This window comes from Allomuricauda sp. XS_ASV26 (genome assembly GCF_041224615.1).
Taxonomy (GTDB): Bacteria; Bacteroidota; Bacteroidia; order Flavobacteriales; family Flavobacteriaceae; genus Flagellimonas; species Flagellimonas alginolytica.
Genome location: NZ_JBGFGK010000033.1, coordinates 1 through 57,671 on the forward strand (window position 1 = coordinate 1; position 57,671 = coordinate 57,671).

General features: G+C 41.1%; 50 protein-coding genes, 1 tRNA gene and 1 riboswitch (1 of these 52 running past the window's edge). Of the genes, 37 read left to right on the forward strand and 14 right to left on the reverse strand.

Going from position 1 to position 57,671, the window contains the following annotated elements; translation table 11 throughout:
• From AB9K32_RS12080 to AB9K32_RS12110, 7 genes are all read left to right on the forward strand, one after another.
• Positions 1–1,299: T9SS type B sorting domain-containing protein (locus AB9K32_RS12080; RefSeq protein ID WP_369885333.1), on the forward strand; the 1,299-nt coding region annotated here is incomplete at its 5' end.
• Between the two features lie 14 nt (positions 1,300–1,313).
• Positions 1,314–2,264, forward strand: coding sequence for a type IX secretion system membrane protein PorP/SprF (locus AB9K32_RS12085; RefSeq protein WP_369885334.1), 951 nt, complete (start codon positions 1,314–1,316; stop codon positions 2,262–2,264).
• A 10-nt stretch (positions 2,265–2,274) separates the two neighbouring features.
• Positions 2,275–3,279 (forward strand): hypothetical protein, encoded by a 1,005-nt coding sequence (locus tag AB9K32_RS12090; RefSeq protein ID WP_224835663.1) that lies wholly within the window; start codon positions 2,275–2,277, stop codon positions 3,277–3,279.
• Positions 3,280–3,431: 152 nt separating this feature from the next.
• Positions 3,432–3,803: a hypothetical protein gene (locus AB9K32_RS12095; RefSeq protein ID WP_224835664.1), complete on the forward strand. Its 372-nt coding sequence runs from the start codon at positions 3,432–3,434 to the stop codon at positions 3,801–3,803.
• A gap of 342 nt (positions 3,804–4,145) precedes the next feature.
• Complete coding sequence (locus AB9K32_RS12100; protein WP_369885335.1) at positions 4,146–4,718, forward strand: hypothetical protein; 573 nt, start codon at positions 4,146–4,148, stop codon at positions 4,716–4,718.
• 715 nt (positions 4,719–5,433) lie between these two features.
• Positions 5,434–7,380 carry a histidine kinase gene (locus tag AB9K32_RS12105; protein ID WP_369885336.1) on the forward strand — a complete coding sequence of 649 codons (1,947 nt, stop codon included), beginning with the start codon at positions 5,434–5,436 and terminating at the stop codon, positions 7,378–7,380.
• A 10-nt stretch (positions 7,381–7,390) separates the two neighbouring features.
• Positions 7,391–8,143 carry a LytTR family DNA-binding domain-containing protein gene (locus AB9K32_RS12110; protein ID WP_224835667.1) on the forward strand — a complete coding sequence of 251 codons (753 nt, stop codon included), beginning with the start codon at positions 7,391–7,393 and terminating at the stop codon, positions 8,141–8,143.
• 6 nt (positions 8,144–8,149) lie between these two features.
• On the opposite strand, the gene AB9K32_RS12115 is transcribed toward AB9K32_RS12110, so the two are convergent.
• The 3 genes from AB9K32_RS12115 to AB9K32_RS12125 all read right to left on the reverse strand — a co-directional run bounded on the left by AB9K32_RS12115 (position 8,150) and on the right by AB9K32_RS12125 (position 13,888).
• Positions 8,150–8,731: a bifunctional precorrin-2 dehydrogenase/sirohydrochlorin ferrochelatase gene (locus AB9K32_RS12115; protein WP_369885337.1), complete on the reverse strand. Its 582-nt coding sequence runs from the start codon at positions 8,729–8,731 to the stop codon at positions 8,150–8,152.
• A 67-nt stretch (positions 8,732–8,798) separates the two neighbouring features.
• Positions 8,799–9,740, reverse strand: a complete 942-nt coding sequence (locus AB9K32_RS12120) for a type IX secretion system membrane protein PorP/SprF (protein WP_369885338.1) — start codon at positions 9,738–9,740, stop codon at positions 8,799–8,801.
• 2 nt (positions 9,741–9,742) lie between these two features.
• Positions 9,743–13,888 (reverse strand): gliding motility-associated C-terminal domain-containing protein, encoded by a 4,146-nt coding sequence (locus AB9K32_RS12125; RefSeq protein ID WP_369885339.1) that lies wholly within the window; start codon positions 13,886–13,888, stop codon positions 9,743–9,745.
• A gap of 268 nt (positions 13,889–14,156) precedes the next feature.
• Here AB9K32_RS12125 and AB9K32_RS12130 point away from each other — a divergent pair, with 268 nt between their 5' ends.
• From AB9K32_RS12130 to AB9K32_RS12145, 4 genes are all read left to right on the forward strand, one after another.
• The gene (locus tag AB9K32_RS12130; RefSeq protein ID WP_224835671.1) at positions 14,157–14,462 is read left to right on the forward strand and encodes a hypothetical protein; all 306 of its coding nucleotides are present in this window, start codon (positions 14,157–14,159) and stop codon (positions 14,460–14,462) included.
• A 221-nt stretch (positions 14,463–14,683) separates the two neighbouring features.
• Entirely contained in the window at positions 14,684–17,053 is a 2,370-nt protein-coding gene (locus AB9K32_RS12135) for a TonB-dependent receptor (protein WP_224835672.1), read from the forward strand.
• Positions 17,054–17,092: 39 nt separating this feature from the next.
• Positions 17,093–17,878, forward strand: a complete 786-nt coding sequence (locus tag AB9K32_RS12140) for a DUF4625 domain-containing protein (RefSeq protein WP_224835673.1) — start codon at positions 17,093–17,095, stop codon at positions 17,876–17,878.
• A 49-nt stretch (positions 17,879–17,927) separates the two neighbouring features.
• Positions 17,928–18,407 carry a DUF4625 domain-containing protein gene (locus AB9K32_RS12145; protein ID WP_369885340.1) on the forward strand — a complete coding sequence of 160 codons (480 nt, stop codon included), beginning with the start codon at positions 17,928–17,930 and terminating at the stop codon, positions 18,405–18,407.
• Positions 18,408–18,575: 168 nt separating this feature from the next.
• Here the strand turns inward: AB9K32_RS12145 and AB9K32_RS12150 are convergent, their stop codons facing one another.
• Both AB9K32_RS12150 and AB9K32_RS12155 read right to left on the reverse strand, forming a co-directional pair.
• Complete coding sequence (locus AB9K32_RS12150) at positions 18,576–20,366, reverse strand: ribonucleoside-diphosphate reductase subunit alpha (protein ID WP_369885341.1); 1,791 nt, start codon at positions 20,364–20,366, stop codon at positions 18,576–18,578.
• Positions 20,367–20,369: 3 nt separating this feature from the next.
• Positions 20,370–21,644 (reverse strand): ribonucleotide-diphosphate reductase subunit beta, encoded by a 1,275-nt coding sequence (locus AB9K32_RS12155; RefSeq protein ID WP_224835676.1) that lies wholly within the window; start codon positions 21,642–21,644, stop codon positions 20,370–20,372.
• A gap of 425 nt (positions 21,645–22,069) precedes the next feature.
• A riboswitch (cobalamin riboswitch) is annotated at positions 22,070–22,275 on the forward strand.
• Positions 22,276–22,435: 160 nt separating this feature from the next.
• Between AB9K32_RS12155 and AB9K32_RS12160 the strand changes: the two genes are divergently transcribed.
• The 6 genes from AB9K32_RS12160 to AB9K32_RS12185 all read left to right on the forward strand — a co-directional run bounded on the left by AB9K32_RS12160 (position 22,436) and on the right by AB9K32_RS12185 (position 26,809).
• The gene (locus tag AB9K32_RS12160) at positions 22,436–22,819 is read left to right on the forward strand and encodes an acyl-CoA thioesterase (RefSeq protein ID WP_369885342.1); all 384 of its coding nucleotides are present in this window, start codon (positions 22,436–22,438) and stop codon (positions 22,817–22,819) included.
• Positions 22,820–22,838: 19 nt separating this feature from the next.
• Complete coding sequence (locus AB9K32_RS12165; protein ID WP_369885343.1) at positions 22,839–23,330, forward strand: PAS domain-containing protein; 492 nt, start codon at positions 22,839–22,841, stop codon at positions 23,328–23,330.
• 68 nt (positions 23,331–23,398) lie between these two features.
• A complete protein-coding gene (locus tag AB9K32_RS12170; RefSeq protein WP_369885344.1) occupies positions 23,399–23,770 on the forward strand; it encodes a hypothetical protein in 372 nt (123 codons plus the stop codon).
• A gap of 157 nt (positions 23,771–23,927) precedes the next feature.
• A complete protein-coding gene (locus AB9K32_RS12175; protein WP_369885345.1) occupies positions 23,928–24,725 on the forward strand; it encodes an MbnP family protein in 798 nt (265 codons plus the stop codon).
• Between the two features lie 52 nt (positions 24,726–24,777).
• A complete protein-coding gene (locus AB9K32_RS12180; protein WP_369885346.1) occupies positions 24,778–25,824 on the forward strand; it encodes a cytochrome-c peroxidase in 1,047 nt (348 codons plus the stop codon).
• 4 nt (positions 25,825–25,828) lie between these two features.
• Positions 25,829–26,809 (forward strand): transporter, encoded by a 981-nt coding sequence (locus AB9K32_RS12185; RefSeq protein ID WP_369885347.1) that lies wholly within the window; start codon positions 25,829–25,831, stop codon positions 26,807–26,809.
• A gap of 163 nt (positions 26,810–26,972) precedes the next feature.
• Here AB9K32_RS12185 and AB9K32_RS12190 read toward each other — a convergent pair whose 3' ends face one another.
• Positions 26,973–29,150 carry a TonB-dependent receptor domain-containing protein gene (locus AB9K32_RS12190; protein ID WP_369885348.1) on the reverse strand — a complete coding sequence of 726 codons (2,178 nt, stop codon included), beginning with the start codon at positions 29,148–29,150 and terminating at the stop codon, positions 26,973–26,975.
• Positions 29,151–29,689: 539 nt separating this feature from the next.
• Positions 29,690–29,771 (reverse strand) — tRNA-Leu (locus AB9K32_RS12195).
• A gap of 162 nt (positions 29,772–29,933) precedes the next feature.
• On the opposite strand from AB9K32_RS12195, the gene AB9K32_RS12200 reads away from it, so the two are divergent.
• The 3 genes from AB9K32_RS12200 (at position 29,934) to pth (ending at position 32,250) form a co-directional block, all read left to right on the forward strand.
• A complete protein-coding gene (locus AB9K32_RS12200) occupies positions 29,934–30,875 on the forward strand; it encodes a ribose-phosphate pyrophosphokinase (RefSeq protein ID WP_224835683.1) in 942 nt (313 codons plus the stop codon).
• A gap of 24 nt (positions 30,876–30,899) precedes the next feature.
• A complete protein-coding gene (locus AB9K32_RS12205; RefSeq protein ID WP_224835684.1) occupies positions 30,900–31,535 on the forward strand; it encodes a 50S ribosomal protein L25/general stress protein Ctc in 636 nt (211 codons plus the stop codon).
• Between the two features lie 85 nt (positions 31,536–31,620).
• Positions 31,621–32,250, forward strand: coding sequence for an aminoacyl-tRNA hydrolase (gene pth, locus AB9K32_RS12210; RefSeq protein ID WP_224835685.1), 630 nt, complete (start codon positions 31,621–31,623; stop codon positions 32,248–32,250).
• Positions 32,251–32,256: 6 nt separating this feature from the next.
• Here pth and AB9K32_RS12215 read toward each other — a convergent pair whose 3' ends face one another.
• The gene (locus AB9K32_RS12215) at positions 32,257–32,943 is read right to left on the reverse strand and encodes a hypothetical protein (protein ID WP_293297334.1); all 687 of its coding nucleotides are present in this window, start codon (positions 32,941–32,943) and stop codon (positions 32,257–32,259) included.
• A complete protein-coding gene (locus AB9K32_RS12220) occupies positions 32,940–36,737 on the reverse strand; it encodes a reprolysin-like metallopeptidase (protein WP_369885349.1) in 3,798 nt (1,265 codons plus the stop codon). Before AB9K32_RS12220 ends, AB9K32_RS12215 begins: the two co-directional genes overlap by 4 nt.
• Before the next feature lie 57 nt (positions 36,738–36,794).
• Here AB9K32_RS12220 and AB9K32_RS12225 point away from each other — a divergent pair, with 57 nt between their 5' ends.
• The 14 genes from AB9K32_RS12225 to AB9K32_RS12290 all read left to right on the forward strand — a co-directional run bounded on the left by AB9K32_RS12225 (position 36,795) and on the right by AB9K32_RS12290 (position 48,488).
• Positions 36,795–37,724, forward strand: coding sequence for a bifunctional riboflavin kinase/FAD synthetase (locus tag AB9K32_RS12225; protein WP_369885350.1), 930 nt, complete (start codon positions 36,795–36,797; stop codon positions 37,722–37,724).
• Positions 37,725–39,041, forward strand: coding sequence for an HTTM domain-containing protein (locus tag AB9K32_RS12230; protein WP_369885351.1), 1,317 nt, complete (start codon positions 37,725–37,727; stop codon positions 39,039–39,041). It begins immediately after the preceding gene.
• Between the two features lie 50 nt (positions 39,042–39,091).
• Positions 39,092–40,363, forward strand: a complete 1,272-nt coding sequence (gene serS / locus AB9K32_RS12235; protein WP_369885352.1) for a serine--tRNA ligase — start codon at positions 39,092–39,094, stop codon at positions 40,361–40,363.
• Positions 40,364–40,617: 254 nt separating this feature from the next.
• Entirely contained in the window at positions 40,618–42,375 is a 1,758-nt protein-coding gene (locus AB9K32_RS12240; RefSeq protein ID WP_369885353.1) for a tetratricopeptide repeat protein, read from the forward strand.
• An 18-nt stretch (positions 42,376–42,393) separates the two neighbouring features.
• A complete protein-coding gene (locus AB9K32_RS12245) occupies positions 42,394–42,711 on the forward strand; it encodes a DUF4286 family protein (protein ID WP_224835691.1) in 318 nt (105 codons plus the stop codon).
• A gap of 4 nt (positions 42,712–42,715) precedes the next feature.
• A complete protein-coding gene (locus AB9K32_RS12250) occupies positions 42,716–43,024 on the forward strand; it encodes a gamma-glutamylcyclotransferase family protein (RefSeq protein ID WP_369885354.1) in 309 nt (102 codons plus the stop codon).
• A gap of 18 nt (positions 43,025–43,042) precedes the next feature.
• Positions 43,043–43,915: a 16S rRNA (adenine(1518)-N(6)/adenine(1519)-N(6))-dimethyltransferase RsmA gene (gene rsmA / locus AB9K32_RS12255; RefSeq protein ID WP_252078799.1), complete on the forward strand. Its 873-nt coding sequence runs from the start codon at positions 43,043–43,045 to the stop codon at positions 43,913–43,915.
• Positions 43,902–45,254, forward strand: coding sequence for a magnesium transporter (gene mgtE / locus AB9K32_RS12260; RefSeq protein WP_224835694.1), 1,353 nt, complete (start codon positions 43,902–43,904; stop codon positions 45,252–45,254). The genes rsmA and mgtE overlap by 14 nt, the downstream gene beginning before the upstream one ends.
• 9 nt (positions 45,255–45,263) lie before the next feature.
• On the forward strand, positions 45,264–45,629 hold the full coding sequence (locus AB9K32_RS12265) for a cupin domain-containing protein (protein ID WP_369885355.1): 366 nt from the start codon (positions 45,264–45,266) through the stop codon (positions 45,627–45,629).
• A gap of 18 nt (positions 45,630–45,647) precedes the next feature.
• Positions 45,648–46,580 (forward strand): 2-hydroxyacid dehydrogenase, encoded by a 933-nt coding sequence (locus AB9K32_RS12270; RefSeq protein ID WP_369885356.1) that lies wholly within the window; start codon positions 45,648–45,650, stop codon positions 46,578–46,580.
• A gap of 58 nt (positions 46,581–46,638) precedes the next feature.
• Positions 46,639–47,097, forward strand: coding sequence for a DUF1801 domain-containing protein (locus AB9K32_RS12275; RefSeq protein WP_224835697.1), 459 nt, complete (start codon positions 46,639–46,641; stop codon positions 47,095–47,097).
• Positions 47,094–47,480 (forward strand): VOC family protein, encoded by a 387-nt coding sequence (locus tag AB9K32_RS12280; RefSeq protein WP_252078797.1) that lies wholly within the window; start codon positions 47,094–47,096, stop codon positions 47,478–47,480. The genes AB9K32_RS12275 and AB9K32_RS12280 overlap by 4 nt, the downstream gene beginning before the upstream one ends.
• Before the next feature lie 53 nt (positions 47,481–47,533).
• Positions 47,534–47,920 (forward strand): TM2 domain-containing protein, encoded by a 387-nt coding sequence (locus AB9K32_RS12285; protein ID WP_224835699.1) that lies wholly within the window; start codon positions 47,534–47,536, stop codon positions 47,918–47,920.
• A gap of 76 nt (positions 47,921–47,996) precedes the next feature.
• Positions 47,997–48,488 carry an N-acetyltransferase family protein gene (locus AB9K32_RS12290; RefSeq protein ID WP_369885357.1) on the forward strand — a complete coding sequence of 164 codons (492 nt, stop codon included), beginning with the start codon at positions 47,997–47,999 and terminating at the stop codon, positions 48,486–48,488.
• Here the strand turns inward: AB9K32_RS12290 and AB9K32_RS12295 are convergent.
• The 3 genes from AB9K32_RS12295 to AB9K32_RS12305 form a co-directional block, all read right to left on the reverse strand.
• A complete protein-coding gene (locus tag AB9K32_RS12295; RefSeq protein WP_369885358.1) occupies positions 48,485–50,305 on the reverse strand; it encodes a GNAT family N-acyltransferase in 1,821 nt (606 codons plus the stop codon). The genes AB9K32_RS12290 and AB9K32_RS12295 overlap by 4 nt on opposite strands.
• 77 nt (positions 50,306–50,382) lie before the next feature.
• On the reverse strand, positions 50,383–51,633 hold the full coding sequence (locus AB9K32_RS12300) for an aspartate kinase (RefSeq protein WP_224835702.1): 1,251 nt from the start codon (positions 51,631–51,633) through the stop codon (positions 50,383–50,385).
• Positions 51,634–51,658: 25 nt separating this feature from the next.
• The gene (locus AB9K32_RS12305) at positions 51,659–52,141 is read right to left on the reverse strand and encodes a GNAT family N-acetyltransferase (protein ID WP_338197950.1); all 483 of its coding nucleotides are present in this window, start codon (positions 52,139–52,141) and stop codon (positions 51,659–51,661) included.
• 112 nt (positions 52,142–52,253) lie between these two features.
• On the opposite strand from AB9K32_RS12305, the gene fbp reads away from it, so the two are divergent.
• Positions 52,254–53,261 (forward strand): class 1 fructose-bisphosphatase, encoded by a 1,008-nt coding sequence (gene fbp, locus AB9K32_RS12310; RefSeq protein WP_224835704.1) that lies wholly within the window; start codon positions 52,254–52,256, stop codon positions 53,259–53,261.
• Here the strand turns inward: fbp and AB9K32_RS12315 are convergent.
• Positions 53,258–53,686, reverse strand: coding sequence for a TerB family tellurite resistance protein (locus AB9K32_RS12315; RefSeq protein ID WP_224835705.1), 429 nt, complete (start codon positions 53,684–53,686; stop codon positions 53,258–53,260). The genes fbp and AB9K32_RS12315 overlap by 4 nt on opposite strands.
• 98 nt (positions 53,687–53,784) lie before the next feature.
• Between AB9K32_RS12315 and AB9K32_RS12320 the strand changes: the two genes are divergently transcribed.
• Together AB9K32_RS12320 and pdeM are read left to right on the forward strand one after the other, a co-directional pair.
• Positions 53,785–56,247, forward strand: coding sequence for a ligase-associated DNA damage response DEXH box helicase (locus AB9K32_RS12320; protein WP_369885894.1), 2,463 nt, complete (start codon positions 53,785–53,787; stop codon positions 56,245–56,247).
• A gap of 145 nt (positions 56,248–56,392) precedes the next feature.
• Positions 56,393–57,025 carry a ligase-associated DNA damage response endonuclease PdeM gene (gene pdeM, locus AB9K32_RS12325; protein WP_224835706.1) on the forward strand — a complete coding sequence of 211 codons (633 nt, stop codon included), beginning with the start codon at positions 56,393–56,395 and terminating at the stop codon, positions 57,023–57,025.
• Between the two features lie 47 nt (positions 57,026–57,072).
• On the opposite strand, the gene AB9K32_RS12330 is transcribed toward pdeM, so the two are convergent.
• A protein-coding gene (locus AB9K32_RS12330) for a DUF3352 domain-containing protein (protein ID WP_369885359.1) crosses the window boundary here: on the reverse strand, positions 57,073–57,671 show its final stretch. It continues 1,384 nt past the right edge of the window; 599 of the gene's 1,983 nt are visible here — the last part of the coding sequence; its start codon lies off the right edge, out of view — the gene reads right to left on this strand; the stop codon is at positions 57,073–57,075.

Here is a 57,671-nt window from a genome sequence, read left to right on the forward strand (position 1 = left end):
CCAGATGCAGGGGGAACATGGTCCCCCGCCCCCGCAGGTGCAGGGACATATACCTATACCGTGGCCGCAACGGCACCCTGCGCAACAGATGCAACTGCGACCATAACCGTCACAGAACAACAACAGCCCGATGCAGATAATCTGAGCAACGTAGAGGCATGTGATTCTTATGTCCTACCTGAATTAACCAATGGAAACTATTTTACTGGAAGTGGGGGAACAGGAACACCTTTGTCCGCTGGGGATGTTATTTCAACTTCCCAAACTATATATATATTCAGTCCAGGCAATGGGATATGCCCTTACGTAGAAAATTCATTTTCCGTGAACATTACTGGATTTAGTGTCTCTACCCATGTTCAGCATGAAACCTGCTGGGAAAATGACAATGGTTCGGTCTCAATAGAAATCGGAGATGCGGATTTCCCTGTTACCGTTCAGCTTAACAGTATGGAACCTATGGTTTTCAATACAGATTCATTCTCCATAACCGATTTGTCTCCTGGAAATTATGAAATGAGTGTGATTGATGACACAGGTTGTGAAACCAATACAAATTTTACCATTCTGCAAGGCGGACCCAACCTTAGTGGTTCGGTAGATGTAATGTATTTGTGCGATGCCAACCTTCCATCAAACACAATTGATGTAACTCTCTCTGATTCATCTATCAGCAGTGATGTGCTATATGCTCTGGACTCTACTGACCCGAATGATTTTATCCTAAGTCCTGATTTTGGAAATATAAATCCTGGAAACCATAGTCTATTCATACTCCACAGCAATGGTTGTGTAGGTGAGATTACATTTGAGGTTGAAAACTTTGAACCATTAGAGTTATCGCTTACCAGCGAATATGTGAATCAAATCACTGCAAATGTTACTGGTGGCACTGCGCCTTACACCTATTATTTTGATGATAATGATGCAACTGATTCCAACACATATACCATTACCAGAAGTGGAGCCTTTACAGTAAGAGTGATTGACAGTAATGGTTGCGAGGTTGTACAAAGTATTTCCATGAACTTAATGGAAATCACTATTCCGGATTTCTTTACTCCAAACTTTGATGGACAAAACGATTATTGGGCTCCAAGAAACACTGAACTGTTCCCTGATATAGAAACATACATTTTTGATAGATATGGAAGAAAGATATGGACTCTAGGGCCTTCGGAGGCCTGGGATGGCGAATATGATTCAAAACCTATGCCATCTGGCGATTATTGGTATATAGTAAAATTAAATGATGGGTCTGGACGTGAGTTTGTAGGACACTTTACATTGTATAGATAAAATTGAATTGATAGATGAAGAAAATTATAATGACATTAATGTGTATGAGTTTTTTACTGATGAAGGGACAGGAATTGACCATACCTCAATTGTCTCAATACTTATCGGACAACCCGTTTTTAATGTCGCCTACCTATGCTGGAATTGGAAACTATGTTAAGGTAAGAATGAATGGGGTAACCCAATGGGTAGGTATTAAGGATGCTCCAGATACACAGACATTGTCCGCCGATGTGCGTTTGGGAAACCGATCAGGAATTGGGATGGTGATTTACAATGATTCCAATGGTGAAACCAAACAACGGGGAGGCAAAGTTTCTTTTGCACACCATTTAACCATGGATAAATATGACGACCAATACTTCTCCTTCGCATTGTCCTTCAACCTTAATCAGATCAGATTCGATATTGAAAATTTTGACCCTGAAGCCGGTGATGATCCTGCCATAACAAACGACAGGTCATCCAGCAATCCAAATTTTGATATTGGAGTCTTGTACCGTCGTAACGGATTTTACATGAGTGTCAATGCCGCCAATATTTTGAACAAACAGTTGGAAAAATTCGACCCTATTTTTGAACCGAACACTTTACGTAATTACTCTGTGTATTCTGGATATAAATTCAGAAAAAGTAGAAGGGCTGACTTTGAAATAGAACCTTCTGTCTTTTTCCAATATTTTGAAAATGATGGAAGATCTATAACGGATGTAAACACCAAGTTCAAATGGTACGATTTTCTGGACTATTACTATGCTGGACTTACTTATAGGTTTTTGAACGATCAGTTAGGATCCCCACTTTATATAGCCCCAATTATTGGGCTGAAGAAGGGGGATTTTTACTTCGGTTACTCATATCAAGTCATTGTAAACGAATTACTCGGATATTCCTCGGGGACCCATGTGGTTACCCTTGGAATCGATTTATTTCAAGGAATATCAAATTGCTCATGTACTTATTAATATTAACATTATGAAAATGCTTACCCAATCTTTATCAAAAATTTACCTACTATCTTTAATTATCGGTATGTCTTGTTTGTCCTGTAGTCAGGATGATGCGGTATTATCTGCCTTGGATAGTCCCGAAGTTGTTGTTCAACAATCTACCAAGGACACATTGGTTTATGCCATTGTGGACAACTACAAAATTCCCATTGTTCTTTCGATTCCCGAAGGTTGTGATTCCGGAGGGCATTCTGCAGTAGTTGTAATGCACGGTTCAGATGGAATGTGGATTGATCATGATCCAAAAACAGGTAAAATGTCAGGTCAAAATAGCGAATGGCGAGAATTGTTCAATGCAAATTGTATAATCGGTGCATTTGTAGATAGTTATTCGGGCAGAGGAGTATCCACCCGATCGGGAAAATGGACAACTGCTCCGGATAATTTTAAAATAAGCTCACAGTTTATTCGACCAAGAGATGCCTATGCCGCCCTAGATGTATTACGAAAGCTTAAATTGGAAGATGGCACCAATTTGGTCAACCCTAAAGATGTAGGATTACTTGGGTTTTCAGATGGGGCAAGCGCTGTTGCCTCTACCTTGTACAATACGAACAAGACACCTGCCGATTGGCAATGGACCCAAACTTTTGATGGAAAGGAATACAATTCCTCCTCTGGGGTTTTAGCTCCGGCACCCAACCCAGAAACAGGGTTTGCAGGAGGTGTATTTTATTATGGTGGTTCTGGCGGCTACAATTATTGGGGAGCAAGTCCGTGTGGCGGAAATGCCCTAAACGGAAATGTTTTTGAGCCCTATGCACCAATGTTATATCAAATCCCATCGGACGGCTATTTAACGGAAAACACGCTTTGTATGATCGATGTTCTTAAGGAAAAGGGAGCTCCAGTTGAATTTAGAATATACGAAGGTGTTGGCCATGGGTTTGATTTCGGGGACAACAACAAAAGAGCCATTGCGCGAACCAATGCCATAAATTGGTTTAAAAAAATATTCGAAAATAATTAGTAAATCATCAGTAGTTCATAATCTACTCCCGGAAGGACCGAACACCAAGTACATATGTTCAACTTAATTTATTGAACCATATTATACCCCAATAATATTGAACCAAACTCCTGAAATAGGACCAAATCAGAACACCTAAAACTTAAATGACAATGAAAGGGAATTTTTTAGAAAAATGGATTTTAGACCTGGTAAAATCAGAATACGAATTTGGTAAAATACCAAAACATGCCTCTTATAAATTAAAGGAGCGAATGGATGATTTTATTGAGGTGACCATTGAATGGATGGATAACGAGAACAATAATCACAAAATTGTTTATCATGCTAGGGCTTATGGAAAAATGAAAGTAAACAGCAGTCTTGAAATTGCCAAGGACCCTGTATTTGAGCTTGAAAATTATTACACATTAGAAATTCATACCTATATCAACCATATAAAAAGGAATTACAGCACGCGAAAAATCGCCAATTATGATGTTATGGGGGTTATTGGCCAGATTCAAAACGCAGAAAAGAAATAAACGGTCTACTCTATAACTTTTCTATGCTTGAGTTGTTAAACTTTCACAGGATTTATGCCAATGCCCGTTTTGGGAATTGGCATAAATCGAGAAGCCCATGCATTTCATCCATAAAAAGGAACATGTAATCGATTGATTTTCATCCGTCAATTGGAAACACCCATTCGTGAATTGGCACCCAAAATACTCAATATTAATTTGTTATTTGTGGTGTGATTTAAAGTTCCCAGGTTTTAAACAAATATTTATTTCATGCATTTACTAACCATAATTTGGACGTTGCTTTGCGCTGCTATTATTATAGGATATCCCGTTTATCTTATAAAAAAGTCTCCATCTATAATGAGGAGTCACAAGGATACTCCCCAATCATCAACTCAAAATACCGTGGAGCTGTTATCTTTTGATATTAGGGAACAATTACCGGGATGGTCCTTTACTTTAGATGTTCCTCAAATCACAGAAAACATACTCAGGAACAATCCAATACTTTTTTATTTAGAGTCGGAGAATTCGTGCCTTAAATTACCCTTGAACAACCCCGCAATGGGCTATAAGGTAAATGTATATAAAAATGTAGGGAAGGTTTATGTAACATTTAAATCTATTAAAGATGGAGTTTCGAATTTTTATGTTCCCACATGGCATTTAAAAAAACTCAAAGTTTTGATCATTAAATCCGAGGATTCAAGGGTCAACGGTAATTGGGAAACAGGTTCAAATACATCCATGATACACAAAAACCTAAAAAAATCGGGAATAAACATCAACGATTATGAAGATGTTCTAGGTTATGTAAGCAACATCGCATCCATTGATTTTAAAGGGCATTTTATCGCTAAAATGCCCACTAAAAAATCTTTGGGAAGTTTAAGTTCAAAAAGCAAGGAACATACTTTGTGCCATTCGGCATAACAATTATCCAACAAGAAAATTTAGTGTTCTCCTGTTACCAAGTGGGGTTTCATAAAGTCTGTAAACCCCACTTTTATAAAAAGAGAATACTATTATATAAACCCAAAAAGGGCATTCGTGAATTGAAACACCCCTTACATCAAATCAGCATGATTTTTTAACTCTAGGCAATGTAGATTTAACCATTGAAAAAAATAAACTATGGGCTGCACACATGAAATAATTGTTCTTGTCTTCGGTTCTGGCGATGAAGACAGTGCAGTCCAAAATATTTAGATAGATTATTTGATAAAACTCACCATTAGTAATTTCTTCAGCTGAAAGCAAGTATGGGGTTATGCTGCGCAACAGTTAAAACAAGAAAAGAAAGTGGTGAGTTATTTTCACACTTACGCTCCATTGTCCTATAAAAAAATGATGAGCCAGTATTAATTGAGTAAGTGTATACTTCCCCCAAAGAGCTTTTTAAACCAAAGAGAAGTAGTAATTGGTTTTATTTCACTCAGAAAATTAAACACTTAAGTTCAGAAAAAAAGAGTAACTTGATATTAACTAAAAAAAACGAAAACAGAGTTGTTTCAATGCTTTATTTTACAAAGTGTAGAACTTCAGCAATTACCCAAATATAAAAATAATAATCAAATTCCCCAACAAATGAAAGAAAAATCTTTTTAAAGTCACAAATCCTATCTCTTTTTTAAACTTAACCCGATTAATGCCCTACTCGATCAACAATGTGCTAAACACAAAAAAATACAACAAAGCAGCCTTTTTATTGCTTGTCACTAAAAGGTTCGACCTATTTAAAATCAAATTTAATTCTACCATTAATCCCGTGCTCTTAACATGGGTATTCTTTGTTCTGTGGTTTATAAGTCCTTTACAACTTATTACTGCCCAACAAATTTCAGACGATCGTGAAGTAACAATGATTCAATCTTCATACTTGAAAGATCAAAGTAATCTTCTGGAAATTGAAGACATTCTCCAACACGACTATAGTTTCACTCCTTTTACAACAAACCCAATAGATAACCTAGATGCTACCTATTGGATTAGACTGGATCTTAAAAAAGACCGTGAAACCTTGTGTACGCAAAAGCAATGGTCACTCAGATCTCCCAGTTTAAGTGAAGCTACTTTATTTAGTGAATACGGGGACGAGATCGAGGAATATAAATTCGGAAAATTTAACAGTACGGAAAAACAAAGTTCTTTATTATACAATAATGGCGCTCCATTCGATAAAGAAGGTTTATTTTTCGATAGATATCTATACGTTAAGATCAAAACATACTTCCCTGTAGCACAACCCTTAAAGTTTCACTACCTACCCAATGTGTCCAACCGATTTTATACCGATTATTATACAGATATGGACTTAAGAACAATCGCACCTTCTCTCTACTATCTAGGGGCTTGTTCTATGATCTGCATAATGTTTTTGGTCATATATTTTACTATCTTGAAAACCGAATTCTTGTTCTATTCATTATACGTTCTGTTTTCTATAATTTATCTTGCAGGTAACAACGTGCCAGAGCTGTACATTTTTTTTAATAGTAAGTATACTTTTTGGATAAACGTCATATCTCAAATATTTATAAACCTCTTCTATCTGATTTTTGCCAAACTATACCTGAACACCAAAAAAAACTACACGTTTTTAAACAGCATAATAAACATTGTTATTGCCGTCCTTATAGTATTGATTATTCTTCATTTCATTGCTTATTTCTTGTCCTTTTATCAGTTTCAGGACCAAATATTGGATGTACAGAGAGGATTTATGACCATTTGGGGGCTTTTCTCAATGACCTATTTAGCTTTTAAATACAAGGATTCATTGGTAATTTTTATTGTTTTAGGTTCTTTCATATATATGATCGGGGCCCTGGCCTACTTATTCTCTGGCGATAAAAACTATATGATGACAGGATTGATCATAGAAATCTTGATTTTCTCCCTAGGTCTGGGTTACAAGATAAAACTTGATTATATGGATAGACTTAATCTACAGAAAGAAGTTTTCAGCAAAGAAATAGTTGCCAAACAAGCGCAAATGAACCCACATTTTATTTTTAACTCATTAAGCTCTATTCAACATCTGATCATTCAAAACGATAAAATGTCCGCTCTCAACTATCTGTCAAAATTCTCCAAACTCACCAGAAATGTGCTTGAAAGCTCACATTTGACCACGGTAACACTAGATGAAGAAATCAGTGTAATAAAATCGTATCTTGAGTTGGAATCCTTGCGCTTTGACAGCTCTTTTCAATATAGAATAAACGTGGCAGAGAATCTTGACACTGAAAATGTCAACATACCTTTAATGCTTGTGCAGCCATTTGTGGAAAATGCATTGATCCACGGGTTAATAGGCAAAAAAGAGGGGAAAAAAGAAGTTGAAATTAGAATCTACAATAAAGATGGATTCTGCGTGATAGAAGTTGAAGATAATGGTGTTGGACGACATAATAAGAATAGAGTATTAAACAAAACTGGTCAAAAATCCCGCGGGATGCAGATTACCCAAAAAAGGCTACAACTACTCAATAACGGCCAGCCCAACAAAAATACGGTAGAGATTGTGGACAAGTATGATGCTAACAGTCAATCAAAAGGAACCAAAGTGATACTAAAAATACATAACCCCTAATACCAACCCAATGATTTTAAAAGCAGTAATTATCGAAGATGAAAAACATAGCAGGGAAACCCTAAAGTCTATGTTGGAAGAATTTTGCAAAGACGTTCAAGTAATTGCAACGGCCGGCTCTGTTCAAGAAGCCGTAAAAGTATTATCCATTTACAGCCCCGACATTGTTTTTCTGGACATAGAACTACAATCGGGAGTAGGTTTCGATGTTCTTGAACAGATCAAAGATCCAAATTTTGAGGTGATTTTTACCACCGCATTCGAAAAGTATGCGATAAAGGCCATAAAGTTCAGCTCCTTGGACTATCTACTTAAACCCATAGATCTGGACGAGCTACAACAAGCCGTAGAGAAAGCCAGAACCCGTATGGACACCAATGTGTACCGGGAGCAATTGGATACTTTAATGCAAAGCATCTCCCGCGGTAAGGTTAGACCGGAAAAAATCTGTTTGGCCACCACGGCAGGAATGGAATTTATCGGGATAGACGAAATTATCGCTTGTAAAGCAGATGGCTCCTATACCATCTTTATGCTCGAGGACGAGAACACCCTACTGGTGAGCAAACATTTAAAAGAATATGAAAACCTGTTATCCGAACACCAGTTCATGAGGGTTCATAACAGTTTTCTCATCAATCTAAAAAAGGTAAAAAAGTATGTGAAGTCAGATGGGGGATATGTAATTATGAACAACGATTTGCAGGTAAATATTTCCCCAAGAAAAAAAGACGACCTAATAGAGGCCATGAAACGTTTGTAGAAGGACTTAATCCTTATTGCTTACCAATCCTTTGGTGAATTCGTTCAGTGCTTCGACCTTTTGTTCAAAGTCCCCCTTTAAGGTCTTCCTATATTTGTTCAGATTGTTTACGAGATCATCAATGTTGTCCGGCAGTACATCTTCAAAAAATTGACGAAGGCGCTTGGCCGTTGTTGGCGATTTCCCATTGGTGGATATGGCAACTTTCACATTTCCCTTGGTCACTATACCGCCCATATAAAAATCGCAAAATGGAGGATTATCCGCCACATTTACCAAATTACCCTGCTCCCTACAATCATGGTACACTTGCTCGTTGACCTTGGGCTTGTCCGTACAGGCGATCACAATGTGTTTCCCTTTTAGAAAATGATCTGCATAAACATCCTTTGTGATCTCAACATTGTGCTTTTTGGCCAATTCCAAAGTATCTGATAAAAATTCGGGCGCTACCATTTGAACCTGTGCCCGTGGACTGGATTTCAGCAAAAAAGTCAACTTTTCCAAGCCTACGTTACCTCCCCCAACAATGAGTACCTTTAAATGGGAAACCTTTAAAAAAATGGGGTACAATTCATTCCTCTCCATAGCGTTTTGTTTACAACTAAAACTTTGCCAAAGATACTGACTATTTCCGGCCGGGGAATACGGATCGTTAGAATGTAGGGGGGTCTTTCTGCTTTTTTGAGGATTTAAACTCGTACCTAACAAATAACTCGTGTGATCCACCTGTATAGCTAGCCAAATTGGAGGTGGTTAGATCATAGGCATACCCAGCACTAAAGTTGGGGTTGATCTGCATGCCCAATAAAGTAGAAAAGGAATCGTCCCAGCGGTAGGCCAATCCAAAGGTAAAGGTTTCCCGTAGCATAGCGTTTACCGATACATCGGCGATAATCGGCGCACCGGGCACCCATTTTACAAAAAAGGCAGGTTTTAACTTTACATCTGGGGTCAAATCCACTACTTTGCCCCCTATAAAATAATAATGTAGCCGTTCGGCAGCTATCTCCTGCTCTTCCCCGTCGTAGTGTTTTTGTGAAAAGAAATTGGGAATAGCAAACCCCAAATATCCTTTTTTGGTATCATAGAACAACCCTGCACCAATAGTAGGGAAAAACTTGCTCTTTATATTATTCTGAAATGCCACATCGGCGTCCTCTGTTAGGCCCTTGGAAAAATCAACATCAAAAATGCGTCCGCCCAATTTCATGCCAAAAGAAAGTTTACTATTGGCACTGTCCAATTGTATGGTATACGAAACATTGCCATCCACAGAAATTTCGGAAGATGGACCAAGGGCATCTCGGGTAATAATCCCCCCTGCCCCGATTTTATTTTCCAATGGCATATCCACGGCCAATACTTGGGTATTCGGAGCTCCATTTACACCTACCCATTGCGAACGATGCAACAATAGAGCAGTTAAATGGCCATGGTTACCGGCAAATGCAGGGTTAACACTCATGGTATTGTACATGTACTGGGTAAACTGGGGGTCCTGTTGAGCATAACCGGAATAGACAAACAGAACCATGAGCAGAAAACAGATTTGCCTTGCCCCTTTTACTTTATGTTTAAACCAAACCATCCCCATACTTATCTGTTTATATACAACCAATCGGTTCGTGGTTCCGAACCATCGCCCAAATCCAACACATAATAATATGTTCCCACGGGCAATTGATCCTCTGGTTGAACTACGGCACGGCCATTAGTGGTACCGTCCCAATCATTTTTATACGATCTTGTCTGGAAAACAATATTTCCCCATCGGTTGTACACTTGTAGCAAATTGTTCGGATATTGCGCAATACAATCGATTTTAAAATAGTCGTTTACCCCGTCCCCATTGGGCGAAAACTCGTTATACACCACCAAACAACCAGGTTCCACAAAAGCCTCAGCGGAGTTATTGCTTTCATCTATATCCCATTGATCTACAAATGCCAAACTCACTCGGTTGATGTAATCGTCAACATCCGCAACCTCAACCGTAAGCAATAGTGTGGCCGATTCTGTTGTTGGCAAAGATTCAATTTCCCAAAAAGAGGCCGATGCATCGTACGTTCCATTGGTTGTTTCGTGGCTTACATATGTATATCCCAATGGCAACTCTTCCTGAATTCCGATATGGGTGGCGTCATCTAAACCTTGATTGACAACGGTAATCTCAAAAATTACCTCATCCCCGATATTGGGCGAGGCATTGTCCACATGTTTTGTGATGACCAGATCGGTTGTTTGTGGCACTACAAAAGCAGCGGCCTCATCGTCATCCACAATGCCATCGGAAAGATCATCTGCATTGGTACCTGTTGATGGGTCACTGTCAGGATCTGGATATAAACTTGACGATATATATGCTTCGTTCAAATATTCGTTCTCGGTCCCTGTGGGCGGATTGACCACCGCCAAAATCTCCAAGCTTTCCGTATCCTGATTCAAAATTGCCCTATTGATGTTCCATAGTCCAGCATTTGCTTGGTAAACACCCGCGGTAGCACTATGGGATTCGTAAGTATAACCGATAGGCAATATATCGGTAACCGAAACATTTCTTGCATCGGACGGCCCATTATTGGTAATGCTCACCACAAAGCGAACTAGATCTCCCACATTCGGGTTGGCGTTATCCACCGTTTTGGATAAAGAAAGATCGTTAAGTCCGCCCGGAACTGGAATTATCGTTGATTGATCATCCTCAGAGCCCAAATTGTTGTTTGGGGTGGAATCGGGGTCATAAATGTCCGAAGCTATAAGTTCGGCAGTATTCTTATACTCTCCATTTGGAAGTACGATTACTCTTATTTCCAAAGTTTGGGTTGTTGCATTGGCAAGGGAAGGCAGATCCCAAGACCCTGCTATTTCATCATAAACACCGGCAGAAGGCATGGCGGACACAAATTGATAACCATTCTCCAGTTCATCTTCGATGATCAGCCCGGTCGCATGGTTGGGGCCATTGTTGGCAATTTGAATGGTAAAGACCACTTCATCACCAACTTCAGGATTCATGCTGCTTACAGTTTGACTTATTGAAATATCCGCCACTTGTCGTGGAGATATTGTTTTATAATCTTGATCATCCTCTGTTGGGATATTGTTGTTCGGTGTGGAATCTACATCAAAAAAAGTAGCACTTACCACTTCGGAGTTTATATCGTAATCTCCTGTCGGGTTCACTTCAGCTACGATGCTCAGCTCCATCTGGGTTGCCAAGGCAAGATTCCCAACATTCCAAAGTCCTGTAGATGGATCAAACGACCCATTAGAATTATCGGAAATATATGTAAATCCATCCGAAAGTAAATTTTCCAAGGCCACTCCAATGGCATCACTGGGACCTTGGTTGGCCAATGTTACGGTAAAGGTTACCTGTGTTCCTACATCAGGAAACTCGTTGTCCACCGCCAAGTTCAAATTTAAATCTGCAGATGGCACGGGTGTAGTACCAGCACTATCTTGATCGTTTTCAAAAACATTATTGTTATTGGGAATGGAGTTGGGGTCCAATTGATCTGCGGCAAATACTTCGGTTACATTAAAGTAATCCCCTTGATCGTTCACTGTTGCCACTATAGAAAGTGTTTCTGTGTTTCCATCGCCGATATCTGCGTTTAAGGTCCACATACCCGTTGTAGGGATATAAATTCCCGCAGTTGCGCCATGGGAAACATAGGTATAACCGTCCGGTAATAGATCCATAATTTGAACCCCTGAGGCTTCACTAGGGCCTAAATTGGTAATGTTTAGGGTAAAGATCACATTTTGTCCCACGTACGGGCTCAATTCGTTTACGGATTTGCGCAACAGGAGATCGGCCACCGGAACTACAATTGGTTCTATGGTCTGTTGATCATCTTCGGTCTCGTTATTGTTATTGGGGCTTGAATCTATATCCCTTTCGGCCACATTGGTCAACTCGGCCGTGTTGCTGTAGTTTCCAGTTGGCAACACATCTACGGATATTTCCAAAGTCTCCGAAATCCCGTTCGCCAAATTGCCCACTACCCAAGAACCATTGGTGGCATTGTACGTTCCCACAGATGGGTTTGCTGCCAACAACTGATATCCTGTTGACAGTACATCCGTTACCACAACATTGGTGGCATCACTGGGGCCATTGTTTTGTACGGTTACCGTAAAGCGTATTTCTTCTCCGACTTCTGGGACAAGTTCGTCAACAGTTTTGGTTATTTCAATATCTACCAACGGTTCGGGGACCACCGAAATACTATCTTGGTCATCCTCTCCCAGAAGACCGTTATTTGGTGCGGAATCCACATCTGTTTGGTCATGTCCTGTAATTTCTGCTGTATTTTCGTAAATACCGGAGGCATTTACATTGCACAAAATCGAAAGGCTCGTTGAATTGCCACTGGACAATGTACCAACATTCCAGATTCCAGTTATCTGGTTATAAGTTCCTCCACTATTGTCCGAAACGTAAGTGTATCCCGATGGCAACAGGTCGGTAACTTCCACCGAGGTGGCATCACTTGGTCCATCATTGGTCACTACAATTGTAAAACGGACATTATCGCTCACCAATGGTGGGGATTTATCAATGCTTTTGGTCAAGGATAGATCGATCAACTCCTGGGGCGATATTACTACATCCCCTTGGTCATCTTCTGAGGAAACACCATTTGCCGGAGTCGAATCTATATCAAAAGCGTCCGAAGCGATAATTTGTGCGGTATTGGTATGGTTTCCTGTCGCATTGACCTCTACATTTATGGTAAGTGTTTGAATACTGCCATTGGCCAATGTCCCCACTTCCCAAAAGCCGCTAATGGGATCGTACGTGCCTGTTGTTGCTGAATAGGAAATATATTTGAAGCCCGAAAGTATTTGATCTACGACCCGTACATTAGTGGCGTCGTGCGGTCCATTGTTGGCAATGGTTATTTCAAAACCGATCTGTTCGGTCACAAAGGGAGATAAATCCCCTCCTACCACTGTTTTGGTCAGTGATAAATCGGCTTGTTGGGGTGCTGGAGTAATATTGTCCTCATCATCTTCACTTTGATCTCCGTCATCGTTGTTCGGTGTACTATCCACATCCAATTGATCGGCAAAAATAATTTCTGCAACGTGTGTAAACTCCCCCATCGTTGCCGTTGGGGTCAATACGGTAGCATCAAAACTCAGTGAGGCCGTATTTGTACCTACAGGAACGTTTATACCTGTCCAACTAACTTTATCCGTAATAAAACTAAAAGTTCCGCTATTGTTTATTGCGGTTACATTGTTGAAACCAGATGGAACAAGGTTTTCAATGGCGACACCCGTGGCGTCAACATCCCCAAAATTGCTCAAATTAATTGTAAAAGTCACTACATCACCAATATTCGGCAGTGGATCGTTAACTACTATTTCCAGTTCCAAATCTACTCCTTCGATGGTAATCCCCACTGTGTCCGAAGCAGTATTGCAGGTAACATCCGAAACGGTCCATTCAAAAATATAGGTTCCCAAAGCAGTATTGAAGACTTGGGTGCTTGGATCGGTGGCATCATCAAAAGTCACTAGGGTTGGGCCCGATAGTTGTGTCCAAACACCGGAACCGACCGGAGGCACATCGGCACCCAAAAACACCGTCGTCGTACGGTCAAAATTTTGGTCCGAACCTGCATTGACCGAACAATCCTGCGAATATCCAGCTTTAATTGATGCCAAGACAAAAAGTACCATCAATAAAGAATGCCTGCAACGCAGGAGGGTTAGCGGTTTGTTCATAGTCTAGCTGCTGAGGTTTATCCTTACGAAGTAAGGCTTCTCCAAACTTATCAAGAACAGGCTAGAATAGATAAGTTATGTTGTATGCAAAGGGGCTTTTGTTGTGAAATAGTATAAATATGATGAAAGAAACAACCTACCTTTTCCTAAGCTTTTCTTTCTTATTGTAGATATAAAACGATACTAAACCCAATATTTAATTCATCTTAATTCAAACATCCTTGACCATTAGCACATTTCGCTGGTTTTTTTATAAATTTGCTTTTCCATGAAAAAGAATCGTCTTAGCAATAGTATCGCTTACGGTTTGTTTGTCCTCTTTTTGGCAACCAAGCTCGTAGGCTTACATGCGCTAACCCATCATAACGATACAGACGATTATCTAGACCATTGTGAGATATGCTTGAATATAGCACACGATAGTCAATCCCCTGGAATAGTAAACGATATTGTTGAGCCTACCATTGAGAACACTGTGGTTTACTATCCAAAAGTTACCAATTCCTATTTTTTTGAGGTTTCCGGAACGCTTACCATAAGCCATCTGTTTTCGAGGCCTCCCCCTACCACATAACATCCTCCATCCTCGTTTTTGGTATTTAGATTTTTACCATTTACTATGACTTGATTTTGCTTAAAATCCAAAACTTGCTTATGGTGTATGCAATACATCAGTTTTTGACAAATACTTGTTTTAAGCATTAAGTCGACCCTCTATACTAGAAACACACTTGATGGAACCTCCATAAATGCTTCCCCCAAAAGAGAAGCTAGTTACAAAATCTAGTTTTTATAATGATAAAATACACACTTCTTGCTTGTTTGTTTATTGGTTTCAACACTTTGATTTGGGCTCAGGAAACCTACACTATTAAAGGTTCGGTTATTGATTCGAGTACTTTGGCCCCTATATCAGGCGCCAATATTGTTGGTAGTACAAAACATGCCGTCTCCTCGCTAAACGGTGAATTTATTATTGAGAATATACCTAAAGGAGCTCATACATTTGAAATATCCCACATTGCCTACGCTCCTATCAAATTGGTTATAGAAGTGGATCGAAACCTTAGCGAATACACAATAAAATTAACGGAGAAGGTGACCAATTTAGATGAGATTGAGCTACTTGGAAAAAGTGACAAAAGACAGGCTCAAGAACTCTCAACAATTTCAGTTGGAGTGGACAAGGAATTTTTGGAAACCAACCGCGAGAACAGCTTAATGCAAACCCTTAAAAAAATTCCTGGTGTAAGCACCATAACCATTGGCTCAGGGCAATCAAAACCCGTAATCAGGGGGCTCGGATTTAATCGGGTAAGTGTGGTCCAAAACGGCATTAAGCACGAAGCCCAACAATGGGGAAATGATCATGGGCTCGAAATAGACCAATACGGAATAGAGAACATACAGATCATTAAAGGTCCCGCATCTTTATTATATGGCTCCGATGCCATAGCCGGTGTAGTGGACATCCAGCCCTCAAAAATACCCATGCCGAACTCCTTTAATGGTGAAGTAAACCTACTTGGTGAGACCAATAATGATCTTTTAGGTATTTCCACTGGAATCCAAGGAAGAAAAGAACAATGGTTCTATCGTGGGCGATTGACCTACCGGGATTATGGCGATTACAAAGTGCCCACCGATAAAATTTATTACGAGGGCTACGTTTTTGACCTGTACGAAAATCATCTCAGAAATACAGCGGGCATGGAAGCCAATGCCAGTGCTAGCATTGGTTTTGTAACGGAAAACATTAAATCAGAAACTTTTTTCAGCAATGTAAACGCCAAAAATGGATTCTTTGCCAATGCCCATGGTCTCGAGGTTAGGAACTCCTCTATCGATTATGATAGTTCCGATCGGGATATCGATTTACCCTACCACAAGGTAAACCACTTTAAAATAACCAATAACACCACTTTTTATAAAGGAGCGCACACCATTCAGTTGGACCTTGGTTACCAAAACAACCAAAGAGAGGAGCACTCCGAACCTGTTCCCCATGGTTATATGCCCACACCCCCCAACAGCAGGGAAAGGGTATTTACAAAAAACACCTATTCGCTGAACTTAAAAGACACCTTTAAGCCCAATGATAGACATGACATTGTTTTTGGAATAAATACGGAATACCAGAACAATAATATAGGTGGATGGGGCTTTCTGATTCCTGCTTATGACCGGTATACCGCGGGAGTGTTTGTATTTGACCATTATAAAATCAGTGAAAATTTACACTTACAGGGAGGTTTGCGATACGATGCTGGCCTAATGCGGACAACATCCTACACAGACTGGTTCCGATCTGTTGTAAACAATCCCGATGGCACCACCTCCAATGTATTTTTGCAACGTGCACGAGACGAGGATTTGGAATTTGGCAACCTAAGCGGCTCTTTGGGTTTGAGCTACCTCAATAATAATACTACATATAAAGTAAACGTTGGAAAGAGTTTTAGAATGCCTTTGGCCAATGAGTTGGCTTCAGATGGGGTAAACTATCATATGTACCGTTACGAAAGGGGAAGAATAGATCTAGACCCAGAACAATCCTATCAAATAGATTTGGATATCGATCATTCCAACAACTATTTTGATTTTGGTATCAGCCCTTTTTTCAACTATTTTGAAAATTACATTTATCTCAACCCTACCTCCAATTACTATGAGACCTTACAAGTGTACGAATATACCCAAAGCGAGGTAGTCCGTTTTGGTGGCGAGGCACGGGTAGGTGCAACCGTCGGCAATGATCTACGTTTGGATGCTTCTTTGGAATATGTGTATTCCAGACAGACCAGTGGACCCAAAAAGGATTTCACGCTACCCTTTAATCCGCCCCTCTCCACTTTGCTCTCTGCCAACTATCAATTTAAGAATGTATCCTTTTTAAAAGCACCGAGTATCACCGCGGAATATAGGATAACCGCTGCCCAAAACGATATTGTACCTCCAGAGGAAAAAACAGAAGGTTTTCAAGTACTCCATATATCTGCCATGGCAGGGATAACAATGTTCAAAACGGCACAACCTATGCAATTACGCATAAAACTAAATAATGTATTCAATACAGAATACTACGATCACACCAGTTTTTATCGGCTTATCGACGTTCCGGAACCTGGCAGGAACTTATCCATTTCGATGACCATACCATTTTAAATAAATCAAATTAAGTCTAATATCGAAAACAGAAGAAAAATGAAATCAATGTTAAAACCACTTGCAATTATCGCATTTTTAGGCGTAGCCCTTCAATCTTGTAGTAGCGATGATGATGGAACCGACGCAGTAGCAGCCCCGGTTATCGCCAATTTTGAATTTGGAGAGGGCAGTGCCCATTCTACCGATCAAGTTGCCTATAAAGGATCGGACCTTCATTTAGAAGCGGAAATTACTGCCGAAGGAGTTGTACAAAGTATCTCCATCGACATTCATTCAGACGAGGTAGAGGCCGGAGAAGGTGAAGTAGATTGGGATTACGAACAAACTTGGACCGATGCCGATTACTTGGTGATCAACCCTACATTCCATGAACACATTGATATTCCGACCAACATTCCCGCGGGAGAATACCACATTGAACTGGTAGTGACCGATGCCCTTGGAAATACAACGGAAATCGAAGGTCACATCCAAATTCTTGATCCTATAACCGTAAGCGATTTTGAAATGGATGAAACCGTAGAGCGAGGAAGCGATTTCCATATAGAATTTATGATCGAAGCGGTAAATGGTATACATGAGGTATTGGTGGATGTTCATGCCCACGACCTTGAAGTAGGCGAAGGAGAAGTGGAATGGGATTACGAAGGCGACTTTTCCGAGGATTACCACGAATTGACCGAAGCAGAGTTCCATGAGCACATAGAAGTACCTGCTACTGCTCCAGCAGGGGAATATCACATTATTTTTACTATCGAGGACGAGGATGGAAACATCCACGAATTCGAAGACCATATCGATATTACAGTACCTACAGTTTAATATGAATATCCGTGGGGCCCTTTAGGGCTCCACGGTTTTAAAAAAAACTATGAAACTAAAATTTAAACACATCTTTATCGCCACTTCAATCATATTTTTGTCGAGCTGCTCAAGTAGTGACGACTCTACTGTTGATGAAGAAAAGCCTGCGATCAGCATAAACTTCTCGGGTGGCTTTCCCCAAGCCTGCGAAGTACTGCAAAGGGGTCAGACCTACACATTTAAGGCTCAAGCAACGGATAATGTATCCTTGGCCTCCTATAGTTTGGACATACATCACAATTTTGACCACCACACCCACGATGACCAGGGTGCTCAATGTGATCTAGAAGCTGTTAAAAGTGCAGAAAATCCATTGATCTACATGCAAAACTTTACTATTGCAGAAGGTGGAACTTCACATGAAATCAATATTAGCATTACCATACCGGAAGATATAGATACCGGCGACTACCATTGTGCCTACTCCGTAACGGATGCCACTGGATGGCAAGGCAGAACTTCTGTGGACATTAAGATTGTGGAATAAAACGGAGACTGCCCTTCGTTTTATTAATTTGCCCACAGCAATAAAAACTAAAACCACGGACGCAAAAATATGATTGGTCCCGTATTTAAATAAAGTCTTCTTCAACAGAACAAAAAAAAGGAGGTCCCGACAACGGGACCTCCTTTTTTAATGTCAAATTTGGATTTTCTATGCCTCACAGCTCACACAATCCTTCTTTTGCTTGAATTTTTGTGCCGCATTCATGCTATGCTGGTAGTACAGGGATTTAAGTCCCAATTTCCAAGCGGTAACGTGGATTTTGTTGATATCCTTGGTAGGCATGTCCGGGTGCACAATAATGTTCACCGATTGCCCTTGATCTATATGGTTCTGCCTATTGGCAGCTTGATAAATTATATCAAGTTGATCTATTTCTGAATAGGTTTTAAAGACCGCCTTTTCTTCTTCGGTCAAAAAGTCCAAATGTTGTACAGAACCATCCATATCACGGATACTTTTCCAAACTTCAGGCGTATTTTGTCCTTTTTCCTCCAACAAATCTATTAAAAATGGGTTTTTGATGGTTGTTTTGATCTTGGCAATATCCTTTACGTAGCAATTTGACCAAATAGGTTCGATTCCTTGGGATACCTGACCTAATATAAAGGCAGATGAGGTAGTAGGCGCAATCGCGTTCAATGTTGCGTTACGCCTTCCGTAACCTTTCAACACCTCCGGCTCACCAAATCGTTCGGCCAATTGTTCTGAAGCTTTGTAGGAACGTTCTTTGATTTCCCTAAAAATTTCGCTGTTCAAGTTATACGCTTCCTGACTGTTAAAGGCCACCCTTTTGGACTGCAATAAAGAATGCCAGCCCAAGACCCCAAGACCCAAGGAACGGTTTTGCTTTGCAAAGTTGTAAGCTCTTTCCATAAATAGGAAAGTCTGTCTGTCCTCTCTGTCCGAAGAATCTCTGTAAGCCTCCAATTTTTCGATGAACTCTGTAATTACTGCATCCAAGAAATGGACCATGGTCTCTACCGCATCGGTTTTTTTCCATTTATCGTAATGCATCAAGTTTACGCTGGAGAGCACACAAACAAAAGACCAGTTATCATTAGATGGCAACATAATCTCTGTACACAGGTTACTGGCATGAATACGGTGGTTCTTGTCCTTGTATACATCCGCTGCACCGTCATTGGCATTATCGGTAAAGAACACATACGGATATCCCATTTCACCCCTACGTTGCAACACTTTGGCCCATACCGTTCTTTTTTCTACGTCTCCCTCGATCATTTCCTGCATCCACTGGTTGGTCACCGTTACACCATGTGTTAATTGTTGGATCGGGTTACCCTCGGTACCGATCTCTAAAAATTCCATGATATCCTTATGATCGATCGGTAAATATGGAGAAAAACGACCGCGACGAACCGAACCTTGGCTAACCACATCCACCATGGATTCGAACAACTGCATAATATGAACTGCTCCCGAGGCTTGACCATTATTTTTTACAGGAGCACCCCTGTGCCTAATATTTCCAAAATACCCCGATGTCCCACCACCTAGTTTGGACATCATTCCTACCTCGGACTGTGTATAAAGGATATTCCCCATATCATCGTCGATATGTGAGCCAAAGCAACTAATGGGCAAACCACGTTTTTTACCAAAATTGGACCAAACTGGAGATGCCAAGGAGAAAAATCCTTCGGACATATATCCATAAAATTTATCCGAATACCCAGGAATTTGCAATATCTCCTCGGCCCTATCGGCAATCTCGCGGATACGCCCTTCAGGGGTTACGCCCTCGGTTAGGTACCCAGATGCCAAAAACTTTCGGCTATACTCGTTCAACCATTCGAACCCCTTATCTTCCTCGGTTTTAAGTTTGGACAAGGTATCCTTTCTTGCGTTTACAAGTTCTTGTGTTTTATTGTCTTGTTTTTGGTCTGTGGTCGGGGTTAGTTGTGTTCTCTTCTCCATAATTTAAAAAAGGTCGTCGCTTGTTATACTTTGTGTTCTTTTGCTATAGTTAATGGATCTTTTTACAAAAAAGTCTCCGTGTTTTGTTCCAATGATCTCGTCATCGAACCATTCGGTCTGCTCCAATAATTTTTGATCGACATCAAATATTTTAGAAATCCCGATACTCTCCAATGAGTTGTTGAATCTGTTCTTGATAAACTCGTTTACCAAGTTTTTGGGCAAGAAATCCAATTCACCAGCTTCAAATATCCAATCCACTATTTTACTTTCCGATTCAAATGCCTTCTCACAGATATCTTGGATCATTTCCTTGTATGCATCATCGAACCATTCCGGGTGTTCTTTTTTGATGATATTGATTACATCGATACCAAAATCACCATGGATCTGCTCTTCTTTGGAAGTCGCCTCCACAACGTTCGAAATTCCCTTCAGTACATTTTTATGTTTGTTGAACGCCATAATGATCAGGAACTGGGAGAAAAGGGAAACATGTTCAATAAAAAGGGAAAATAGCAAAATGGACTCGGCATACTCCTTATTGTTTTCGCTTTTTGCATTTTTAAGTGCTGTCTCCAAATACTGCACTCTTTTCATGATCACCGGTTTCTTCTTCAGGTTTTCAAACTCTTGGTTCAGTCCCAAAATTTCCAGTAGGTGCGAGTAAGCATCGTGGTGGCGCACCTCACTCTCCGCAAATGTGGCTCCCACCGAACCTATTTCTGGTTTTGGCATACGATGGTATATGTCGCCCCAAAATGTTTTTACGGCCACCTCGATCTGGGAAATGGCCAACATGGTATTTTTAATGGCACTTCGTTCCACTTCGGTCAATCCGGATTTAAAATCTTGGATATCGCTGGTAAAGTTAAACTCGGTATGTATCCAATACGAGTGTCTGATCGCGGGAACGTACTCGTATAATTGTGGGTATTCGTAAGGTTTAAGGTTTATTCGTTTTTCAAAAATATCGGACTCCCGCATTTGGGCCCTTTTGTTCCTATAAATAATGTATGCCTTTGCCACATCGTGGAACTCACTGTCCATAAGTTGGTTCTCCACAACATCTTGCACTTCTTCAACAGTGGGCACATAATGTTGGTCTTGGCTCTTTCGTTCCAACAACTCTTTATTTACGTTGCTGGCTATGGTCTGCGCATCGGTGATCTGGCCATGCTCCACAGCTGTCATGGCTTTCAAGATTGCATTCGTAATCTTGTGTAAATCAAATTCTTGCGTACTAAAATCCCTCTTAGTTATATGAGTTATCTGCATGAAGAAAACGGTTTGGAGTTGAAAAAATAGCTTGACTGTAAAATTCATATTTTCTTCACTTCGATTTGAAGTTTCGTCGATCAGGTTCTTAACACTGTTATCAACATTCGAAATTTTTGACGTTCAAAATCCATGGGAACAAACGTAGGATAAGGGCTGAGAAAAATCCACATTGGAATCGACTGCCAAGAAATACTTTTTCACAGTTTTTTAACAATTGCAAACATATAATCCCAAACACCCTTATTACATAAGGCTTTAAGCAGATTTCAATCAAAAAAAAGATCATTTGTCCAATTCCGCCCAAGCACCAACCCCAAAAGATCTGTTCATTAAATTTTACCGCATAAAAATCAGATAGAAATAATTTCAAGGTAAATTCAAATTTCGATACATTTACCACCAAATAAGTTCTTTACTTAATTTCTTTATCATAACGATAGGGTTTCCGACACATATCGGAATTAAAAGGGAATCGTGTGTAAATCACGAGCTGACGCGCAACTGTAAGTTCGATTCCGTTTTTGGAATAGTATGTTTTTGCAAAAAACCATTGTCTTTCCCAAAAAAAGATGAGAAGGTGGCAAAAATCGAACAAGCCAGGATACCTGCCCATTTCGTTCCTACTCTGTAGGATTTTGACGATGCCTTCGCGTAAAGGGCAAGTCGAACGTTTGAACTTTCACCGGCTTATCCGGCAAAACTCCACACACGTTCCACTTGTTTAAGGCATTGCGAAGTTGAGCTAAGGAGCTTTTATCTAATTGTTCAATTTTATAAAAGCTTTTGCCATGGAAATCAGCGAACGTATACAGCGATCAAAAACAAACATTTTTAAAGCGGTATTCCCCAATACCGTAAACCACTACGACACCTTGTTTGGCGGAACCGCACTTAGCCTAATGGACGAGGTTGCCTTTATTACTGCAACACGGTTCAGCAGAAAACGAATGGTGACCGTAAGTACAGATCGTATAGATTTTGACCACCCAATTCCTGCAGGTACCATTATTGAACTGATAGGCGAAGTAATAAAGGTGGGCAACAAAAGTTTAAAAGTGCAAGTTGACATTTATTTGGAAGAAATGTATTCCAGCCAAAGGGAAAAGGCCATCTGCGGCCAGTTCACCTTTGTTGCCTTGAACCAGGACAAAACACCAATTCCAGTGGTTTAATTTAACGTAGAACAAAACAATGACGAAAGACAACAAACTCCAGGCATCCCCATTACTAAGCTTTGATTTTTATTTGGAAAGCTATCACAGGTTACTGGGCAACCTAAAAAAAGAAGCAGACCTAAAGAAAATCACCTACCTGCTTGGTGAGGAAATATCGCAAGAGAATCAGAGTCTTATAATAAAGGAAAACTACGACGCCTTGGTCGTTACCGACCCGGACCATTCCATTCTTTGGGTGAATGATGGTTTTATAGAAATGACAGGGTATCGAAAAAATTACGCGCTACAGAAAAAACCGAGCTTTTTACAAGGAAAAGAAACATCAAAAACCATCAAAAAAGAAATTAGGGAACAGTTAAACGCGCATCACAGTTTTGATGGCGCGGTGATCAACTATCGCAAAAATGGCGAACCTTATCTATGTCACATCAAAATATTGCCACATTATAGCCCCCAAAAAAAACTATCCTATTTCATAGCTTTGGAAAAAGAACTAAAAGCTGCTTAAAACAGACAGCTTTTTTTTACATCGATCAATTAAGTGGATTATATTTGTACAGGTTCAAAAAATCTTTCTTGAAACAGCGGAGTCTTCCCATATTGTTCACACTTTTGTATGTAATGGCCATGTTAAGGCCCGTACTTCCTGTTTTTGAATATGTGGTCAACCAAGACTACATTGCCGAGTATTTGTGCGTGAACAAGGACAAACCAATGCTCAACTGTAACGGTAAGTGCTATCTGTCCAAAATGCTGCAAGAAGAACAAGACGAAAAAAAGCAAAATCTACCCTCTATTAACATGAAAGAGTATCCCATCGGCTTTGTGGATATTCTTTTTTGTGATTTTGCTCCCCAAACTTTGGAAAACGACCAACTACCTGAATTTACCTCGAGCAAACCGCGCCAATTTACAGCTTCGGTTTTTCGACCGCCCATCATTTGCTAACACCGACCTTTTTTATAGTTGTGCTATTTCCCTAAAGGGAAAAAAGCAACTGTGCCTATACTTTTAAGTACTGTGCCCTTGGCACATGTATGTAACATTTTTAATCCGGGAGGCTTTTAAGCAGAGGCTTCCCAACTCATAACTATTTGAATTACAGATGAAATCAATTTATAAATTATCAACCGTATTATTTTTATCCATTTTATTGGCATCATGCAGCAGCGATGACGATTCTACGCAACTAACAGGTACCGGAATGGTAAAAATTGAATTTGACAACAGCGTATCCGGGGACGACCTTATTTTAGGATCTTCCTACACCAATTCCCAGAATGAGACCTTGACCATAGAACGCCTAAACTACATTGTCGGGAATTTTAGGCTGACCGATGAAGATGGTAATATATTCACCTATCCTAAGGATACGGGCTTTTTTATAACAAGCGAAGAAACCGGAAAAACAGAAGTAGTTCTTTACGATGTTCCTGCCGGCAAGTACACTTCAATAACGTTTGGAATTGGTGTGGACCAAGAAAAGTATCTCTTGGGAGCCGAAGGACAGGGAGACCTCCTTACCGAAGCTGAAAACAATAATATGATGTGGTCCTGGCAAGCCGGCTACAAGTTCCTGAATTTTGAGGGAACGTTTACCTCGGCCACGGTTACCGATGACACCAATTTTAAGATTCATATGGGAAGTCACGGTTCCAGCTTGGACAATTACAAAGAAACCACACTAAGCCTTGGAACAGATGCCTTGGTCAGTGATGATATGACCCCGATAATCCATATTGTGGCCAATGCCGGTAATATACTGGATGGACAGCATAAAATATCGCTTACCGAACAAGCGGTAATTATGGTCAGCGAGGAAAAATCACCCCTAATCGCCACAAACACATCAAATATGTTCACTGTGGATCACGTACACAACGGAGACGGAAGCTCACACTAGATTTTATGGGCTGTTCATTTTATGAACAGCCCTCAAATTCAATTTTATACTTATGAAACATCTAATATGGGCAATCCTGCTAATGACGTTATCTGCCTGCAGCCAAAACAATGAGGAGTACCAGAGTATTGGTGACAACGAACTCTTGTCCGTTACCATACCTTCAAACTTTCCGCCAATGATCTATAATGCAGAAGCCAATCCTCCTACCAAATTCGGTTTTGAATTGGGAAAAAAACTGTTTTATGATGGCAAATTATCAGCAAACGGTTTTATATCCTGTGGTTTTTGTCATGAACAAAAATTTTCGTTCACGCACCATGGTCATCAATTTAGCCATGGCATAAACGATTTAGAAGGAACCCGAAACACTCCCTCGATTGCCAACATGGCTTTCTTTTCGGAATTCGCTTGGGACGGAGCCACCAATCACTTGGATCTTTTTCCCATAATCCCGATTACAAACGAGGTGGAAATGGGAGAAACCATGACAGGAGTTCTTCAAAAATTACAGAAAGATGGCGATTACCAAAATGCATTCAATGCCGCTTTTGAAGAAGGCGGTGTAAGCCACGAGAACTTTTTGAAAGCCATTGCACAGTTTATGGTGATGATGGTTTCTTATAACTCCAAATACGACAAATATGTACGGAACGAAGATGGGGTTACTTTGACCGACCAAGAACTTCACGGTATGTCTATTTTCAAAGAAAAATGCGCTAGCTGCCACACCTCCGACCTGTTTTCCGATGGAAGTTTTAGGAACAATGGCTTGCCCCCTAATCCAAATATCAATGATTTGGGAAGGGCTTTGGTAAGTGGCAGTTCGGATGACAATTACAAGTTCAAGGTGCCCAGTTTAAGGAATGTGGCCCTGACCGCCCCATACATGCACGATGGTAGATTTGGAAGCTTGGAGTCCGTACTGAACTTCTATCAAAATGGGGTTCAGGACTCACCCACGCTGGACCCCTTGTTAAAAACAGATGAAGGTCTGGGAATTTCTCTGGTCGAAACAGAAAAACTAGCCCTGATCGCCTTTTTAAATACCCTTACCGATCAAGAATTTATTAATGACGAAAGATTCGCCGAATACTAATCTTATGAAAATTTACATAACACTACTTTTTTTATTGATTTTAGGAATCCATACCGGGACATCCAATAAAACACCCGTAAATCCATGTACCAAAACCACATCGGCAACCCTAATGATGTTCGATGAATTTTGCGATACTTGCGGCTGTAGCGGAAATGGCGGAAGCATGGGTTTTGGCACCGGATTGAACAACAATTTCATAGGGTTCAGGTATATAGCCCAGCGTTATCAGTCCCGTGATGGTATTTTTGCCAATTCGCCGTGGATTGATGAGCACTTCAATACCCTACAATTATGGACACAGATTCCACTTGGAGAGCGTTTTATCATCAATGCCGTACTCCCCTATCAGTTCCACTCTAGGGAATTTGCAGATAATACGGAACAAAGCATCAACGGAATTGGCGATGCTACCATTCTTGGGTTCTATCAAATACTGAAACAAACCCCGGATAGCATTATCTCAATCAAACCCCGACATACTTTGCAATTGGGAGGTGGTGTTAAAATGCCAACGGGCAAGTTTGATGAAGCAAACCTTGAAGGCAGTGTCAACCCCAGTTTTCAATTGGGAACTGGCAGCTGGGATTATCTGTTGGCCGCCAATTATGGTATCACCCATCGAAATTGGGGCTTGTCCGTTATGGCCAATTACACCATAAAGTCGAAAAACGATAAAGAATATCGTTTTGGAAATCAGTTTAATTACGCTCTCAACACCTACAAAACCTATTATTTTGGGACTAATTTTGTGTTAACCCCCCAACTTGGTGTTGGCGGCGAATATTTTGATAAAAACGAAGCATATGGTTTAGAGGTAGCAGATACGGGGGGAAATGCTTTTTTTGGCAAATTGGGCGTCGAAGTGAATTTTAAACAATACGCACTGGGCGTTTCTACCATGTTGCCCATTGCACAGGACCTGAACAATGGAAAGGTAGAGGTTAAAAACAGGTTTTCCGTGTATCTTAATATCAATATTTGACATAAAAAATGAAGCTGACTAAAATGTTCGGAAATACATCATTCTGAATTCAATTCGATGTCCCATTATGCTGATTCGCAAATTATGATGAGACACTCAATCAAGTTCAGTTTGGCGTAAATCGACTTTTTAGTCGGCTTCATTCCATTCAATCGGGTTTTGGCTAAAGCTTGATTTTCACTCCACCATTCACCACAAAACCATCCACAGGGGCGTATATATCCAAGAACTCCGGGTCGCTTAAGCTACCAGTATAAATTTGGTCGAATCGCGTTTGACGAGTGTCCAAGAAATTTTCAAAATTCAGAAAGATTGAAAATTTATCACCAAACTTCTTTTCACTCATGAGTCCCATTATCCAATAGGATTGCCCCGTTTCTCCTGTGCTCAACTTTTGGGGGCTATAATAATAGGCTTCCAATCCTACCCAAAATTTCTCTTCTTTTTCATACATCAACACATTGTTCAGACGATGTTTGGCCACCAATGGAAAATCTGTTACCGTGCCATTTTGATGTTGTTCTACATTGGCATGGGTATATCCGGTGAACAATTTAAAATCCCCATACTTCACTTTCAAGTTCACCTCTGCCCCACGGGTATCCACATAGCCATCTGGTTGTAGAAAAGTATAGTATCCACTATCAGTTAATTCCAATACCATGGGGTCATCAATTTTAGTATAAAAAAGCAAAGTGTTCAGGGTCATAACCACACCGGGAAAAGGTGTCCATTTATAGTTTACATCAAAATTACCCCCGATGGACCTTTCAAGATCGGTCTGGTCCACATCGATGGGCAATACATTCCTAAACTGTACCCGTTCGGCATCTTCGGTAAACACAGTGGGCGTTTTGTAGCCCATTCCGCCCCCCAATCTAAAGGTGAGGGATTGGCTGGGTTCAAAGAGTACGGATAATCTGGGCAGGGCCATTGCGCCATAATCAGAATGGAAATCCGCGCGAAAACCGGTTTCCAAGGACAAAGTTTCAGCAATGGGCCATACATTTTGGGCAAACAATCCAAGTATCTGGTAGGATTGATCCAAAGCTTGGGACTCATCGCCACGGGTATCATTAAAATATTCCGTCCAAAGATTTGCCCCAAACACCCATTCCAATCCACTTTCTGAATTGTTGGCATAGTTAAGTTCACTAAAAGATGAGCGTTGATAACCAGAAAAAGTAAAATCCGGCACCTGGATGGTTCTATCATAAAAACTAAAACTGTTTTTGAGCTCTAAACGGTTTTGTTCATTAAAAGAATGTTTGAACCCCAGCTGGGTGGAGAGCCTTTCGGTTTCGTTCGATTCAAAATAAGTATCGACCACTTCGTCACCTTTTACATAATCCATATTACCTCCAAGACGATCTTCCCAAATAGCATTTACACCCAACATCAATTCAGTCTTCTCATCCAAATACCAATATAATTTTGGGTTTAGGGTGACCCTATCAAACTCTGGAATGGCTGTTAATCCAATATCTGCTGGATCATAGGGTGTTCCTAAATTATAGGAAGCGAACACGGTGGTGCCGACCTTATCAAACTTTTGGGAATAAAAACCGCTCAGATCCAAACCGAGTGCCGAAGTAGCATTGGCCATAAAGCTAAACTCAGGAGCGTCTTCGGGGGTTTTGGAAATAAGGTTGACCAAGCCAGCAATAGCGCCTCCACCGTACAAAGTGGAGCTTGACCCCTTAATCACCTCAACTTGTTTAAGGTCCAAGGGAGCAATTTGCATTAGGCTTAGGCCACTGGCAAATCCAGAGTACAATGGAAATCCATCCCGTAGCAGTTGCGTGTACTTGCCATCCAAACCCTGGATGCGGATACTGGAATTATAACTTGTTGCCGAGGTCTGTTGTGTACGTATTCCGGTACTTTCATTTAAAAGCATACGGATATCCCCCGGTTTCATATTTCCTTTTTCGGAGAGCTCCTCCCCTGCAATTACTTCCACCCTCGTCGGGATATCCTCAATGGTTCGGGTGCTCCTAGTGGATACCAGGGTAACCTCTTCCATTTCTTCCGTTTGTGGCACCATTTTAAAAGTTAAGATTTGAGATGATTGGCCCAACGGAAATGTCAATGATTTTTTAATAGGTGCATATCCTATATAGCTTAACTGTAATGTAAAGGTACCATTAGGGATATTTTCTATTTGAATGTTCCCATTCTCATCGGAAATTGCTCCTATTTCCAGGGATTCCAGAATGGCCGTGACACCGATCAGGGGTTCATTGCTATGGGAATCTTTAACTGACACATTCAATGTGCTTTGTGCAAACGCGGATACCATCCCGAACAGGGACAGTACCATTAATATTTTAAATTTCATTTAATTTGATTTTTTGAAATGATTGTGTTCTTGGTCAAACAGGAATTACCAAGAAAGTTGTGAACTAACAATTAGTGATATTTCAAAAAAACCCGGGGAGGTTTAAAGTCTAGAAAGTAAAATTCTTTAGAAAACGATTCAGTATACGGAACTGGCAAAATCTCAGGTTCCGGCTCGTATGCCACAAAATCAATTGAACTTAAACTTATAGTAAATGCTGAACATCGACCACAATTATAAAATGGGGAACAAGGTGATTGATTTTTATGAGAATCATCATCGTGTGGAACATCATCGTGCGCACAATGCTCTTTCGTGTGGGCCAAAGATGTGGAGTCGGGGCACAAATCATCGTCCTGGCAACATGGAAATGATGACAGGACCACAATCAATAAGGACAAGATGACAGCCAAGACTTTCATAATCCAAAAGTATGAAAAATAGCTATTGACTGCATAACATATGATGTAGTGACAAATTAAAGCAGGCAATAAAACAACAAGACCCCGACAATTTATGATTGTCGGGGTCTTCAATTGTACCTTGGGTGGGAATCGAACCCACACGTCCGAAGACACTGGATTTTGAATCCAGCGCGTCTACCAGTTCCGCCACCAAGGCAAATGGTATCACATTTTTGAAATGCGAGTGCAAAGCTAAAAAAATATTTTTATATATCACCAAAAAATACTTTCATTTATACTTTATCAACCCGAATTAATTCTTAAATTTGCACCTCTTTACAAAAAAGTACTTTAAAACGCTAGTTAACAAGAGTTTGTAATGGCCTATCAAGTTCCGGAACCAAAAATTTTTGCTTGTACCCAAAGTGTAGAGCTCGGTAAAAAAATCGCTGCTTCCTATGGTGCCGAATTGGGAAAAGTCCAATTCTCCCGCTATAGCGATGGTGAATTTCAACCATCGTTCGAGGAATCCATCCGAGGAGCCCGTATTTTTATTATTGGCTCAACCAATCCAAGCTCGGAAAACTTGATGGAAATGTTGTTGATGTTAGATGCCGCCAAAAGAGCATCTGCCAGGCACATTACGGCCGTTATGCCCTATTTTGGATGGGCAAGACAAGATAGAAAGGACAAACCAAGGGTTCCAATTGCCGCTAAATTGGTTGCAAAAATGCTGGAGACCGCAGGTGCAACCCGAATCATTACCATGGATTTGCACGCGGATCAAATCCAAGGGTTCTTCGAGAAACCAGTGGACCACTTGTTCGCCTCAACACTATTTTTGCCTTACCTAAAAGGCTTAAATCTTGACAACCTTTGTATCGCATCTCCGGACATGGGCGGTTCTAAAAGAGCCTATGCCTATTCCAAAGCATTGGAATGTGATGTGGTTATTTGCTATAAGCAAAGAGCCAAAGCCAATGTAATATCCCACATGGAGCTGATCGGTGACGTTCAGGGAAAAAATGTGGTCCTTGCAGATGATATGGTCGATACCGCAGGTACCCTTACCAAGGCTGCGGATTTGATGATGGAGAGAGGGGCTGCAAGCGTGCGGGCCGTTACAACCCATGGCCTTTTGTCCGGTAATGCCTACGAAAGAATAGAAAAATCAAGACTAACGGAATTGATCGTAACAGATTCCATCCCGGTAGATAGCAACCAAAGTAAAATAAAGATATTGTCCTGTGCCGACCTGTTTGCAGATGTAATGCACCGGGTACACCACAACACTTCGATATCTTCAAAATTTTTAATGTAAATAAATCAATTTTAATATATAACAATGAAGTCAATTACAATCAAAGGATCCCAAAGAGAAAGCGTGGGCAAGGTTTCTACCAAAGCCTTACGTAATGCTGGAAAGGTCCCTTGCGTACTGTACGGAGGGGATAAGCCAGTGCATTTTTCAGCTGAAGAGCTTGCATTCAAAGACTTGGTGTACACCCCAAATGCCTACACCGCAGTAATTGAATTGGAGGACGGTCAAAAATTTGACGCAGTTTTGCAGGATATTCAGTTTCACCCGGTAACGGATAAAATCCTTCACGTGGATTTCTACCAATTGTTCGAGGACAAACCAATTACCATGAGTATTCCCGTACGTTTGGAAGGAAACTCCCCAGGTGTGAAAAATGGTGGACGATTACTATTCAGAAAAAGAAAACTTTCGATCAGAGCTTTGCCCGCATTGCTTCCTGATTTTATCACCGTGGACATTTCTAAATTAAGAATAGGTCAAACTATTGCAGTAGAAACCATTCTTAACGATGACTATACATTCTTGCACCCGGACAGTACCGCTATCGTACAGGTCAAAGCCTCTAGAACATCTGTTGATGATTCTGAAGATGAAGACGAAGAAGGTGCAGAAGGAGAAGCTCCTGCTGAAGACGCTCCACAAGCTGAAGCTGCAGAGTAACCCTTTCACTAGTTAGCATAAGCATCCCTGTTTACTTTAGTAATATGGGATGCTTTTGTATTTTTAAGCCATTCAATTACGAGCGATGCTCAATTTCATCAATAAGCTTTTTGGCCCACCCAAAAAACTATTACAAGTTAACGACCCCATGAAAAAATTTTTGATTGTCGGTCTAGGAAATATAGGACCGGACTACGACGAAACACGCCATAATATCGGGTTTAAAATTCTTGATTATCTGGCCGAGCAGGAGGACTTTGTTTTTGAGAATGCAAAACTAGGAGCTGTAGCCACCTTTAAACACAAGGGAAAAAGTGTTGTTTGCCTAAAACCTTCTACCTATATGAACTTGAGCGGGAAGGCGGTAAAATATTGGATGGACAAGGAAAACATACCAATGGAAAATATATTGATCGTTACAGACGACCTAAACCTGCCATTTGGATCATTGCGACTAAAAAGCAAGGGCAGCGATGGGGGCCATAACGGCTTAAAAGATATCCAAAATGTGTTGCAAACCAGCGGTTATAATCGTTTTAGGTTTGGAGTGGGCGCCGATTTCAGCAAAGGCAAACAAGTAGACTATGTATTGGGGCGTTGGAACGACGAACAACAAAAAGCTATGCCCGAACGTTTAAAAAAGTCTATAGATCTAATACGCTCCTTTGTGTTCGCAGGAACCAAAAACACCATGAACCAATTCAACGGTAAATAGAAAAAACTAGAGGACTTTAAAGTCAAACACACCGGAATCCGAGGTATTCCCCTCAAGATCTGTTGTCACCACTTTCCAATAATAGACAGTTCCAGATTCAACACTTACAGAAAGCTCCATATCTGTTGCATTGGCAAGGCCCACAGAAGTTGTCGGCGGATTTGTTGTGGACAAAAACACCTCGAAAGATTCTATATCGTTGTCCACGTCTGCACCTGTCCATTCCAATAGAACTTCATTGGCAACATCTTTGATTACCGTGGAACCTGAAAGCGGATGTACCAACTGAGCCGGAAACGGAGCATATGTGGTCTGTGACCCCGCATTGTAAAACAACCACGTTTCACTGGTCGCTACTTGATCCGACGAAGCGTTTTGTGAAGTAACCGACCAAGAGTATGGTGTTCCCTTGGCCAAAGTGAGACTGGCCGAGGTAGAAACGGTGGATAAATTTTGAGGTACATTGGTATTCAAATTCACAACATTTAAAGTGTAACGCTCCGTATTGCTGGATGCCATCCACCTAAAAGTTACCTGCGTAGATGTCTGGTTAACCTCCGTCCCTGTTGTACATTCGGAATTTTCCTCGGGAAATACCAGAGCTGCACCTTGCGGGGCCGGTGGCGGACCATCATCTCCACCACAAGAAACAAATACAGCCAAAACAAAAAGTCCAATTATATTCCGAATCATCTTTTTATGAATTTAAACATGTCGTTCTCTCCTTCTTTTTCCAGTCCCAAATAATAGATCCCCTTGGCCAAATATGATAGATCTAACACTAGGTTTTCACCGAAAACCGCTCTACGTTCGGTATGGACCAATCTTCCATTAGCGGTAAATATTTTTATACCTAGTTCTCCTTCGTACCCGCCAAGATAAACTTCGGTGGCCGCATCTACCGGATTAGGGGAGAGTATGGACCGTGAAGAATAGAATAGATTTTTTTCCACTACTCCTTGACATGGTAGATCGGAACTCACCCTGAGCACATTATTTCCATCTTTTAAGGGGAGTTGAATTTTAGAATTCTCGGTCTGGGTGACCAAACCGTTCAATTCTACGTTATAAAATTCCGAACCTCTTAATTCCACCGTTACCATACCAGAATCAACCAACGCATCAATGTCCAGAACATCCGGTTGGGTAATCACCAAATTGTAGCAAACTTCTTCGTAGTCTATCAAGCCGTTGGTACCGGTTATGCACAGCGTATATTCTCCTGCTGACAAATTATTGAAGGTCTGTCCATCGGTAAAATCAACAGAAACAGCTCCTGCTCCACCCTCCAACTGTGCCGTATAGGTGATAGATGTATCAAAAGGAGTCACCGTAATGGTTCCATCATTATTCACCCTACATGTTTCACTTTGGAGTTCTATTTCGAAGTTATCTGCAGCAAATCTATAAATAGCACAACCGTTGGTATCTACTTCGACTCCCTTTGGTGTTCCCAAGCAAAGATCGTCACCATCATCAAACACACCATCTTCATCCTCATCGGGTCTATAAGCCCCCTCTATACACACGTCCAACGAAAAACCTATTAAAGTACCACCATCACCCGAAGCTGTATCCGATATTTCCAATGTCCATTCCCCAAGAATTGATTCCCCTTTTAAGGAAGCCAAAGAACCCAAAGGGGACACTGTACCGGATATGGCCGGGCTTCCCGAACATTCGAGGGGATCACCATCATCATCGAAAACTGCGTTGATGTTGTTTTGCGACCCACATGTGTTTGAGATCAAGGTAACTTCGGTTCCTTGTGGAGAAATAAGTTTGATTATTAGGTCCTCCAAATAGGTATGATCTAATTCCAAATTTACGTTAACATCGGATATTGGAAGATCTTCCAAAAATATGACAGATGTAGAAATGGTGGTTGCAGCACCGGAAGAAATGGAAATGGGCAAATCACCCGGCTCCCTGTTTTTACAATCGACCTGGGTGGTCGTAAAACCGAATATTGTTCCAAATGTGCCGCTTGCGCATCCATTACTTGGCCTAACTCTCCAGAAGTATTGTGTTTCGGCCTCTAAATTGGTCACTGTTTTGTATTTGGTAAACGGTACGGTGGCAGATTCAACAATATCAGAAAATCCAGCATCAGTTGCAATTTCCAAATCATAACTGGAATATAAAGGATTGTCTTCCCAACTAAGTTCAGCGTCCAAAGAAACACCAACTTCACCGTTTACCGGTGCAAGCAAAGTTACATTTGAAAATGTACCATCTTGAACTTTAAGAGACAAGACTACACTTTTTGTTACCGAAGCAGAAGTAGACGTTACCGTAATATCGTACACGCCCGGGGCAACACCATTGGTATTGGACAAGGTCAGATCTACGGCAGTATCATTGACTGTTGCAGCTACTGGGGAAAAACCAGCCAGTAAACCGCCCGGCACATCTGCCGAAAAGGTAGAATTCTCGTTAAATCCATTATAGGTCTCATAAACAAATGGGATGATGATATCGTTTGGTTGACAAACTTCGTATTCCAGCTTTTCAAAATTCAGCACCACTTCCGATTCCTCAATTGTAAAATCGGATGAATTGACCGCAAAGAAAACATTGTCACTGGCCTTGACCATTATTCGTGCCGTTGTGGAGGCATTTCCTGGAAGGAGCACTTCCTCGGATCCATCGTTGAGCGTGTTTTCCAAAAGTGTGATCGGGTAAGTAAGCCCGCCGTCCAAAGAAAGGAAAACATCCACGGTCTGTGCATTTACGGGAGCTAAATCGGTATTGGCTACATCCCAAGTAATTTCCTGTACGGAACCGGCGGTATAAGTTTGCGGACTTGCTTGAGAGGTAACTACAAACGGCCCTGCTGCTTTAATTACGTGAACATCCAAAATATCGGAAACCACCTGTCCACCCCCGATTGCATTGTCTCGAACAGTAAAAGCAAAGCTAAGGGTCCTCTCTATTTCGGATACAGTTTCCCAAGTATCGGAAATAGTAGGATTGGTCTGTGTTAGATTGCCCTGCGCCACTTCGGACAGCCTTGGAAAAAATCTGCGGGGGTCGCTAGTTGGCGGCATTGATCTAAAATTGGCACCATTGGGGTTTGTTGGCCCAAACGAATTCACGGTCACCAAACCATCATTGATCTGCTCCCAAGTATAAGTTAAAGCATCGCCCAGATCCGGATCGGTAGCCTCGCCCTCCAAAACAAATGCCGTTCCCTTGGGAATGGTAAAGTCACCCACCGGGGTAAGTACAGGGGGCGAATTTACCAATGCTGTGGTCTGGGCACAGGAGGTAGTCGCCAAATAGGTGGAAATCTGAAGAATACTGTTGTAATGAAAATAGTCATCGCCATTTGCAGCAACATTGTTTACGCCGACTATACCGGCATACCCCATTATGGATGTACCGCTACCAGGTTCTGCCTGAACACCTGTTCCTTCGGATTCAAAAGACCATGTATGGTTTGCTCCAAATTGATGTCCAAGCTCATGGGCGACATAGTCCAGATCGAACACATCGCCCTGAGGCACGTTGGCCGCCGAAAAGGCACTACCTTTTCGGTTATCTACACAGACCGCACCAATAAAACCAGCATTACCGTTATCCTCGCCTTCTCCCACTTGGTGAAAAAGATGACCTACATCGTAATTTTCTTCTCCGATTGTAGAGGTTATGGTCGACTGTACCTGAGAATTCAGTGAATTCCCATAAGGATCCGTATTGGGGTTGGTGAAAATTATTTGATCGTTATTGGCAATCAGTTCCAATGTTACCCCTAAATCTGTTTCGAAAACTTCGTTTACCCGGGTCAAAGTCGCATTTATTCCGGCCAACGCATCCGCAACCGTACCACCCATTTCTTGGGTATATTCTCCAGATGCCGATACCGCTATTCTATATTTTCTAAGCTCCTGACCATCAACCAAGGGAACAATGGTTTTTGCAGTGTGTCCCAGAGATTTATTGACCATACCAAAAATACCTTTCTCCGTTCCGCAGGTAAAGCCAATTTTTGAGGACAGCCCGTTTTTTTTATCGTATAGGACATAAGTGTCCTCTTGGTCGGAAACTGGTTCCACAAAGGTAGTTTTGTTATTTTTCAAATCCACGACCATGGACTGGACACCTTTGTGCGAATTGCTCAGTTTAACTTTATATCTACCATCTAGACTTATGCCGGTATAAGATTTGATATTCGGATACTTTTTTGCTAAATCCGGATGCAGAACAGAGGTTTCCTTAATTTTAAAGGGCATTACATTTCCTTCATTATTGGGAAGGTGAACCACCTGTTGGCCACTTTTAGCGTTCAAACTAGGGGACACTTGCTTTGCAAAACCCTCCCTATCAAGGGTCAATACCAGTTTTGCTTCAGAAATATCGGTCAGTGAAACACTTTTAAAACTTGCTTTTTTGGGAATTGTTTTCCAATAACTTTGTTGCCCGTATATGCAAAAGCAACTAAAAAATATGGTTATTGAGAAAACAAGATGTAATTTAGCTTTCATACACGGTCAGGGCATAGTATAAATTCAAATGTAAGCCTTTTTTATTTCTTTATTGCGTTGGAAACAATCCATAACATTTCTGATTTTAAGAACGTTCCACATCAAACGGTGGTCACCATTGGTACTTTTGATGGAGTACACCTGGGACACCGAAAGATACTGGAACGCCTCACAAACAATGCCAAAAACACAGGTTTAAAATCTACAGTGCTCACTTTTTTTCCACATCCACGTATGGTTCTTCAAAAAGATGTGGACATTAAACTATTGAACACCCTTGAGGAGAAAAAACAGATTTTGGAGACCCTTGGGCTGGATTATTTGATTATTCATCCTTTTACCAAGCAATTTTCACGGCTTTCTGCGATAGATTTTGTTCAGGATATTCTTGTAAACAATATTAAATCAAAAAGAATAATTATAGGTTATGATCATAGGTTTGGACGCAACCGGAATGCCAATATTCAAGATTTAATGGCCTTTGGCAGTACTTTCGATTTTGAAGTGGAAGAAATACCAGCACAAGAGATAGATGACGTATCGGTGAGTTCCACAAAAATAAGAAAGGCGCTTATGGAAGGTGATGTGGAAACAGCGAACAGTTACCTCAACTATGCTTACATGCTCACAGGAACCGTAAAAAAAGGCAAAGGATTGGGTAGGGATTTTGGTTTTCCAACGGCCAACCTCCATATCGCGGAAGACTATAAACTTATTCCAAAAAATGGGGCCTATGTAGTAAAAAGCGACCTTGGTGGCAATACGTATTTTGGAATGATGAACATTGGGTTCAACCCTACCGTAGATGGTTCACGAAAAAGTATAGAAGTCAATTTTTTTGAGTTCGAAGGAAATCTTTACGATACAAAAATCCAGGTACAACTGTTGCACCGCATTAGGGACGAGCATAAGTTCAACTCCATTGAAGAACTTAAAGAGCAATTAAAAAAAGACAAAAATCATTCGTTGGACCTAATCTCCAAGTAAATGTTCGACCAATTTCTTTTCAAGAAGATTGACAATGCCCAACTTGTGGTTTTCAGGATTTTTTATGGATTGTTGGTCAGTGCGGAATGTTATGGCGCCATAGCAACGGGCTGGGTCAGACGAACTTTGGTGGAACCTCGGTTTACTTTCTCCTTTATCGGTTTTGAATGGTTACAGCCCCTTCCCGGTAACGGCATGTACATTTACTTTGCGGTAATGGGCACATTAGGACTACTGATCGCCCTAGGTTATAAGTATCGGTTCAGTGCGCTGGCCTTCGCAATTCTCTGGTCTGGTGTGTATCTAATGCAAAAATCATCGTACAACAACCATTATTATTTATTGATGCTCCTTGCCTATATTATGGCGTTCCTACCGGCAAACCGAGATGTATCTTTAGATGCAAAGTTGAATCTGGGTTTACGTTCACAGACCATGTACAACGGGGTCCGATGGGTCATAATCCTACAACTGTTCATTGTTTACACCTATGCATCTGTAGCTAAATTATATGCGGATTGGTTGGATTTTAGCATGATAGACGTTTTGATGACCTCCAAAAAAGATTATTACATCATCGGAGAACTTCTTCAACAAAAATGGGTTCATAAGATCATTGCCATATTTGGTATTAGTTTTGACCTCTTGATCGTACCCGCCCTCCTTTGGAAACCAACCCGTAAAATTGCGTTTCTGCTTTCCATTTTCTTTCATCTGTTCAATAGTATCGTGTTTCAAATTGGGATTTTCCCATACCTGTCCTTAGCATTTACCGTTTTCTTTTTTGAACCACAGACTATTCGAAACATTTTTTTAAAAACCAAAACATTTGCCCCGGAAGCCAACATCATCATACCAAAAACCAAAAACATGATCTTGTCGGTTCTGGGCATTTATTTTCTAGTTCAAATAGCGTTGCCGCTTCGGCATCATTTTTTTAAAGATGATGTCCTCTGGACCGAAGAAGGTCATCGCTTAAGCTGGCGCATGATGTTGCGGAGTCGAGGCGGGAGAATAACCTATAAAGTGGTAAACCCCAAAACCAAAGACACCATCAAAATCGATTTGGATAAGTATCTTACAAAAAAACAACGTCGCAGGGTTACATGCTATCCCGATTTTATTTGGCAGTTTGCCCAACACCTTAAAATGGAATACGCAAAAAAAGGAGAAAGCATACAAGTGTTTGTGGACAACAAGGTTAGAGTGAATCAAGGGAGCTATAAACAATTTATAGACCCAAAAGTGGATTTGGCCAACGTTCCATGGAAACATTTTGCCCATAACGATTGGATTCTGCCATCTCCAAAGGAATAAAGTTGGGCACTTCTTCAGATTAAATTAAATTTGCCGCTCAAAACAAGGCCATGCTTCAAATACAGAACATCCGGGAAAACAAGGAAAGTATTATTATCGCATTAAAAAAGCGAAACATCGATGCCGAACCAATGCTATCAAAGGCATTGGAACTCGATGAAAAAAGGCGTTCCATACAAACGGAACTGGATGCGACCTTGGCCGAATCCAACAAACTTTCCAAAGAGATCGGTATGCTTTTTAAAACAGGAAAAGCACAAGAAGCCAATGTTCTAAAAGAAAAAACCGCTGGACTCAAAGAAGCATCAAAAAAATTAGGGGACGACTTAAATACTACCTCAGAAGAACTTCAACAGCAACTGTATTTGATTCCCAACGTACCCCATGAATCTGTTCCTGCTGGGAATTCCGATGAGGACAACGAAGAGGTTTTCAAGGAAGGGGATGTACCGACCCTGTCCGAAGGAGCTCTTCCACACTGGGAACTGGCAAAAAAGTACGACATTATAGATTTTGAGCTTGGTGTTAAGATAACCGGAGCAGGTTTTCCTGTGTACAAGGGAAAGGGTGCTCGATTACAGCGCGCTTTGATTGCCTATTTCTTGGATAAAAACACCGAAGCAGGATATACCGAAATGCAAGTTCCGCTCATGGTCAACGAAGATTCCGGATATGGAACGGGACAGTTGCCCGACAAGGAAGGCCAAATGTACCATGTACAGGCAGACGACCTCTACCTGATTCCAACGGCAGAAGTTCCCGTGACCAACTTGCACCGGGGGGATATTTTGGCAGAGAGCGATTTCCCCATAAAATATACCGGATACACCCCTTGTTTCCGTCGCGAAGCCGGAAGTTATGGCGCCCATGTCCGTGGTTTGAACCGTTTGCACCAATTCGATAAAGTGGAGATTGTACGCATGGAGCACCCCGATAATTCGTACCAAGCGCTGGATGAGATGGTGGAACATATAAAAAATATTCTTCGAGAACTTAAACTCCCTTATCGCATTTTACGTTTGTGCGGTGGTGATTTAGGTTTCACATCTGCGCTAACCTACGATTTTGAAGTATTCTCCACGGCACAAGACCGTTGGTTGGAAATTAGCTCTGTATCCAATTTCGAGACCTTCCAGGCCAATCGATTAAAACTGCGCTACAAGGACGAAAATGGGAAAAGCCAACTGGCCCATACCTTAAACGGAAGCTCTTTGGCATTGCCAAGGGTACTCGCAGGGATTTTGGAGAACTATCAGACAGAGGAAGGCATAAAAATTCCCGAAGTCTTGGTTCCTTATTGTGGGTTTGACACTATCGATTAAGGTTTCCCTCCATTTATTTGGATTCGCTTAACAGAATCCCCCACATTTCTGCGTTATATTTGAAATAAACCACATTGGGTTAAAATCCAAGGTGTTAATTTTGAGTACGATTGTCATTCCGGCAGAGTTAAGCAACGAGGAATCTCATGATTTTGAAATTGAAATGAGATTCCAATAGGTTCGAAAGGACAGGACACTCTTATTGATTACGAATAATGAACATGCCATTGCAACGTCTTTTATTTCTCCTATTGATGGTATCCTCTGCTATTGGATGGGCCCAAGAAGATTTCTTGGCCAAACAATATTTACAGGACGGCGATTATGAGAAAGCTGTGGTATTTTACGAAAAATTAGTAGAAACCAACCCCAGGCGTACCGATTATGCAGAAGGACTCGTAGCCTGCTACCAACAATTGGAGCGATACGATGAAGCGCAGGCATTTTTACTTAAAAAAATTGAAGAAAATTATGCCTTTCCCACTTTTTATATTGAACTGGGATACAATTTTACGCTCAAAAACGAATCCGATAAGGCAAGCACGTATTACGACAAGGCAATAAACAAAATAGAGGACAATCCCAATTTTGGATATAGTGTTGGCTATCGTTTTCAAAAATATGCCCTATTGGACTATGCCATTCAAGCATACACCAAGGCCATGGAACTAAAGCCGGACCTGAATTACGATTTTCAATTGGCCCGCATTTATGGGGAGCAGGGCAACATAGCCAAAATGTACCAATCCTACCTCAACCTGATCTGGGAAGGACGCACCAGTCGCTCCAATGTATTAAGGAACATCGATGATTTTATCTCGGAAGACCCATCGAATGAGAACAATGTGCTATTGCGCAAAGTACTGTTGCAAAATGCACAAAAAACGCCGGATATTCTTTGGAACGAGCTCCTGAGTTGGCTTTTTGTTCAACAAAAGCAATACAATAGTGCCTTTGGCCAAGAAAAGGCCATATATAAACGTAGCGAAGGGCAATCGATAAATCGATTGGAAAACCTTGGCGATATTGCTGTGGAAGACAAAGATCTGGAAACCGCCACCTCTATTTACCAGTACATCGTGGACAACTCGGAAAATCCCAGGACCAAGTTAAATGCGGAACTCAACCTAATCGATATCGCTTTGGAAAATCCAACAAAAAAAACATTGGAAAACGTAGAAAAAAAGTTCAATGCTCTAGTAGAGGAATACGGTAATCAGAGCACCACGTTACAACTGCAGATCGCCTACGCCAACTTTCTAACTTTTAAAAAGGAAGATCCCGAACCAGCCATCGCCATGCTCAAACAAAGCCTTGAAATTCCAATGGGCCGGATGATTATGGCATACGTGAAACTGGCATTGGGCGATATATTGGTGTTCGACCAAAGATTCAACGAAGCCTTGATCCTATTTACCCAAGTACAAAAGAGCGTAAAAAATGATGTACTAGGACAAAATGCCCGATTTAAAGTCGCACAGACCAGCTTTTACAAAGGTGATTTTGACTGGGCGCTCACCCAACTAAAAGTTTTGCGAAGCTCAACTTCACAGCTCATTGCCAATGATGCCATGCAATTGAGCTTACTTATTTCCGACAATTCGTTGGAAGATTCCACCCAGACCGCATTAAAAAAATATGCAAGGGCAGATCTATTGGCCTATCAAAATAAAAATAAGGAAGCCATAAAAGTACTTGAAGATATTTTACAAAATCATAAGGGCGAAAAAATTGAAGATGAAGCCCTTCTGAAACAAGCCAAGTTATTGGTGGACCAAAAAAATTACGAGGCGGCCAAGTTCAACTATCAAAAAATTGTGGAGTTTTACAGTGATGGAATTTTGGCAGACGATGCACACTTTGCCCTTGGCGAACTCTACGATAATATTTTAAACGAACCAGAAAAGGCCAAAACCCATTACGAGAAAATTATTTATAATTATGAGGACAGTTATTATTTTCCACAGGCCCGAAAGAATTTTAGACGATTGCGCGGGGATGCCATAAACTAATCATTTAAAAAAAGTAAAATGCTTATATATAACGTTACCATTAACATAGACGATACCGTGCACGAACAATGGTTGGAGTGGATGAAGGACAAACATGTGCCGGATATGCTGGCAACGGGCAAATTTACACATGCCAAAATGGTAAAGGTGCTGGTAGAAGAAGATATGGGTGGCATTACCTACTCCATACAATATACCACAAAGAATAGGTCCACATTGGAAGCCTATTACAAGGAGGACGCGGACCGCCTGCGTGCCGACGCCCAAAAAATGTTTCCCAACAAGTTTGTTGCATTTAGAACAGAGCTGGAAGTGGTAAGCCAACAAATACCTTAAAAATTTGGAGTTTATTTTTTCCTACGGAACCTTACAAGATACCCAGGTACAAGAGTACATTTTTGGACGTATATTAAATGGAAAGCCCGACACCGCATTGGGTTTCAAGAAAATCGAAAATGCCGTATATGGCCGTTATCCGTTGGTCATCAACACCAATGATCCCGAACACAAAGTAAAAGGCATGGCTTATGAAGTAAATGATACCGACCTAATAAAAGCGGACATTTACGAAACAAATGCATACAAAAGGGAAAAATTCCTTTTGGAATCAGGAGATGAAGCTTGGATCTATATCAAAAATTCCAACTAACTTGCAAAAAAACCCGCAGTGCCCAAAAAAAAGAGGAAAAAATACAATAACGGAAACCGTCATCCCCAAAAAAATGAACAAATAGATGGTGCTGTAAAAGCAAAAAAGCACTTAGGGCAACATTTTTTAAAAGATGAGTCCGTCGCAAAAAAAATTGCTGAGACACTGTCGTTGGACGACTATAAAAATGTACTAGAAATAGGCCCTGGCATGGGTGTTCTCACCAAATATCTGCTTCAAAGGGATTTGGACCTTGTGGCCATGGACCTTGATGAAGAGTCCATTGTTTACCTAAACCACAGTTTTCCTTTGGAACATGCCTCTATTTTAAAAAACAACGATCGCCTCAATATTATCGAGGCGGATTTCCTCAAGTTCGACCTAAAACAACTATATGGCGAAGAACAATTTGCCATTACCGGGAATTTCCCATACAATATTTCCAGTCAGATAGTTTTTAAGATGTTGGAAATGCGACAGCAAATACCCGAATTTTCCGGCATGTTCCAAAAAGAGGTGGCCAAAAGAATCTGTGAAGCACCGGGCAGTAAAACCTACGGTATCCTATCCGTATTGGTACAAGCTTATTACGATGCCGAATATCTATTCACCGTTCCTCCCGGAGTTTTTGATCCTCCGCCAAAGGTGGATTCCGGAGTATTGAGACTCACAAGAAAAAAAGAATTGAACCTCCCTTGCGACGAGCGCCTCTTCTTTAAAGTGGTAAAAACAGCTTTTAACCAAAGACGAAAAACAATCCGAAACAGTCTTAAAATCTTCAACCTTTCCGATAATCTAAAAGAGAATACTATCTTTGACCAACGCCCGGAACAGCTTAGTGTGGCCGATTTTATAACGTTGACACAGAAGATAGCCAATGACCCCGTTTAAACTCACAGACGACCTTTTAGCAGAAATCAGGGAACTGATCGCCAACAAGAACAATGGTGAGCTCCAAACCATGATGAAGGAGTTCCACTATGCCGATATTGCGGAAATTGCGGACGAACTCGAAGTTGATGAGGCCACCTACCTGATAAAACTGCTGGACAGTGAAAAAACATCGGACATCCTTGCCGAAATGCACGAGGATATCCGGGAGGCCGTACTTAAAAATCTAACAGCCAAAGAAATTGCCGGCGAACTTTCGGAATTGGATACGGATGATGCCGCGGACATCATAAACGAGCTTCCCAAGGAAATTATTCAAGAAGTTATCTCCGAGATAGAAGATCGGGAACACGCCAAAGATATTGTAGATCTTTTGCGCTACGAGGAAGATTCCGCAGGTGGACTTATGGCCAAAGAATTGGTAAAAGTCTACGAAAACTGGACCGTGACCTCTTGCGTTAAGGAGATGCGCGCCCAGGCAGAGAATGTTACCCGCGTACATTCCATTTATGTGGTGGACGACGAAGGCAAATTAAAAGGAAGATTGTCCCTAAAAGATTTGCTCACCGCTCCAACCAAAAGTCACATAAAAGATATCTATATCCCAAAGGTAGATTCCGTAAACGTGAACGAAAAAGGAGAAGAAGTGGCCAGAATTATGTCCAAATACGATTTGGAGGCCATACCCGTGGTTGATGAAATCGGGCGCTTGGTCGGGCGCATTACCATCGATGATATTGTAGATGTGATACGTGAAGAAGCCGATAAGGATTACCAAATGGCGGCAGGTATTTCCCAAGGCGTTGAAGTGAGCGATAGCATTTGGGTACTCACACGGGCCAGGCTGCCTTGGCTAATTTTAGGTCTTTTTGGTGGACTTGGTGCTGCGGCCATTATGGGAACTTTTGAAGATATGATTTCCAAACACGCAGTTTTATTCTTTTTTACTCCCCTAATTGCTGCCATGGCCGGAAACGTTGGGGTACAGTCCAGCGCCATAGTAGTGCAAGGTCTCGCGAACGACGACCTAAAAGGAAGCATGAGAAACCACCTTTTAAAGGAAATGCTTTTGGCCTTGCTCAATGGATTTATACTAGCCATCCTGCTCTTATTGTTCACTTGGATCTGGAAAGATGCCTTTACCACCGCTTTGGCCATATCGCTATCGCTGATAGTAGTAATTGTTGTGGCCGGGCTGATCGGTACATTTATACCCTTGTTCCTTCATAAAAGAAACATTGACCCAGCAATTGCCACCGGACCGTTCATTACCACGAGCAACGATATTTTTGGAATCTTGATCTATTTTTGGATCGCCAAATTAATTTTGGGAATATAAAATCTTGCCATGAAACCCATCAACCTAAAACAAAAACATGCCGAATTCTCCGCACAGTGGCATCCGCATCAAATTGCCATTGTGGACGATATGCAGGTGCTTTTGGCCAAAATACAAGGTGAATTTGTATGGCACGCCCACGAGAACGAGGATGAATTGTTCCAAGTGATCAAAGGTACCCTCTACATGCAATTTCGAGATAGGACCGAAGTGGTGAACGAAGGTGAAATTATTGTGGTGCCCAAAGGAGTGGAACACAACCCCAAGACCAAAAACGGCGAAGAGGCACAAGTACTCCTTTTTGAAAAATTGAGCACCGCCCACACAGGAAATGTCCAGCACGAAAAAACACAGACCCACTATCCAAAAATCTAGGAATTTTATATTTGATTCATGAAAGTTCTCCACCTCGATACCAATCATGAGCTGCTAATTGAACAATTTGCCGAGCTCGGTTTCCAGAATGATGAAGATTACACATCGACCAAGGAAGAAGTCGAAAAAAAAATCCATTTATACGATGGAATCATTATCCGAAGTAGGTTTACCATAGACCAACAATTTTTGGATAAGGCCACCAACCTTAAATTTATTGGAAGGGTCGGGGCCGGATTGGAAAATATTGATACCGAACACGCCAGGTTCAAGGGTGTTTTTATGGCTTCTGCCCCCGAAGGCAACCGCAATGCGGTAGGTGAACACACACTGGGCATGTTGCTCGCCTTATTGAACCAAATGTGCAAGGCCGACCGACAGGTTCGAAAAGGCAAATGGAAACGGGAGCAAAACAGGGGCTTTGAACTGGAGGGCAAAACCGTGGGCATTATCGGCTATGGCAATATGGGAAAGGCTTTTGCCAAAAAACTAAAAGGATTCGACGTCGAGGTGATCTGCTATGATATTATTGGAGGAGTTGGGGATGAAAATGCGCGACAGGTCGGAATCATGGAATTTCAACAGCGCTCGGACGTAGTGAGTTTGCACGTACCGCAGACCGAGTCGACCACCGGCATGATAAATTCAGAATTTATCAAGGCGCTCCACAAACCGTTTTGGCTTTTGAACACGGCTCGGGGAAAATGTGTTGTAACCAAGGATTTGGTAGCCGGGCTAAAATCGGGCAAAGTACTTGGAGCCGGGCTCGATGTGCTGGAATACGAAAAAAAATCCTTCGAAAACATGTTTGTTCAAAAACCCAAGGCCTTTAAATACCTGCGCAAGGCCAACAATGTGTTATTGACTCCCCATGTTGCCGGGTGGACCGTGGAGAGCAAAGAAAAATTGGCACAGACCATTGTTGATAAAATCAAGGAGAGATTTTGTTAACTTTATAAGCCTTATCCAATCAACTTTTGGCTCTGGCAATCCCTAAAACTGATAAATTATGACGATAGATGCCAAAACACCGGAAGAGTACATTGAAAAACTCCCGGAAGAACGAAAACAAGTCATTTCCCGACTAAGAGAAGTCATAAAGAACAATCTCCCTGCTGGTTTCGAAGAATGTATCAGCTATAAAATGATAGGGTATGTAGTGCCCCATTCCATGTTTCCCGGCGGTTATCATGTGGATCCAAAGTTACCCTTGCCCTTTATCAACCTAGCATCACAAAAAAACTTTGTGGCACTATACCATTCCGGAATATATGCGGACAACAGTTTACATGATTGGTTTGTTACCGAATACCCTAAGCATGTGGACACCAAATTGGATATGGGCAAAAGCTGCATCCGATTTAAGAACATTAACAAAATACCTTATGATCTCGTTGCAGAGCTTTGCCAAAAAATGACCCCGCAACAATGGATCGGTTTGTATGAACAAAACATTAAGAAATCATGAAAAACAGGGTAACTGGATTGGGGGGCTTTTTTTTTAAGAGCAAAGACCCAAACAAAATCAAAGATTGGTACAAAAACCATTTAGGACTAAATACCGACCAATATGGCTGTACCTTTTGGTGGAAGGACAAGGAAGGCAACGATTGTTCCACCCAATGGAGTCCGATGGACGAAAAAACCGAATATTTTAAGCCTAGCGAAAAACAGTTTATGATGAACTTTAGGGTTGAAAATTTGGAAGAACTTCTAAAAACCCTAAAAGAAGAAGGGGTTACGGTGGTTGGTGAAATAGAGGAATACGAGTACGGAAAATTCGGATGGATTTTAGACCCCGAAGGCAACAAGTTGGAACTTTGGGAACCTGTTGATAAAGCTTTTCTATAGGTATTGATTTATTTGCTACTTTTAACCCTCATTAACCAACACATTAAATAAACATGTCAGAAGAAAAAAAGGACTTTGGTGACAAAGCGGAAGAAGCAGCCAAAGAATTTAAAGAAGAAGCAAAAAAAACCACGAACGAATTCACCGAAAATGCCAAAGAAGCTTTAAATTCCGGTGACAACAAGAAACTTTTAGCTGGAATATTAGCCATTGTACTTGGACAATTAGGGGTTCATAAATTTATCCTAGGCTACCAAAAAGAAGGTTTCATAATGTTGGGAGCTACTGTTATCGGATACATAACCGCTTGTTTTGTTGTGGGAAGCTTCATTGTTTTAGGTGTAGCAATTGTTGGACTTATTGAGGGTATCATATATCTTACTAAATCTGATGAAGAGTTTTTTAACACTTATCAAGTGGGTAAAAAGCCTTGGTTTTAAATTTTTAAAAAACCAGTATATCTGGTTTTTTTTATCGCTTTATTAATCGTAATATCACAATAAAAAAGCCGACTTTATGAAAGTGCGAAATATGAAACCCTCGGATTGGAGCAATGTATCCGATATATACAGGGAGGGAATTTCCACAGGATTTGCCACTTTTGAAACACAACCGCCCTCTTTTGACCAGTGGGACGAAGCACATGTAAAAGACTGTAGGTTAATCGCTGAGGAAAATGGTTCTATTCTGGGCTGGGCAGCGCTTTCGCCAGTATCGAGCAGGTGTGTTTATGGTGGTGTTGGTGAAGTAAGCGTTTACATTGCCAATGCAAGCCGAGGTAAGGGCATTGGCCAATTATTGATGCAAAAATTAATCACCGAAAGTGAAAAAGCTGGCTTTTGGACCATACAATCGGGTATTTTTCCTGAGAATACGGCCAGCATAAAACTTCATGAAAAAGTTGGCTTTCGCTACATTGGCAAACGAGAAAGAATAGGTAAGATCAATGGTGTTTGGAAAGACAATTTATTGTTCGAAAAACGCAGCGATTCCGTAGGTGTGGACTAATCCACTTCAACGGTTCCGTTACCTTCGGCCACTTTACGCTCCAACTCAGCTTGAAACTCTTCCATAACCGGCTTTACCGTGCTCTCCGGTAAATCCGCAATTCGGATGTACATTAATCCATCCACCGAATTGTTGAACAATGGATCCACATTAAAAGCCACTACCTTGGCATTTTGCTTAATGTACTTTTTGATCAATACCGGTAACCGTAGGCTCCCCGGCTCTACTTCGCTGATCAATTTATCGAATTTGTTAAGATCGGCCTGGGTCTCATCGAACACAAACTCCTTATCGGCATCTTTCAACTTTACCTTAAATTCCTTTTTTGGCCTAATATATTGTGCCACATACGGATCCCAGTAATTGGATTTCATGAACTCGATCATCAGGGATTTGGAAAAATTGGAAAATTGGTTGCTGATACTCACTCCTCCTATTAAATACTTGTGTTCTGGATGCCTTAAGGTCGTATGCACGATTCCTTTCCAAAGTAAAAACAACGGCATGGGCTTTTGTTGATATTCCTTCACAATATAGGCCCTTCCCATTTCTATGGATTTCTCCATCATACCGTACAGTTCGGGTTCAAATCGGAAAAGGTCCTGCAAATAAAAACCGTCTATTCCGTAGTTTTTAAAAATATCCGAGCCCAAACCCATTCTATAGGCGCCAACAATTGCTTTGTTATCGTTGTCCCACAAAAACAAATGGTGATAGTACGAGTCGAACTTATCCAGATCAATGGCATTGTTTGTTCCTTCGCCTACTTCCCTAAAGGTAACCTCGCGCTGGCGCCCTATTTCGTTCAAACAAAATGGCATATCCTTGGCCTGGGCCAAAAACACTTCATAGTTTTTACTCTCCAACATACGGCAATCCTTCTCTCGTAGTTTGTCAATTTCACCTTCCAACACTTTGGCATTGATAGCTGTTGCAATTTTCTTTGGCGGTTTTGGAATTTTTAAAGAGGTCGGAACCTTATCCAAAAACCGTTCTTTTTCGAAAACGTTGGCCAACAAATAGGTTTTTTTTCGCAACAACTCGGTAAAATCCTCCAGAGTTTTCTCTTCATTTTGCGTATTTACCGATATGGGCTGACCTATCCTTACTTTAATGGGCCGCCTACTTTGCGATGTTAGCTCCGAAGGCAATTTGGCGGTGCGAAATACATCGGCAATCTTGGACAACCGGTAGAACAAATGGCTGTTCCTTGCATGAAAATAAATCGGGACCACGGGCACCTCTGCCTTTCTTATCAATTTAATGGCAGCTTCCTCCCAAGGTCTATCGACCACCAAACGACCATCTCGGTAGGTAGATACTTCTCCTGCCGGAAAAATACCCAATGGATGACCATCCCTTAAATGTTTCAAAGCGTTCTTAAAACCTATAATACTGCTCTTGGCCTCTTTATGGTTTTCAAAAGGGTTCACTGGCATTATATAGGGTTTCAAGGGCTCGATTCGATGTAACAAAAAGTTTGCGATTATTTTAAAATCGGACCTTTCCTTTAAAAGTAGTTTTAATAAAAGTACCCCATCCACACCTCCCAAAGGGTGATTGCTGATAGTGATATAGGGACCGGACTTGGGCAACCGTTTTATATCCTCTTCCGGAATCTCAAAATCGATCTCGTAATGCTCCAGAATAGTGTCCAAAAATTCTGGGCCGGATAGGTTCTTGTTTTTATCGTAAAATCTATTGATGGTGTTGATCCTGGTGGCCACCATTAATAGCCATCCTACAAATGTGCCCAAAAAGCCATATTTGTCCAGATGGATAACTTTTGCCACCTCTTTAGCCGTAACCAAGCCCATAAAAATAATATTTAGCTACGGTAAAGATAGAAAATTAAGCCTATTGCCCTCAGCGACCCAATATTATCCCCAAAGGTTTATTTAACAACAAGTTGAACCGTTTCTTTGCCTCTTTGCTCCACCAATACGGATTTCCCATTCTGCAACGATTTGACCGAATCACTGTTAAAATGACGTATGGTGTACAGGGAAACATCTTCGTGGCACACGACTTTGAACTTGCGTTTTAATTCTTCCAACAATGGCTGAAGCCCACGGAACTTGTTGTCCAAGCAGACAGAGAAGCTAATGGCAGAATTCTGGATAAGATCTACCTTAAGTCGATGATCGTGGAAGAGCTTAAAAATTTCACTGATATTATCCTCAACAATAAAAGAAAAGTCGAGAGACGACAGTTTTAACAAAACCTGGTTCTTTTTTACAATAAAGCATGGGATCTTTGGCTCTATACCGTTCCCTTTTCCAACTATGGTACCGTTATCCTTGGGCTTTACAAACGATTTAACCTGTAAGGGTATTTCTTTTCTTTGTAACGGTTGCAGGGTTTTTGGATGAATTACAGAGGCCCCGTAAAAGGCAAGCTCAATAGCTTCGCGATACGAAATTTTTTCCAAGAGATGTGTTTCCTCAAAATTCCGGGGGTCCGCATTCAAAACCCCGGGAACATCTTTCCAAATAGTCACCGATTCGGCATTAAGGCAATATGCCAAAATTGCTGCCGAGTAATCGGAACCTTCCCGGCCCAAGGTGGTTGTAAAGTTATTGTCGTCGCTACCTAAAAAACCTTGGGTTATGTTCAATTTGGAGCGATCGACCAAAGAATCCACCTGTTCTTGGGTGCGCTCCCAGTTTACCTGTGCATCCCTATAATTGGTATCGGTTTTTATCAAAGTACGAACATCCAACCATGTATTGGCAATACCTATCTCATTTAAATAGGCACTCACTATTGTTGTAGACAATAATTCGCCATAGCAGACAACTTGATCGTACACGAATGCATATTTGGGTGATTTGTTCCAAGTTAAAAAACCTGTAACCTCATCGAACAACACTTTTAATTTCCCATATACCGGATGTTCTGGATTTTTAAACAAGTCCGATACAATGGTATGATGATACTCGATAACTTCTTGAATGGTTTCCTTTACATTTCTTTTATCGTTAAAATAGGATTCCACCACTTTTTCCATGGCATTGGTCATTTTTCCCATGGCCGATACCACTACCAAGGTATCCTTATGGCCAACCTCTTGCAATACGTTGACCAAGTTTTTTACCGCATCGGCATCTTTTACGGATGCTCCTCCAAACTTAAATATCCTCATGTACTTTATCTTCTAGTTTTCTGGTCTAGTCCAGACGCCCCAAATAATTTTTGATTCCTTCTTCGTCCAAATGCACCACATCCCAATCCCGTAGTACATTGGCTCCTTTTTTCTCATAAAAATCGATGGCCGGTTCGTTCCAATCCAACACTTCCCAACTGATTCGTTTTACACCGAGTTCGGCCCCATACTTGACCACTTGATCTAATAATGCAGTTCCCAGTCCAGTTCCTCGCATATTCTCGGAAACAATAAGGTCCTCCAAATGGATTACGGGACCTTTCCAAGTAGAATACCTTGGGTACACCAATGCTATGCCGACAATTCCTTTTTCGGTTTCTGCAACAAAACATTGAAACATTTTTTGTTCACCAAAACCATCCTTGACCAAATCGTCTTTGGTCACTTCTACAGCATCTGGTTCTTTCTCGAAATCAGCTAGTTCCTGCACCAAATTCAGTACCTGTTCCATATCCTCGATGCGAGCCTTCCTTATTGTATATTCCATAATTGTTACAAATAAAACTCAAAGTTATAAAAATACACAATTAAAGATTCTCGAAAACGTTGTAGTTTCACAAAATGCCCGATATTTGTCCTTAAATAAAACATCCTTTCCTATGTTTGACAAACAACGGCTCACCATGGGTGAGTTCATCATCGCCAATCAAGAATCTTTTCAATACACTTCTGGGGAATTATCAAGACTGCTCAACGGTATTCGTTTAGCCGCCAAAGTAGTTAACCACGAAGTAAACAAGGCCGGTCTCGTGGACATTATCGGTGCTGCGGGAGAAACGAATATCCAAGGGGAAAATCAACAAAAATTGGATGTACTTGCCAACGAAAAATTTATAGAAACACTAAAGAATAGAGAAATAGTTTGTGGTATAGCGTCGGAGGAAGAGGACGACTTTATAAGCATAAACAGTTTTGACAAACAACACCAGAACAAGTATGTGGTTCTTATAGATCCTTTGGACGGTTCTTCCAATATTGATGTAAATGTATCGGTCGGAACCATTTTTTCAATTTATAGAAGGGTAACTCCTGTAGGCACTCCGGTTACTTTGGAGGATTTTCTGCAACCCGGTAAAAACCAAATTGCTGCCGGTTACATAATATATGGCACCTCTACCATGTACGTGTACACTACCGGACATGGGGTTAATGGATTTACCTTGAATCCTGCCCTTGGAACTTTTTACCTATCGCATCCCAACATGCAATTCCCGGAAACAGGACAGATCTATTCTGTGAACGAGGGAAACTACATTCATTTTCCGCAAGGGGTTAAAGACTACATAAAATATTGCCAAATGGAAGAAGGCGACCGCCCATACACCTCAAGGTACATTGGCTCATTGGTTTCCGATTTTCACAGAAATATGATCAAAGGGGGAATTTATATGTACCCTAAAAGCAGCAAGGCGCATAACGGAAAGCTACGTTTATTGTACGAGTGCAATCCAATGGCGTTCTTGGCCGAACAAGCCAATGGCAAAGCAAGTGATGGCTTTAGAAGAATCATGGACATCCAGCCCACTGAGTTGCACGAACGGGTACCATTTTTCTGTGGAAGTAAAAAAATGGTTGAAAAGGCAGAAGAATTTATGGCCAATTACTAGCTATCTCTCTTCACCAATTCGTGATAATCCTCAAACGGAATTTTTCCGGTAAAAATCTTGATGGATTTATCGATGATGTTAGCAGCGGTCTTTGGAGAAAAGCCCAGGCCTACCGCGTACTTTTCCACTATTCTTCGCTCTTCATCATCAATATCGTGATCGGAGAAAATAATTTGAAAAAATTCAAATAGCCTTTTATACCTCTTTTCACCACTGTGCGGAGTTTCGATAGGATATTTATTTTCCTTCTTCATTACCTCCTTAAATTCCTGATCGCTGATATTTAGCTTAAAGGCAAACTTTTTAAGGACTTCCATTTCCTTCTCATTGATTTCTCCATCAACAGCAGCCAAACTTGCCAAAGTGGCAAAATGGGCCAGGTTTTTTCTTTTTTCCCCGTGCTCGTAAAGATCTAAAATTGGCATATCTGAAATTTTGTGGCACAAATATAAATCTTATCGCAAAATTGAAGGCACAAACCCAGTAAAGAAATTCGTATTTTTCAATCCAAAGCATCTCACCACTGAAAGAGTCCGATCTGTTCCATATAGCCGAAAAATGGTTCCAAGAACAAAAATGGCAGCCGTTCCCTTTTCAAAAAGAAACATGGAAAGCCTTTTTGAACGGCAAGCACGGTCTGTTAAATGCCCCGACCGGAAGCGGAAAAACCTATGCCCTTTGGTTTCCGATCGTACTCGATTACATCAAAAACAACCCAGAGTATAAAACCACGCACAAGAAAGGTCTAAAAGCTATCTGGATTACTCCATTGCGAGCGCTCTCGCAAGAAATCAAACAATCGGCAGAACGGATAACCCAAGACCTGGGCACACAAATGAGCGTCGGTATCCGAACCGGTGACACTTCGGCAAAGGATAGGGCAAAAATGAGGACCAACATGCCCGATCTTTTGATCACCACTCCCGAAAGCCTACAGCTTTTACTTTCATCCAAAGGGTACGCCAAAACTTTTAAAAACTGCTCTGCTATTGTGGTGGACGAATGGCACGAACTTTTGGGCACCAAACGAGGGGTGCAAATGGAACTGGGCATTTCCCGATTGAAAACCGTATGCAAGGCATTGCGTATTTGGGGCATATCGGCGACCATAGGTAATTTGGAACAAGCACGGGAAGTATTGTTGGGCCCTTCTACACCCGAACTGGACAATTCGATATTGGTAAAGGCAGACCTCAACAAAAAAATTACGGTAAAAAGTATTGTTCCCAAAGAAATGGAAACCTTCCCGTGGCGCGGACATTTAGGGTTGCATTTATTGGATGATGTGATACCCATTATCAAAAAAAGTAAGACCACGTTACTTTTTACCAACACCCGAAGCCAATGTGAAATCTGGTTTCAGAAAATATTGGAAAAATATCCCGAATTCGCCGGGGAAATAGCCATGCACCATGGCAGCATAAACAAAGAAACCAGACTCTGGGTAGAGCAGGCCATTCGGAACGAGAGTCTCAAAGCCGTTGTCTGTACATCGAGTTTGGACCTTGGCGTGGATTTTGCCCCTGTGGAAACGGTGATCCAGATTGGTGGACCAAAAGGGGTTGCCCGTTTTTTGCAACGCGCCGGGCGGAGCGGACATCGACCTGGAAAAGAAAGTGTTATCCATTTTTTGCCCACGCACGCGATTGAACTGGTGGAGGCTTCGGCCATGCAAAAAGCAGTACTCAACAATGCTGTGGAAGATCGCATCCCTTACCTGAACAGTTTTGATGTCCTACTTCAATATTTGACCACCTTGGCCGTTTCCGATGGGTTTTATCCTGATGAAATCTATCCCGAGATACAACAAACGTTCTGTTATCAGAGCCTATCGGAAGAACATTGGCAGTGGCTACTCAATTTTTTGGTAATGGGCAGCCAAAGCCTAAAGAACTACGACGAATACAAAAAAGTTGAAATTGAAACAGATGGTAAATTTAAAGTAAACAGTAGGGCCGTTGCCATGCGCCATCGTTTCCAGATCGGAACCATTGTTGGGGACGCAACCATATCTGTCCGCTATCAAAAGGGAGGGTATATCGGTAGTATTGAAGAGTACTTTATCTCCAAATTGAGTCCTGGGGATGTTTTTACCTTTGCTGGTCGAAATTTGGAGTTTATTCGAATAAAGGGGATGTCGGCACACGTGCGCAATTCCAAAAAAAGGACCAACAAAGTACCCAGTTGGATGGGCGGAAGACTGAGCTTTTCAGCAAAAATGTCCGAACTATTACGGCAAGAACTCTACACGGCCGAGTTGGAGTCTTCAAAACAATCGGAGGAAATCCGGGCATTGCAGTCAATGTTCACCAAACAAAGGGAAGAAAGTCTAGTGCCCCAACCGCACCAATTTTTGATAGAAACCTTTGAGACACGAGATGGTCATCATCACATGTTTTATCCGTTCGAAGGCAGGGCCATCCACGAAGGCATGAGCAGCCTGTTGGCATACCGTATCAGTTTATTGAGCCCGATTACCTGCTCCCTGGCCTTTAACGACTACGGTTTTGAATTACTTTCGGACAGGAAAATCGATATTCAGGAGATTCTGGACAATAACCTTTTTACGCCGGAACATATGTTGTCCGATCTTCAAAAGAGTTTAAATTCCAACGAAATGGCGCGTAGAAAATTTAGAGATATTGCCGTAATCAGCGGCATGGTCTTTACGGGCTACCCCGATAAAGGAATAAAAATGAAACACCTGCAAAGTAGTTCAGAATTACTTTTTGATGTTTTCCGTGATTTTGAAGACGATAATTTGTTGTACCAACAAGCTTTCACCGAAACTTTTGAGCATCAATTGGAGGAAGGAAGATTACGTTTGGCACTGGAACGGATCACACAGCAAAAAATAGTCTGGAAAAAATGTTCTCAACCAACACCACTATCTTTCCCGATCATTACAGATCGGTTGCGGGAAAAACTGTCCAATGAAAAATTGGCAGATCGCATTAAACGAATGGTGGAGAAATTGACCAAATAAAGTTCGAACACACTCACATGGCCCGGACATTTAGCGTAGTCGAAGAGACAAAACACCGCATCTGATCGATAATTTTTAAAATAGTTTCCGCACTTGCCCCTCTCGTTTCAAAATTACAATTGGTTAAATTTGTTGCTTCGTTAGAATGATCGAAAAAATCCAAATACAAGGCCAAGAATTTCATCTACACCCTTTGGGTGGATTGTTTTGGGTTAAAAAATCCATATTGCTGATCAGTGATGTACATTTGGGGAAAGTATCCCATTTCCGGAAATTTGGCGCCGCCGTTCCTCGAAAGGCAATCCATAAAAATTTTATCCTTTTAGATCAAATCGTGGCCGATTTTCAACCCTTTCAAATCTGTTTTTTAGGAGACCTCTTCCATTCTTCGTTGAACAAGGAGTGGGAGTTGTTTGAAAACTGGGTGGGCAAAACACCTTCGGAAGTTGTGCTGATTACAGGAAACCACGATATTATCGCCCCCGAAAAATTTCAAAACGTGAATGTCTCCCAATTTCAGGAGCTTGCCATTGATTCGTTTTTTTTTACACACCATCCGGAAGATCGCAAAGGGCTCTTTAATTTTTGTGGACATATACATCCTTCCATAAAACTAAAAGGGCCAGGGCGGGATTACGTTAAGTTGCCTTGCTTTTTTAAATCCGAGAACAAAATGATATTGCCCGCTTTTGGACAATTTACTGGAACCCATGCCCTAAAACCTAAAAAAAGCGATGATGTTTACGCCATTGCAGACGACTGTATATTCAAAATTTGAAAACCTCATCAAAAAATTACCAAATTAGTGGGTAAGCTATTAAAGGATCAGAACCTTTTTTTATGCACTTGCAATCCGTCTTCATCATAATAACGCCATGTGCCCACCTGTTCATCTTTACGAAAACGACCGCGAATTTTTCTTGTACCGTTGGTGTAGAACTCTTCGTACTTGCCATGTTTTAAACCATCCTTGAGCTCCACTTGGAACCTAACGTTTCCGTTGTTGTATTTTTTTATAAATGTCTTCGCATTTAAATCGTTCGGATATATGGCTTTCAGGTTAAAGACCGCATCTGTTGTCTGGGCCGTCGCAGTATTTTTACTTTTAGATGTTACATTGTTACCGGTTATTGGCAAGACCTGGTGTTTTTTCACCTTCTCAACATCCTCATACTTTAGCACCAATCTATTTTCGAACAAATCATCTTTCGGCGATAGTTGTAATCCAATCTGCGGAAAACAAATGATAAAATCCTTGTTCTTGCGCATTTTCTGTTTGGTTGGCGCATCGGCCAAAGCATACATATTATCAAACAGCAAAGGCACATTACTATATATGAAAACAGAAGATTCGGGATCGAATTTCTGATTAAAATCAATGTACTCACTGGAAGTTGCCAAAATTTCGCCTTCGGTAACCTTTT

Coding starts and splice junctions, on each gene's coding strand:
- AB9K32_RS12175 (WP_369885345.1), top strand. CDS start 23,928: ATGAAATCAATTTATAAATTATCAACCGTATTATTTTTATCCATTTTA.
- AB9K32_RS12220 (WP_369885349.1), bottom strand. CDS start 36,737: ATGAAAGCTAAATTACATCTTGTTTTCTCAATAACCATATTTTTTAGT.
- AB9K32_RS12135 (WP_224835672.1), top strand. CDS start 14,684: ATGATAAAATACACACTTCTTGCTTGTTTGTTTATTGGTTTCAACACT.
- AB9K32_RS12125 (WP_369885339.1), bottom strand. CDS start 13,888: ATGAACAAACCGCTAACCCTCCTGCGTTGCAGGCATTCTTTATTGATG.
- AB9K32_RS12285 (WP_224835699.1), top strand. CDS start 47,534: ATGTCAGAAGAAAAAAAGGACTTTGGTGACAAAGCGGAAGAAGCAGCC.
- AB9K32_RS12215 (WP_293297334.1), bottom strand. CDS start 32,943: ATGATTCGGAATATAATTGGACTTTTTGTTTTGGCTGTATTTGTTTCT.
- serS (WP_369885352.1), top strand. CDS start 39,092: ATGCTTCAAATACAGAACATCCGGGAAAACAAGGAAAGTATTATTATC.
- AB9K32_RS12145 (WP_369885340.1), top strand. CDS start 17,928: ATGAAACTAAAATTTAAACACATCTTTATCGCCACTTCAATCATATTT.
- AB9K32_RS12115 (WP_369885337.1), bottom strand. CDS start 8,731: ATGGAGAGGAATGAATTGTACCCCATTTTTTTAAAGGTTTCCCATTTA.
- AB9K32_RS12085 (WP_369885334.1), top strand. CDS start 1,314: ATGAAGAAAATTATAATGACATTAATGTGTATGAGTTTTTTACTGATG.
- AB9K32_RS12265 (WP_369885355.1), top strand. CDS start 45,264: ATGAAACCCATCAACCTAAAACAAAAACATGCCGAATTCTCCGCACAG.
- AB9K32_RS12275 (WP_224835697.1), top strand. CDS start 46,639: ATGACGATAGATGCCAAAACACCGGAAGAGTACATTGAAAAACTCCCG.
- AB9K32_RS12160 (WP_369885342.1), top strand. CDS start 22,436: ATGGAAATCAGCGAACGTATACAGCGATCAAAAACAAACATTTTTAAA.
- AB9K32_RS12190 (WP_369885348.1), bottom strand. CDS start 29,150: ATGAAATTTAAAATATTAATGGTACTGTCCCTGTTCGGGATGGTATCC.
- AB9K32_RS12200 (WP_224835683.1), top strand. CDS start 29,934: ATGGCCTATCAAGTTCCGGAACCAAAAATTTTTGCTTGTACCCAAAGT.
- AB9K32_RS12105 (WP_369885336.1), top strand. CDS start 5,434: ATGCCCTACTCGATCAACAATGTGCTAAACACAAAAAAATACAACAAA.
- AB9K32_RS12230 (WP_369885351.1), top strand. CDS start 37,725: ATGTTCGACCAATTTCTTTTCAAGAAGATTGACAATGCCCAACTTGTG.
- AB9K32_RS12120 (WP_369885338.1), bottom strand. CDS start 9,740: ATGGGGATGGTTTGGTTTAAACATAAAGTAAAAGGGGCAAGGCAAATC.
- AB9K32_RS12300 (WP_224835702.1), bottom strand. CDS start 51,633: ATGAGGATATTTAAGTTTGGAGGAGCATCCGTAAAAGATGCCGATGCG.
- AB9K32_RS12305 (WP_338197950.1), bottom strand. CDS start 52,141: ATGGAATATACAATAAGGAAGGCTCGCATCGAGGATATGGAACAGGTA.
- AB9K32_RS12295 (WP_369885358.1), bottom strand. CDS start 50,305: ATGGGCTTGGTTACGGCTAAAGAGGTGGCAAAAGTTATCCATCTGGAC.
- AB9K32_RS12165 (WP_369885343.1), top strand. CDS start 22,839: ATGACGAAAGACAACAAACTCCAGGCATCCCCATTACTAAGCTTTGAT.
- AB9K32_RS12240 (WP_369885353.1), top strand. CDS start 40,618: ATGGTATCCTCTGCTATTGGATGGGCCCAAGAAGATTTCTTGGCCAAA.
- AB9K32_RS12140 (WP_224835673.1), top strand. CDS start 17,093: ATGAAATCAATGTTAAAACCACTTGCAATTATCGCATTTTTAGGCGTA.
- AB9K32_RS12185 (WP_369885347.1), top strand. CDS start 25,829: ATGAAAATTTACATAACACTACTTTTTTTATTGATTTTAGGAATCCAT.
- AB9K32_RS12245 (WP_224835691.1), top strand. CDS start 42,394: ATGCTTATATATAACGTTACCATTAACATAGACGATACCGTGCACGAA.
- mgtE (WP_224835694.1), top strand. CDS start 43,902: ATGACCCCGTTTAAACTCACAGACGACCTTTTAGCAGAAATCAGGGAA.
- pdeM (WP_224835706.1), top strand. CDS start 56,393: ATGATCGAAAAAATCCAAATACAAGGCCAAGAATTTCATCTACACCCT.
- AB9K32_RS12155 (WP_224835676.1), bottom strand. CDS start 21,644: ATGCAGATAACTCATATAACTAAGAGGGATTTTAGTACGCAAGAATTT.
- AB9K32_RS12205 (WP_224835684.1), top strand. CDS start 30,900: ATGAAGTCAATTACAATCAAAGGATCCCAAAGAGAAAGCGTGGGCAAG.
- AB9K32_RS12095 (WP_224835664.1), top strand. CDS start 3,432: ATGAAAGGGAATTTTTTAGAAAAATGGATTTTAGACCTGGTAAAATCA.
- AB9K32_RS12130 (WP_224835671.1), top strand. CDS start 14,157: ATGAAAAAGAATCGTCTTAGCAATAGTATCGCTTACGGTTTGTTTGTC.
- AB9K32_RS12315 (WP_224835705.1), bottom strand. CDS start 53,686: ATGCCAATTTTAGATCTTTACGAGCACGGGGAAAAAAGAAAAAACCTG.
- AB9K32_RS12270 (WP_369885356.1), top strand. CDS start 45,648: ATGAAAGTTCTCCACCTCGATACCAATCATGAGCTGCTAATTGAACAA.
- AB9K32_RS12280 (WP_252078797.1), top strand. CDS start 47,094: ATGAAAAACAGGGTAACTGGATTGGGGGGCTTTTTTTTTAAGAGCAAA.
- AB9K32_RS12100 (WP_369885335.1), top strand. CDS start 4,146: ATGAGGAGTCACAAGGATACTCCCCAATCATCAACTCAAAATACCGTG.
- AB9K32_RS12180 (WP_369885346.1), top strand. CDS start 24,778: ATGAAACATCTAATATGGGCAATCCTGCTAATGACGTTATCTGCCTGC.
- AB9K32_RS12150 (WP_369885341.1), bottom strand. CDS start 20,366: ATGGAGAAGAGAACACAACTAACCCCGACCACAGACCAAAAACAAGAC.
- AB9K32_RS12110 (WP_224835667.1), top strand. CDS start 7,391: ATGATTTTAAAAGCAGTAATTATCGAAGATGAAAAACATAGCAGGGAA.
- fbp (WP_224835704.1), top strand. CDS start 52,254: ATGTTTGACAAACAACGGCTCACCATGGGTGAGTTCATCATCGCCAAT.
- AB9K32_RS12290 (WP_369885357.1), top strand. CDS start 47,997: ATGAAAGTGCGAAATATGAAACCCTCGGATTGGAGCAATGTATCCGAT.
- pth (WP_224835685.1), top strand. CDS start 31,621: ATGCTCAATTTCATCAATAAGCTTTTTGGCCCACCCAAAAAACTATTA.
- AB9K32_RS12090 (WP_224835663.1), top strand. CDS start 2,275: ATGAAAATGCTTACCCAATCTTTATCAAAAATTTACCTACTATCTTTA.